The sequence below is a fragment of the Terasakiispira papahanaumokuakeensis genome, assembly GCF_001709345.1.
In the GTDB taxonomy this organism is placed as follows: domain Bacteria; phylum Pseudomonadota; class Gammaproteobacteria; order Pseudomonadales; family Halomonadaceae; genus Terasakiispira; species Terasakiispira papahanaumokuakeensis.
The window spans coordinates 3414649-3472319 of sequence record NZ_MDTQ01000001.1; the positions used below are offsets into that span (position 1 = coordinate 3414649).

Here is a 57671-nt window from a genome sequence, read left to right on the forward strand (position 1 = left end):
CTGATGATCACCGACATCAAAAGTTCGCACCCAAATCCCTTGGGCCGCCAGCTGATCAGCGATCGCCATAGCTGCAGGAGTGGGACAATAACGAAACAGCTCAGTCCCTTGAGAGGCCAGGCCGACAGCGTCCAGATCAGCGGTAAGACGGGCACTGGCGGTCGTTAAACGTGCCCGTGCCTGGGTTTGCCAATGCTCATCGGCCAAGGCCTCAGCCATCACATAGCGGGCGGGGCCACTGACCGCCCAAGGGCCTAATGCCGCTTGCAAGGCCGCCATGAGAGTCGCATCGCCCAAAGCCACCCCGGCACGCAAACCAGCAAGCCCAAAAAATTTACCCAACGACTTCAGCACCACCAAACCTTCAGCCGCTGAATGCCGGATCACACTGTTGGCTGAATCCAGTAAGAAGGCTTCGTCGACCACCAGCCAGCCCCCACGCGCGGCCAAACGCGCTCGCACATCGGCTAAAAGCGATACCGGCAGATAAGCTCCCGTCGGGTTGTTGGGGTTGATCGAGACCACCACATCCAACGTATCCAGCAGCGGGCTCGACCACCACTGTTGCGGCAATGCCACCACTTGATGACCCGCTGCGGCCCAACAGTGCCCATGCTCTTGATAGCCCGGCACCGGCACACCGACGCGTCCGGCCGGACGCAGTCGAGGTAATGCCTGAATCGCCGCCTGGGAACCTGCCAGCGGACAAAGGCCCACGGCAGAAGACACCCCCGCCCACTGCTGAATGGCGGCATTGAGTCCATCGCGTTCTTCCGGCAACCGTTGCCAGCAGGCGGCCGGAATAGACGGTACCGGCCAAGGCCAAGGATTAATCCCGGTGGATAAATCCAGCCATTGGTCATAAGGGCGCGCCCAACGCTGCACCGCCTCCTGTAGATTGCCACCATGACGCACGCTCATGGCCACCCCATCAACAAAGCCATCCCCCCCATCACACCAAGCCAAAGCCCAATGCTGCGATTGACCAACGCCACCGCCTGATCAATGGACGCGGCACTGGCAGGCTCACCTTGCCCCAGCAATGGCCGCTCATGCACACCGTCGGAATACAAGGCGGGTCCGCCCAGCGCGACATGCAACGCCCCAGCCCCAGCCGCCATCACTGGCCCGGCATTGGGGCTATCCCATTGAGCGGCTTGCGTGCGCCAACACTGCCAGGCCGTGGCCGTATGCCCGACCAGCACATAGCTGAGCGCCGTCAGGCGGGCGGGCAACCAGTTTAAAAGGTCATCCAATCGAGCAGCGGCATAGCCAAACTGGTGGAAGCGTTCAGTACGATAGCCCCACATGGCATCCAAGGTATTCACCGCACGGTGAAGCACCACGCCAGGGAGCCCGGCCACAGCGAACCAAAATAAACTGGCAAAAATCGCATCCGCCCCATTTTCCAAAACGGACTCAGTCGCCGCTGTCGCCACGCCTTTTGCATCCAGAGCATCTGTCTTACGGCTGACAATCATCCCCACTCGACGCCGCGCCAGCGCAAGGTCATCAGCCTCCAGCGCCCGCGCAATCGGCCAAGCATGAGCCACCAATCCCCGCCATGAGAGTGTTGACCAAAGCACCAACACTGCGATCACTTCACGCCAGCCAGAAGGACAATACCGCTGCACGCCCGCCGCAATCAGCAACAAAGGCATCACCAATATCATCAATGCGATAGCGCCTTTGAGACGCCGCCGCGCGCCGCTGTTGAACCGCTGTTCCAAAGCAGTCGTCAAACGTCCAAACGCCACCAATGGATGAGCCCGCCGAGGCTCCCCCAACAGTAAGTCCAATGCCAAGGCCGCGGCCCATAATCCCAAAACCATGGCGCAAGACGCCCAGAGCCCATTTTCAGCAAACACCTACCGGCATCCTTTTTGATTGATCGCACGAGTCACCCCCCTGAAAATCGCGTCAAATTCAGGGGGGCGTTGATGTTGGACGCCTAGTGTACCCAAGGCGGCAGCCCTTGGCAGCCTATTCGGCAGGCTTGACAGACGGGGGCAGCCCGTAGAGGATCAAGCGCCTTATCAAGGCTCGCATGACGCTGTCTAACGGCCACTGCTCAAAACAGCGAGAACAGGATACTGCCATGTTCCAATCGCCCCATGATCTGCCCACTTGTTGGACAGACCCACTCCCCCCACTGGATGAGAACACCCGGCGACTCGCCTCTGAGCGCCAACAACAGCTGACGAAACCGCCAGGGTCTCTCGGTCGACTTGAACAAGCGGCGATCCAACTGAGTGGCCAGCAAGGCCGTGTTAATCCGGTAATCGCGCAAGTGGCGATCAGTGTCTTTGCAGCGGATCACGGTGTTTGTGAGGAAGACATTTCCGCTTTTCCACAAACCGTCACAGCCCAAATGATCGACAACTTCGTGCAGGGTGGCGCGGCCATCAGCGTGATGGCCCAGCAACTCAATGCCGTATTAGAGGTCATCAATCTGGGGACAGTCGCCGATCTTGCCGCTCAACGATCGGGTCAAAAATCGACCGATCAAGCTCATGGCCACATCCACCATGAGATCATCGCCCCCACAACGGCTAACTTCACTCAAGGCCCGGCCATGACAGAAACGCAGCTCATACAAGCGCTGCAATCAGGCGATCGAGCCGCCGCGCGCGCCGCTGAAATGAAGGCCGATTTATTCATTGCCGGTGAAATGGGAATTGGTAACACCACCAGTGCCGCTGCCGTGGCCGCTGCCGTATTACAACAACCCGCCGCCCCACTAGTGGGCGCCGGTACCGGTCTGATGGGGGCCGCGCTACAACACAAGATCAGTGTCGTCGAACGAGGGTTAACACGACATGCCCAAGCCCGTACACCGCTCTCGATTCTCGCTGCACTCGGAGGCTTTGAAATTGCGGCCATCGCCAGTGCCTACTTGGGCGCCGCAAGCCGTCGAATACCGGTGCTGGTCGACGGTTTTATCGCCACCGTTGCGGCCTTAATCGCCGTACGTCAACAACCCGAACTTCTCCATTGGCTGCATTTTGGTCACCGCTCGCAAGAACAAGGCCACCAACAAGTGCTGACCGCCTTAAATGCTCACCCACTGCTGGATCTTGAGATGCGGCTGGGAGAAGGCAGTGGTGCGGCGATTGCGGTCTCTCTGTTACAAAGTGCCTGTGCGCTCCACAATGGCATGGCCACCTTTGCTGAAGCCCACGTCGACGATGGCCAATAACAAGCCTTCTCCAGCCCAAACAACGCAGCCTCAGACGTTGTGGGTCGATCTGTTGCGTCACGGCGAGCCAGAAGGAGAGCGCTGTTTTCGAGGGCGCCAAGATGATGTACTGACGTCCAATGGATGGCAGCAGATGGAGCGGGCGGTGACCTTATGCTCCCGGCCAGAGCGCATTATCAGCTCGCCGCTAACACGCTGCCGTGCCTTTGCCGAAACCCTCGCCACTCGCTACCAATGCCCGATCACGATAGCCCCCGATTGGCGAGAAATTGATTTTGGCGATTGGGAGGGCCTCCCCATTGACCGTATTGATTCAACCGCACTTTCACATTATTGGGCGGATCCCCTGAATCATACGCCGCCTAACGGAGAACCCCTACACCACTTCCAACAGCGTGTATTAGCCGCTTGGGCGCACTTTCTAGCAACCGCCCAGGAGCAGCGCGTGATGATCATTGCCCATGGCGGCACGCAGCGCATCGTGCTGGCGCATATACTGGGCATTCCATTGGATCGCTGTCACCAAGGGCTGGCCATTCCCCATGCTTGTCATAGTCAACTGCGAATTGACCGCACCCCCGAAGGCCTCTTCAGCGCACTGATCGCCCACCGCCCACCCAATGAGCCTTATTGACGCATTGAAATCGCCAATCGGTTCAAAGCACTCATTAAGGCGACGGCACAACTCAGGTCTGAGATTTCGGCATCGGTGAAGTAAGCTTGTAGCCTTGCAAAGGCCTCATCTGAAGCCTGATCTTTTTGAATATCGGCCATGGATTCAGCCCAGCCCAATGCCGCTTTTTCACGGCCATCAAACCGTTCACTGACACGCCAACCCGCCAAACAGTCCAGCTTGGCTTCATCCACACCGGCCGCTCTCAGCGACGCCGCATGCATAGCCAAACAAAAAGCACAGCCATTCATCTGCGATAACCTCAGATAGACCAGCTCAAGGAGCCCTTGATCCAGTGCACAATGGCCTAATGAACTGCGGTCTAATGAACAGCGATCCAATGCTTGCTTGGTCGCAATAAAGCCACGATAGGCTTCGGGAGATAGGGTCTGATAAGACAATCGCTGTTGAGCCATTGGAACCTCCTAAATGCAGCATCAAGACAAAATCAGGGTCACTATTGATGATGTCATCAGGTTAGCGGCATCATGGCTTACCTTATAGCGCCAAGAATATTCAAAATGACTAGGCCATCAGCATTTAAGATCGCACCGCTCCCCCCCAAAGACAGCCAACGCACGCCCTATTACCTACAGCTTTACCAGCGTTTTCGCGATGCGATGGCGGAGGGACAACTCAAACCGGGCGAACGAGTGCCCTCGGTTAGGAGTCTTGCCAGTGAGTTGAACCTGGCTCGCGGCACCGTCGACAAGGCCTATCAAATGCTGATTGGGGAAGGTTATCTATGGCCACGAGGTCCGGCAGGGACCATCGTCTCACCTCACCTGTCATCACCACCACACCATTCTCGATCTTATACAAGCTCCCCCCAGCAGACCGTGGCTCCCACTTCACAACAGAACGTCACGGTCTCGAGGCCTGACCACTTGCAGCCGGGGCTCCCTGCACTTGATGCATTTCCTCGCAAGACTTGGACACGACTGATGAGCCGTCAGCTACGCGCTCAAACACGCGCAGATATGGCTTACCCCGCCGCAACGGGTTACCCACCGTTGAAACAGGCAATCGCCAGTTATCTCAGCGTCTCTCGCGGGATTCATTGTCAGCCCGAGCAAGTGTTCATCACTGCCGGCTACCGCGGAGCCTTGAGGCTGATCACTCATGCACTTTGCCTTGCAGGCACAACCGCTTGGTTTGAAGAGCCGGGCTATCGGTATGCCCGCATTTGCCTGGCACAGGCCGGTCTTCACCTCGTGCCTGTTCCCGTGGATAAAGAAGGGCTCAACCTCGCAGAAGGGCTTAAACGCGCACCGAATGCTCGCGTAGCAGTCGTCACACCGAGTCATCAGAGTCCGCTAGGCATGTCGTTATCACTGCCCAGACGGCAGGCACTACTGGCTTGGGCTGAAGCACAGTCCGGTTGGATTATTGAAGATGATTACGACAGCGAGTTTCGCTATCACGGCGCGCCATTACCCGCCCTGAAAAGTCTAGACCAAGCCGAGCGAGTACTTTACACCGGGACTTTCAGCAAAGTGCTGTTGCCAGGGCTACAGCTGGCCTATCTAGTCGTTCCCTTAAACCAAGTGGATCGTTTTACTCAATACGCTCAGCATCTACCGGGCCCAGGCATGACACTGCCCCAAGCCACGATTGCGACCTTTATGACTCAAGGTGGGTTCGCCCGACACTTACGCCGCATGCGAACGCTTTACGCCCAAAGACGTGAAGTACTGACCACCGCCTTGGAACAAGACCTCGGACATATATTGAGTGTCCAGCATCAGCCGGGCGGTATCCATTTACTGACGTATTTAAAGCCTTATCATGGCGCCACCACCGTCAATCCACCTGGACTTGATCAACAGATGGCGACGGTCGCACGTCAAAGAGGGATTGGTATTGAGCCCCTAAGCCCATGGTATTTAGGTCAGCCTGATCGGCAAGGGTTCATCATGGGCTTCACCAATGTTGAAGATTCGACAATGGCGCAACAACACCTCAGCCCATTGCGCGACATACTCAACAGATGATCCCCCAATGAAGCGGGGGGTTAACAAGCTGACTTTGGCTCAGACCGGCCCTTAGCGCTCGGGCAAGCGCTCAAAATGCGGGGCATCCACGACCGCATCATACCAAGCCGCCCGCTCGGCCCAGAAGATGTGATCTTGGGGCTGTAGTGTCGACGCATCGTCCAGACATCCGGCTGGAACAACCAAGGCCTTCCCAGTTTGAGAGAGATAAGGCAAGCGCGATCCACACGTGGGGCAGAAGGCATTTGATGAGAGGCGACCGGGTATGTTGTAACGCGTTACATGCGCCTGTCCGCTATGCCAAGTAATATTATCGGGGCGCGTGAACAGATTAGCGACATGGGCTGACCCAGTCAGTTTCTGGCATTGATGACAGTGGCATAGATGAAACTGCTGAAAATCATCGTCACAGCTGAAAGTCACATCGCCGCACAAGCAGCGGCCTTGAATCACACTCATCGGTTTCACCTCCCAGAGGGCCTCAAAGACATCGGCATGCCGCTATTCACGCAACCGCATAGCGGCTTTCAACCGTTGAATATGCGCCTTTAACCTTTCAGCTTCAATGCCAAGCCTGCAACACTCAGCTGTACTTGGTCACAGCATTGCGCCAGGGATTGGTTCAGGGTACCCAACCGATCCACAAACTGTCGTGTCAGCGCATCCATACCGATAGTGCCGAGCCCGACTTCATTGCTGACGATGATCATATCGCCAGGATAATCCGCTATCGCGCTCAAGAAAGCCGTTTGTTCCTGCTCAATCCGGGGCGTGTCAGGGTGGAGTAATAGATTGGTCAGCCATAGGCTCATGCAGTCCACCAGCAATAAAGGCACGGGCGTCTGTAAGCGATAAGTCTCGACCGCCTGACCCAAGGCAATGGGCGCTTCGCATAATGCCCAGTGATCGGGGCGTCGTTGCTGATGGCGTTTAATGCGGGAGGACATCTGATCATCATCCGGCCAATGCTCGGCTGTCGCCACATAGACAACCGGACCGGTATGAGCGCTGGCGAGCTGCTCGGCCATCACACTCTTGCCCGAACGCACACCGCCAAGAATGAGGGTTTTCATCATGATTCTCCGTTCAGGCCAGCCGTCTCAGCCATACGGGAGGCTGGATCAAGGCATTAAACCAGCCAATAGTACCAAGTATACGATCACGGTAGCGGTTTGCTGAACGGCCCCGAGCGTATCACCAGTGTAGCCGCCTAATTGGCGACGTAAGATAGCGCAAAAAAGCTGTCGCCAGCCGCCTAGCCCAATCAGTAAAGCGAGCAGCAGCATTGCAGAAAAATCAAACAGCCAGCAGATGACAGCCACCACCACCATCGCCGAGCCCACCACCCAACGGAAGTCGGCTTTGGGCAAAGCGCCTGTGACAGCTTGCACCCGGCTGTCATGAAGCCGGACATAAGGCAATGACTGCATGAAGCTCACCGCCAAGGCTCGGCTCAAAACATGCCCTAAAATCAGCGCGGCCATCACCGGAGAGCCTATGCCGGTCAGAGGCAACGCCGCTAGGGCCGTTAACGTCACGGTTTGCAGCACCAGCATCAATATCAGCCCTAAGCCCCCATAGGTGCCCAGAGCACTGTCTTTCATAATGCGTAGTTTATCGGTGACTTGCCAACCCCCACCGAAGCCATCACAGGTATCAGCCAGGCCATCTTCATGCAGACCACCGGTCATCAGCACGCCCGTGATCAAAGCCAGTACCACCGCGACGGTCGGCATCCATAGATCAGCAGCGAGACCATACACAGCGGCTGTCGTCAGGCCGATCCCCAAGCCGACCCAGACGACATGACGATGGACTTGGCTCAGAGGCAACCCTTCCGGCCATTTCACCGGGAGTCGGGTATAAAAGCTGATGGCCGCCCTGAGTTGTCGCCAGAACAATGTCATCATCTCAGCACCGCTTCATGGATTCGACAGCCCGAGGCTTAAACGGGCATATCATTCGCCTCATGAGCATCGGCTTGCGGCGGGCGTGGCACTTCAGAAATCTCACTTAATTGCTGCTCGATCCAGGCTTCAACCTCCGCCGTCACCTCATCGGGAGAGCGGCCTGCGGTCTCAATCGCAGGGCCAAAGCGAACGGTGAGTGTGCCGCTACGCTTGATCAAACCTCGCCCCCAGCGTTCACCCGCGTTATGCGCAATCGGGACCACCGGCGCCCCAGCCCGACAGGCCAGCGAGGCGCCACTGCGCGCATATTTAAGGCGCTGACCAGGCAGCACCCGTGTCCCTTCAGGAAAGATCAACACGGAATGCCCCGACTGAAGTCGACTGCTCCCAGTTTTCAGTACCGTTTTTAACGCCCCCGCGCGCTTACTTCGATCTAACGCAATGGGCTCCAAAACCCGCAACCCCCAGCCAAAGACGGGCAGCTTCAATAGCTCTTTTTTCAATACCGTGCAGGTGGGCACTTTAACGATCTGCAGGTAAATCGTTTCCCACTCGCTCTGATGATTCGAGAGGAACACGCAGGGTTGTGCAGGCAGCTGATCCAACCCTTCAACTTGATAGCGAACGCCACAACACAGCCGAAACCAGAACACCAGGAAACGGTTATACAGCAGAATAAAATGAAAGCGTTGCGGTCGCGGCATTAAAAAGGCAAGCCCGGTCATCAGGGTGCCCGCAACCCCCAGCGCTAGAAAATAGCCTAGGTAGAAAATGATCGAACCGATATAACGGTTAGACCCGGAATGACTCATAAATATGATGTCCTGTGCAAACCACTGAGTAAGTATTCAGTTGAGTGAAACATTTAATTGCATGAAGCATTCAACTGAGTAGATATTATAAGTGATGAAGGCGGGTGAGCTATTGGGCGTTCAAGGCGCCCAGTTGGATCAACAGTTCAGGCAGAATCGCTCGCCAGGTACGCTGATGAACGCCAAAAGTTCCCATAATATGCTGACAATTCAACCCCATAAGCCCACTATCGGTTGGATCACCGGGATAACCTTTAATGTCTAATTGTTGGGCCAATGTGTGCATAAACTCCTGATGGCTGACCGGCTCAGTGCCCGCATAATGATAAATGCCCCACGCCTCGGCACCACAATCCAGCTGCTGCAACATACCGAGAAGAACACGCGCCACATCATCCAGTGATTGTAGACCGCGATAATGAGCACCTTGAACCGGCGCTTCTGGCGCGGGCTGGCTTAAACAGGCCGACACCAATCGTGCCAACCCGCCATTGGGGTGTGCGCTCAAGATCGGCGGCACACGCAAGATCAGGGCGTGTTCACTTTGCCCCACAGCATCTTCAACCTGTCGTAACCCCTGCGCTACGGGAGTTTCGCCAACAGGCTCGATATGCTCATCGACCCCCCACTGATCAGGCGCCAGCACCTGATCTGATGACAATAAAACCAGCGCCACCTGTCGGGCCTTAGCTTCAGCAACTAACTCAGGGAGCTGGGGCTGCCACCATTCAAGGCCATGATGATCCGTCGTCATCCCCACTTCCTGGGTGGGCCCTAAAGGCGCCAGCATTAAATGGGTTAACCCTTCAGGCCAGTCATCCCCCGGCCCGACACGCGACACCTGCACGGTATTGTCTGAAGCAGCGGCCTGACTCAGTGCAGACACCAGAGCAGGATACTCACTCAAAACGCCGATATGCATGACCAAACTCTCCCAGAGACGCAATGCTGACGACCCTGAGATCGCCACCTAAAATCCGCCGCTATCTTACACCAGATCAGGCCTTGCTGCTGTACCCGACCGAGGATTCACGACCTATTATTCAAAACCAGTTTCCGGCAATCTGCCAATCACTCGGCCAACGCCTGGCTCATCTATGGCAAGATGAGCCGATTCCCTTCAGGCCTCAAAACCAAGGTGATTACGATATCCCCTCGTTGACGTTAAAAGAGCATATCGCCCCTGATCAGCATGGCTTTTCCGCTCACTTACGCTGAGGCCCGATACCTGACTTTGTGCTGAATCCAGAGAGCAGTCATTGGCGGCCTGAACAAAATCCGTTATGTTGCGAGATGGCGTCACCTTTTGGCGTCATTCGTGATCACCACAGGGATAATGTCATGACCAAACCCGTTATTTTGACCATTCGCAACGAGGCTTCAACGCTTTTTGAGTCGATCGATAATCTGGAAGTCCCTCATCAGCCTGATATGCATATTATTGATGTCATGGAGATGGCTTATGGCCAAGCAGACGTTAATGGCAACAAAATTGAGCAGTTGGTCACGCGCTATTATGGGGAGGAAATGGGTTATTTGATCATCATGATCAATAGTGTCTGGGAAGGTTACTCACTGATCAAAGAACCCGCCATGGATGCAGCGGAAACGCGCTATATGTATTGGGGGCTCAAGGTGAATGGCCAACATGTCGAAACCAATATGAAAAAACTGAAAATTAATCCGGGGGATCATATTCTGTTTGAGTTCATTGCCGATGTCGCCGATTCCGGTGATATCCCCTCTTCTCGTCGTCATTAATAAAACGAAACGCCGGATTCAAACGATACGACACAGGCCCATTCAATCACCAACATCCGTATGGGGTATCACATGATGCCGCATACGACCTGTCTCCATTCAATAACACCTGTGTCTCATTCTCATTTATGTAACACTGCCGCGCTTCATGTCGTTGTCTGGACATGCGAGGGCAGACGTCACGTCTGAGACACACTCATACCGCAACCTATTGGCTCATTCACTTATACAACTGGCCGGTAAGGCGAGTTAGGGATTATGGTCATGGAACTTGAATATATCCTCAATAAAGTACTCTCGATTGAAGTTGTGCTCTTAATTCTGGTGCTCATCACGTTGAAGAAGGCCATTATTTTTGTGCCGCAGAATCGTGCCTGGCTGATTGAACGTTTTGGTAAATACCAAGCCACGCGAGAAGCCGGCCTGGGTTTTGTGATCCCATTTATTGATCGCATTGCAGCCGATCGCAGCTTGAAGGAACAAGCGGCCGATGTGCCGAGCCAGTCGGCCATTACGAAAGACAACATCACCTTATCGGTTGATGGTGTCCTGTATTTTCGTGTGTTAGATCCCTATAAAGCCACGTATGGTGTCGATGATTACGTTTTTGCTGTCACTCAGCTGGCCCAGACCACCATGCGTTCTGAGCTGGGCAAGATGGAGCTAGACAAAACCTTCGAAGAACGTAACACCTTAAATACTTGCATTGTGTCCTCGATTAACGAAGCAGCGGAACCCTGGGGCATTCAAGTCCTTCGTTACGAAATCAAAGACATTATTCCGCCGACTTCCGTCATGGAGGCCATGGAAGCCCAGATGAAAGCAGAGCGCGTTAAACGTGCTCAGATTCTGGAATCTGAAGGGGATCGCCAATCCGCCATCAACGTCGCTGAAGGGCAAAAGCAATCTCAGGTATTGGCCGCAGAAGCCGATAAAGCCGAGCAGGTGTTACGAGCCGAAGGTGAAGCCAAAGCCATTCTCGCGGTAGCCGAGGCTCAAGCCGAAGCATTGCGCAAAGTGGGTGAAGCGGCAGATACCAGTGAAGGTCAGAAAGCCATTCAGTTGGATCTCGCCACTAAGGCGATTGAAGCGAAACAAGCCATTGCTAAAGAATCTTCTGTCGTTCTACTGCCTGACCAAGGCACTGACGCGAGCAGCGTCGTCGCCCAAGCCATGACGATTATCAACTCACTTAACCAAAAACAGTCCAGCTAGTATAAGACCCCCTATTGGGCTGATGAGTCACTGGCCGGTCCCATCCGCTCACCTTGGCACTATCAAGGTGAGCGGGCACAATGTCGTATGACCACCACATCAGTTAATCGCCATCGTCATGATGGCCTACAGGGATAAACACTTATGAGCGAATGGCTACCCTATCTACCTCAGGGGCTCATCGTGGCCGGGATCATGGCATTGATTGTCGAGGTTATGGTGCTCGGCCTGGCGACCTTCTTTTTATTATTCTTTGGTGTGGCCCTCATCTTGACCGGCCTAGTGATGCAATTCGACGTGATCTCAACGAATGCCACACTGGCATTGTGGAGCGTCACGCTGATGACCGGCATTCTGGCTTTAGTCTTCTGGCGCCCGCTCAAACGAATACAAACTAGCTCACGCCAACAGCATGTCAGCACTGAGTTTACCGATCATAGCTTTTTGCTGGAAAAGGATGTCGATCGTCAGGGGCTCTCACAACACACCTATTCAGGCATCCGCTGGAAACTGAAAAGCACGCACCCGATACCCGCCGGAACTTGGGTTAAGGTGGATAAAATTGAAGTCGGCGTCATGTGGATCAGCCCATTGACGGACCCGCACTGATATCCATGGCTTCATCATGAAGACAAAAATTGTCGCGCCCCGCAGCTTTGCATTCATAGAGCGCCTGATCAGCCTGCTCAATCAGTGCTTGAGCCGCCATCTGGCCCGAGGTCGTCACGGCCACGCCCAGGCTTAACGTTAAGTAGCCTTTAGGCGCTCCTTGGTGAGAGATATGCAGAGCGCGGATGGCATTCAGTAAACGCTCAGCCCAATGCCGAGCCCCCTCGTGATCAACGCCCGGTAAGATGCAAGCAAACTCTTCCCCACCATAACGTGCGACCATCGGCATCACGCTGCCCGCTTCCGCTATCGGCGGGTCGGTGATGGCAGGCGGGTCAAAAGCCCCTTCAAAGGTTTGGCTCAAGGTACTGGCCACTTTTCGCAGCGCATCATCACCGGCCTGATGCCCATAGGCATCGTTATAGCGTTTGAAGAAATCAACATCGATCATCATCAACGTCAGGGGCTGTTGTATTTCCTGGCAGAAACGACACTGCTGCGGCCAAACTTCATCAAAACGACGACGATTGGCAACCCCCGTCAACCCATCGACCATCGCAATCGATTTGAGCAAATCCGATTGACGCTTAAGTGCCATATGCGTATTCACCCGCACCTTCACAATGACCGGATTAATCGGCTTGCTGATAAAGTCCACTGCCCCGGCCTCGAATCCGGCGAGCTCATCATCCACTTGGTGGTGAGCGGTAATAAAGATCACCGGAATATGCGCAGTCTCCTCACTGGCTTTCAATCGCCGGCATACTTCAAGCCCATCAATACCGGGCATCATCACATCTAATAAAATCAGATCAGGGGGAAAGCGGGTGACCTGCTGCAAAGCGGACTCACCACTGGTCGCCATAAACACATCGTATAGCTCATTAAAAATTTCATGTAACACCCGAATATTGACGGTCTGATCATCCACGATGAGCAACCTTGGTCGCGCCAGGGTATTGGTCAGTAAGTAATCAGTCCCTTTGGGCATTACTTTCTCTCCTTCATTGGCAACCGAGGCGACACCTTCGTCCCGCGCGGGTTCAACGCTCATCTTAGGTCATTTTTTCAACATCATCCTGACCAGCTCAGCGGCCGCCATAAAATCCAAGGCTTCCATACACTCAATCAATTGAACAATCTCAGCAGATGCCGGCTGCACGGCCTGTAATACGGGTAACTGATTCAGAGCCGCCATATTCTGGCTCTCCAGCTGTGGCAGCAGCTGCCCCAATACTTGATGTAGCGGCTCAGAGTGCTCAGACGGTTCATCACTGGCGTCAGAACGAGGTGCTTCAGCCTCCCAACCCGCGTCAAGCAGTTGCTGATATAACTGTTGATAGTCCACCGCGAGCTGCTCGTACAAGGGCGTAAAAATCTCATCAGGCGATACATCGAGGGCGCCTTCGCTTGCTTTTAAACGCGCCTCCCAGGCAGCCGACATGTCGGCCAGTTTCTGTGCCCCCAGCGTTAACGACAATCCTTTAAGACTATGTAAAGACCGCTGAGCATCCGCTTGATGACCGACTTGAAGCGCAAGCTTAAGTACTTCTAGTAACGTTGTGCCCTCACTTTCAAAGCGTGATAGGCTCCGAGCATATAACTCAATATTGCCACCAAAGCGGAGTAGCGCCTGAGTAAACGGTGTTTCCATTTGGAGGTCCGGCATTTTATAAGGCGACACCTTTCCAGAGCGGCCGGTCACACGGCACAGGACATCAATCAGCTGAGCGAGAATGACGGGTTTGCCCAAGTGTTCATTCATCCCCGCATCCAAACAAGCTTTACGATCGACCTCTGAAGCGTTCGCGGTCATCGCCACAATTGGCAATTGATCAAAACGAGCGTCACGACGAATAAGGCGCGTCGCTTCCAAGCCATCCATCACCGGCATCTGCATATCCATCAATACGACATCAAAGGCGGGTGCTTGCGCCATGACCATACTGACCCCTTGCCGCCCGTGCTCAGCAACTTTGACTTCCGCGCCCTCACCCGCTAATAATTCCTGCGCCACCTGACGATTCAGCCCATTATCTTCAACCACGAGAATCTGCATGGAGGCCAAGGCACGATGCGCAGGCAACGCTGGCATGCCATAAGGCTCGTTACCATGCTTCAGGACAGACTGCACCACACCGAGCAACTGGGCCGGGGTTAACGGTTTAGTCAAAAAGGCCTCAAACGGTGGCGGATCAGTAATATCCTGCGCTAATAAGGCTTGGTGACCATAAGCACTGAGCATGATGATTTTAGGGGACTGGGCCATCATCTTCTGACGCACCTGCAATGCAGCCGTCAGGCCATCCATGCCGGGCATACGCCAATCCATTAAAATCATCTCATAAGGCATGCCCTTGTGCTGCGCCTGCTGTACTGCGGCTAACACCTGCTGACCATCATCAACACTATCCACCTGCCAGTCCAAGGCTCGACCGATATCCACCAGAATATCTCGGGTGAGGGCATTATCATCGACCACCAGCACACGACGTGGTTGATCTTCACTGATTTCAGGCACTTCAACATCAACCGGCAGCACGATATCAAAGCTGAAGCAACTGCCTTCACCGAGCGTACTGTTAACGCAGAGCTCACCGCCCATCATATAAACCAATCGCCGACAGATCGCCAAGCCCAGCCCGGTGCCCCCGTAACGACGAGTCGTTGAAGCTTCCGCCTGGCTAAAACTGTCAAAGATATGGGCTTGCTGCTCAGCGCTGATGCCAATACCTGAATCTTGAATGCTAAACCGCAGATGTAGCTGTGGGCCGACCCGATTCAGCACTTTGATCGCGACCACAATTTGGCCTTGTTCGGTAAACTTAATCGCATTGCCTGATAAATTGATCAGAATTTGCTGCAAGCGTAACGCGTCACCAATCACCATTTGGGGCAGCTGGGGCGAGAGGTCAAACATCAGCTCAACGGGTTTACTACCAAGATTGCCCGATAAGACAATGGCCAGATCCCGCATCAGTTTTTCTAGCGAAAAAGGATGGGGATCCAAGGCCAATTTACCTGCATCGATCTTGGAAAAGTCCAGAATGTCATTCAAAAGCCCCAGCAACGAGGTCGCTGCCGCAAACGCCTTATTCACGTAATCCGATTGTCGTGGCGACAGCGTGGTCTGCTGCACCAATTGCAACATGCCCAGCACCGCATTCATGGGCGTACGTATTTCATGGCTCATATTGGCCAGGAACTGACCTTTAGCCTGGGCCGCATGCTCCGCTGCCTGTTTCGCCGCCATCAGATGGCGCTCAGACTCTTTCTGTTGCCGAACATCCTGCGCCACCCATAAGTAGCCCTCAAGTGCGCCCGCCTCATCTCGGATGGCGGTCACAACGAGCGAGATTTCTAACCACTGCTGATCCTCACGCTGCCAGAATGTATCCAAACGCTCAGCCACTTCAGCTTGAGCTTTTAGCGTTAATATCGCGAAATCACTCAGGGCCTCATTAGCGGAGACTTGAGCCCGCTTCTGCGCAACATCGTCTGGGGCAAAGAACTGTACGACCGAGGTGCCCATGACAGTCTCCGCCTGATACCCCAGCATCTGCTCGGCACCGGCATTGAATAAAACGACGTCACCCTCGGCATCGGTCGCGATGATGGCGATTTCTGTCGCGGCTCGCAGCACATTGTTCAACAACAGGCTTACGCGGTGGCGTTCCGCTTCCGCTTCTTTGCGATCAGTAATATCGGTACGCAAGGCAACGAAACGCTCAATATTGCCGGCACTATCCATGAAAGGCGCAATCACGGTGTCGTACCACATCAACTGGCCTTGTCGTGAACGGTTACAAATCTCCCCATGCCAAGCCTTGCCGGCCAAAATTTGTTGCCACACCGCTTGCCAGAATTGTTGACTGTGGTGTCCCGAATTGACCAAGCGGTGGGTTTTACCCAGCAGGGTCTCCCGCGAATACCCTGTCAGCTCGCAGAACTTATCATTCACCTCGATAATTCGGCCTTTCAAGTCTGTCGCCGAATACAACATTTGCTCATTAATGGTGTTGAGCAACGCAGCGTTTTCCCGCACTGCATCCGCTAATTGCTGACGGCTTTCAACTAAGTCCGTCACATCGTGGATCATGGCGTAAAAACCTTTGACCTCACCGTCCACCACATCAGGCAGATAATGAGCCAAGGTGTGAATCATCCGTGATCCATCTGGCGGCACTAAGACACGCTCAAAGACCTGAGTTTCACCTTGTAACGCGGCCTCAATATAAGCGCGTGTATCTTCAAAGAGGCTCTCATCCATGACCTCGCATAGTCGCCGTCCAGGTAAGGACAAACCGTACCATTGCTCATAAGCCGTATTCGCGACCCGGTTCACTAAATCACGATCCCAGTAACCGATCATCGAGGGCATCGCATCAAGCACCGTCCGCAATGTATTCCGAGCCAGATCCAACTCCTCGGTACGTTGTCTGACTTGCTGTTCCAGCTGCGCATTAAAGGCCTTGAGCTGTTGCTGGGCCACCTTATGATGGCTAATATCATGGACCAACTTGGCGGCACCAATAACATTGCCCAAGTCATCCTGCAGCCCACCGGCCACCACAGAGACAGGAATTCGACGGCCAGACTTATGCTGCCGTTCAGTATCCACTAGGCGTACAGTGCGCCCGGCCATAATGCCTTCCAGTAAGGCCCGATCTTCTTCCAGGCGATCAGGCGGTAACAGCAGTGCTTCAACTGAACGCCCCAACGCCTCTTCTTCTGTAAAGCCAAACATCTCAGCGGCAGCTTTATTCCAACCCGTAATGGTGCCATCCAGGGCTTGACCAATAATGGCATCCGTCGAATGCTCGATGATGGTGGCAATATGGGCTTTTTCGGCCTTCATTTGCTGACGACTCCGCCGATTAGCCGTCACCAGCACGACTAAAAATGAGACAAGCACACTGGAAAGAGAACCCACCACAATAATCATATGAGGCTGAGGTTGGTTAAGTGACTCGACGAAGGCAGGAGTGGCCGAGAACTCAAAAAACCAGCCCCGCCCCAGCACATAGGCCGTAATAAACTGCGTAAAGAGTTGATGCTGTTCCGAACCAGGTGCGGTATCCAGAAAGTTGACACGTCGCCCTTTAAAGTCAATGTCATCCAGCTGCAAACGAAAGTACTCGGGATTCACCTCTAGATCGGCCATGACTTCATCAATCACTAAAGGCGCATAACTCCAACCTAAGCCATCTTCATAACGCACATGAGGTTCTGTTTGCTCATCCATTTCCCGAAGGTGCTGATAAATCGGCGAGACAATTAAAAAACCCTGAAGTGTTGCGCCCGTCGCCTGAACCAAGGTAATCGGCCCAGTAAGTCGCTCGACACCTTGCTTCATGGATTCGACCAGCGCCTCTCGACGAATGCTTTCCGAGGCGACATCCAATCCAATAGCTTCACGGTTGCGGGCCAATGGCTCAATAAATTCGATAGGAAAAAGTTCGCCTGAGTGGGGATTCAGCTGGCGGATCGTAAAGTCTGGCCAAACTCGATCACGCATATCTCGCACAAAGCGTTCGCGGTTTTGAGGGAGTACACGTCGAATCAAGCCAAATCCTCGCGCACCAGGAAACTCACGGGCAAGATCTCGGGTTCGGATGTAATCCAGAAAATGCGCCTGTGTCATCTGCTCAGCATCAGCGGCCAACACAACCCCACGGACACTTCGCACACCGTACAAATACAAGTTCATTCGATTCAGTACCGCTTGGCGAATATCCATACCGCGTTGAGCCACAATTTGCTGAGCATCCCGCTTATTCAAACGTTCTTGCCAACGTGCCACACCGACAGTGATGGCCAGCCCTGTCGCCAGAATTACCATAAATAAAAAGATCATATGCTTACGATGCGCGATGGCCGCCATGCAGGACTCCCTTACTCTTGACCCCTCTCCTGTCTATGCAGTCTAGGCGTTTTTCAGCAGAACCCCATGAATGACACCTAATAAATGCTGGCTAAAATCAAACCACCGTGGCATAAGTCGTTTGCTCACCCAGAGGGATTCAATGGCACCATGCTCAACCGATAGGACGAATAACGCATGCCACTCTTCACTCGACCACAGCTCATCCCAAAGCTGATGTCCGCGCTCTGTCTATGGATGCTTATCATGGGCGTTGCCCAGGCCGGACAAGTAGGCGTTCAGCAAACCACCTTTGATGTTGCACAAGCACGCCCCCTAGAAACGGTGATCTGGTATCCCGCCTCCTCCCGTGGATCAAAGACAGTGCCAACGGAAATCTTAGGGGATAACCCCGTATTCAAGGGCATCCCCGTGTTGAATGATGCGCCCATCGCGGCAGGACAGCATCCGGTCGCTTTGCTCTCCCATGGCTATCGGGGCAATTGGCGCAATTTAAATTGGCTGGCAGGCCGACTGGCTGCCCGTGGCTGGATTGTGGCGGCCGTCAATCATCCAGGCACCACAACGTTTAATACTCAACCGTCACAGGCGGCACAGTGGTGGGCAAGGCCACAAGATATTTCCCACCTGCTAGACCATCTCATGCAACAGTTTGCCGGTCATATTGACCCGGACCAAATTAGTGCGATTGGCCATTCATTAGGCGGATGGACAGTGTTACAACTGGCGGGTGCACAATTTGATCGAGCCCATTTTCTGAATGATTGCCAAGCCATCCATCAAGCGAACCCTTGTGGTTTGGGGGCCGAATTGGGGCTGACCACCGCCCAGCCTCAAGCGCCCGAATCACATGACCTGCATGATGCGAGAATCAAGCGCGTAGTGTCATTAGATTTGGGAATGGCGCGTAGCTTTAGCCCTGAGAGCCTGAGCCAGATCCATACGCCCGTGTTAATCCTCGCGGCAGGCATTGATATCAATGAACTGCCACAGACAATGGAGTCAGGTTATCTCGCCGAGCATATCACCAGTCGCTACCAGCAATATCGTGTGATTCCCGGGGCCACTCATTTTAGTTTTGTGCAGGTGTGCAAACCTGGCGCTAAAGCGCGCCTCAATCAAGAGATCCCCGGCGATGGCATTATCTGCCTTGATGGCGATGACGTTGATCGTAAAGCGCTGCATGATCAAATGTTCCGCGATATCTTTCAGTTCTTAGAGACACCGGCAAGCGCTCAATAAGCACTCATGAGCCACTCAGCATGAGCGGCTCTGATCATGATCATCAAATGGCTGAGAGGCTAAGTGGCTCATCGCTTCAAAGGCCGAGAGAAAAACTTGGCCACTCAGGACATCCAGCAAATCGCTACGCTTGAGGCGGGACATCACTGGCCCTTTGACTTCAGCCAAATGCAACTGCATGCCCAAATCCTTCAACCGTAGATTCATTGCCGCTAGAGAATTCAATGCACTCAAATCAATATCATTGACCGCTGAGCACAACAGGACAACATGGCGAAGCTGGGCGTCGCCCACCACCCGATCATAGAGGTGCTGTTCTAAAAAACGCGCATTCGCAAAATATAAGCTTTCATCTGGGCGCAGCATCACAATTGTCGGGTCGGTTTGCACCCGGTAGCGATAGCGATTGCGAAAATGTTGTGTCCCAGGTACCCGACCCACTTCAGCAATATGCGGGCGCGCGGTATGCCAGAGAAACAAGCCAATGGATAAAGCCGCGCCCGTTACGATCCCCGCCTCTAAACCAAACAAGAGGGTTAAAGAAAAAGTGGCCGCCACCGCAATAAAGTCATCTCGTGCAAAATGCCAGCTGGTGATCAGCATTTTGACATCAACCAACGAGAGCACCGCCACAATGATTGTCGCCGCCAAGACCGTTTTAGGTAAAAATGCCAACCAGGGCGTGAGCACCAACAATCCCAACACAAGACCCAGCGCGGTAAAAGCACCAGCGGCAGCAGTTTGCGCACCAACTTCATAATTCACCGCCGAACGTGCCAAAGAGCCCGACACGGGATAACCACCGGAAAACGAAGCCCCAATATTCGCCACACCCAACGCGATCAGCTCTTGGTCGGGATCAACGCGTTGGCGCTGTTTCATAGCCAGCGTTTGAGCCACCGCAATCGCACTGATAAAGCCAATAACGGCAATCAAAAAGGCGGGCATCCAGAGCTGTTGCAATAAAGGCCAGCTTAAAGGCGGTAATGTCAGCGTCGGCAGCGGGTCAGGAATCGCCCCCACCAAAGCCACCGAAGGCATCAAACCGCTTTTGACACAGAGAACGCCGACGATTACGGCCAGGGCCGGCGCCAGCTTCACGATCAGTCCGGCTCGGCGCGATGAGACCCCACAACGGGACAAGCCTGCGGCGCCATATCGGCGAATGCTCCATAGCCCGACAAGTGTCGCTCCACCAAGTGTCGCGGTGGCGGGCTGCCAATCCGTACCCTGCTGCCACAATGACATCACCAGCGCAGGAAACGTATGCCCCTGGCTCGACATTCCCACCAAAGCAGGCAACTGATTGGCTGCAATCAACAAGCTTGAAGCACTGGTAAATCCGGCCAAAACGGGATAAGACAAAAAATTGATCAAGGCGCCTAGGCGCAGCAACCCCATCAACAGCAAACAAACCCCAGAGAGCAGCGCCAGCGTCAGAGCGAGCGCCTGCGGGTCCGGCGCGGCAAACTGCCCAATCGCAGAGGCGGTCATTAACGATACAATCGCCACAGGGCCGACAGCCAACACCGGGCTGGTGCCCAAGAGGGCATATAACACCGCCGGTAACAATGCGGCATATAACCCAACTTCAGCAGGTAACCCGGCCAACAACGCATAGGCCAAGGCCTGAGGTATCAGCACCAGAATGACCATAATGGCAGCGCTGACATCCCCTAATAAATATTGACGGGAATAATGCCGACCCCATTTCAGTACAGGTAAATAACGACTGAGATTCAAAACCACCTCTTACATCAACATAATTGAGTCGGCATCATTCTGTTGCGCTCAACGCCCATTACGCCACCCAATTAGAGCCGATTGAGTGGAATTTTTAACATCGTCCGCCCTGAAGCATCAGTGGGCATCGCTCCGGCGCGCATATTGACCTGCAAAGCAGGCAGTATCAATTGAGGCATCCCCAGCGTCGCATCGCGCGCCTCCCTCATTGCAATAAAAGAAGCGCGCGTTTGTCCCTGGCCAACATGAATATTACTACGCTTCTCTTCTGCAACCGTGGTTTCATAGCAAAAATCACGATCTCCAGGCGCATAGTCATGGCACATGAATAGCCGCATCTCATCAGGTAGATCCAGGATCTTCTGAATGCTGTCATAGAGTTCACCGGCATCGCCTCCGGGGAAGTCGGCACGGGCTGAGCCTGCATCAGGCATGAACAACGTATCCCCGACAAAAGCCGCATTGCCCATCACATGAGCCATACAGGCAGGCGTATGCCCAGGTGTTGAGAGCGCAAGGCAAGCCATATCACCCACATAATAGGTTTCACCATCCGCAAATAGGTGATCAAACTGGCGGCCATCCCGCGCAAAATATTCATCCTCGTTAAACACATCGGCAAACGTATGCTGAACCTGGGTAATGCGATGACCAATCCCTGTTTTTCCTCCTAGGCGCGCTTTCAGATAGGGCGCCGCAGAAAGGTGATCGGCATGAACATGGGTCTCAATAATCCAATCAACACTCAACTGCTGCTGCTCGATATAAGTCGCGATGGTATCAGCATGGTGTGTTGCGGTACGTCCCGCGGCATAGTCCAGATCTAACACACTATCAATCACAGCACAGGCCTTACTAAAAGGATCTTTAACGACATAACTGAACGTATGCGTTTGCGGATCAAAAAATGGCTTCACCTCAGGCTGAACCTGGATATCAATGGCATAAGACATGACGGCCTCCTCGTGAAATCGCAAGAGCGCGTGTCACCACACCCTCCAACGTAATAACAAATGAAGAATAAGCTAATTCAAATAAAGAATAAACAAGCTTTACTTGTGAAGCACGAGCTGAACGACCGCCAGAATGCATAACAGATAGAACGGCATAGCCCTTCGATAAAAAACACTTTGATAACAAGTACTTTGATAATAAGCGCTGTCATAAGAAGCACTTCGATAAAAAGCTCGGGAATCAAAAAGCTTCACCGTCAAAAAAACACAATCAAAAAAGCCCGCAGAGTATGCGAGCTTATTGATGACTATTGTTATGCAGAGGCGGATCAGGACCCAACCTTTCTCAACCCGCCTCAATCCATTGCAGATGAGGATACCGAAGGCGCTTCAGGCAAACGAGCTTTTGACTTTCTGAAGACAGGGAGAGGCACCATTTGCAACATCAGCCCCAGCAAAATCAGCCCCATCCCCAGCCAACCGATCCACTGAAAACGCTCCCCTACGATGACAACAGCCAGTAACATGGCGACAACAGGCTCAATCAGCGTCAATAACGTCGCTTTGCTGGCCTCAATATGGCGTAAACCATAACTGAATCCCACATAACCTAAAAACATCGGCACAATCGCCATATAAAGCGCCACACTGATATTCACGGGAGAAGCCAATAAGTGGTCTCCGGTCAAACTCAGCGACGGCAATAGCACCAAGGCCGCTAAGCCAAACATACTCGACATCGCAGAGCGAGAATGAACGCCCTGCTCAATCATATGTTTCGCCGCCCAGGAATAAGTGGCATAACTCAGACCGGCCATGAGCCCTAGCAACACACCCAAAGTACGCTCAGAGGCCCCCGTCAGCAACACCGTGCCTTGATGCTGGCTGAACGCCAGTAAAGTGATGCCGACAGCCGCAATCGCAAAGCTGACACACCATCGCAGGGACAACCTCTTTTTGCTGATCAGACACTCAAGAATGACCGTAAATAAAGGCGCACTGGCAATCGAGACAACAGTCCCCACCGCCACACCAGACAATCGCATCGAGCTATAAAAAGCCAAAGGATAAATCGCAACAGAAAGCCCACCGGCCCATAAATAAGCGGGATTCGCCCATAAAATGGCACGATCGAGCCATAAAGTTCTACGCGCATGCAGTACCAATAAGACCCCGCCACCGCCCATCGCAAAGGCACCTATTGCGAGAGCACTGATATCCGGTGCGAAACTGGCAGCCGTGCCGGTTGTGCCCCAGAGAAAGCTCGACACAATAATCGCCAAGACCCCTTTTAAAACCAGATGTTGCTGTGTCATTGGTTGATCCATCGTACAGTCGAAGTCAGCTTTCTATTGTACGAATGAATAGCCTCATGTCTGTGCTGAAAAGACGCTCTTATTGTCTGATCAGACGCAGATTAATGACTAAACTGCCTCGGCGTCAGACCAAAATGCTGAGAAAAACGCCGACTAAAAGCCGAAACATCCGTATACCCGACCAATTCAGCCACACGCTGAACAGCGTAATCGGTGTGCTGCAACAACGCTCGTGCCTTCTCCATACGCAACTGAGTGATGTACTGCATCAGCGTCATACCTAATTGAACTCGGAAGAGTTTTTTTAACTGCGTTTCACTCAGGAAAGCGATCTGAGCTAAATCAGGCAGCGATAATTTATCCATCAAATGCTCATCAATATACATCAACACCTGACGAATTCTGGGATCCACCTGAGGCTGCCATCGCTGTTCCGCCAGTAACCGGCTAAAAGTCTCAAACATCGCCGCTTCCAACGCGGGATTCACTTGATGCTCTAACTGGGCTTCAATGAATACCAGATAACGCTCCAGCGGCCGACTGATCGACAACACCGGCGAAGCGGCCACTTCTAGGTGCTGAGGTAATGTCTCCATATCCGCGACAACGAAACGGGCCTCTTCATTGGCCGTAAAGTGATGCATAACCCCCCGAGGAATCACCACACACTCCCCCGGCGCCACCTTGCCGGTATACCCCATCAGCTCAATCTCAATCACCCCTCGCAAAGGCAACACCAACTGATGAAACGTATGCGTATGACCGTGACGCTGACGACTGTAAGCCCGAATGGACAAGTGATTCGACATCACAACGCCCTCAATGACCGCTCTCTAGAAACGACTAGCATAACCCTGACACACCAAGAGGACACAATAAAAAAACCCCAGCAAGCGCCAGGGTTTTCAGCCATCAGAACATACCGCAGGTATCAGAACGGAATGTCGTCATCAAAGTCATTGAAGCTATCCGGCGCGCCATAACCCGGCTGAGGCGGACGGTTCTGTGGTTGCTGGCCACCCCCCGTTTGAGCCGGTGACTGCGGTTGAGGTTGACCGTAAGCAGCTTGCTGAGGTGCTTGTTGTTGGGGAACAGCCGGTTGAGGAGCAGACTGTTGAGGAGCCGGTTGCTGTGGCGCAGGTTGCTGGGGAACCGGCTGTTGCGGAGCGGCTTGTTGAGGCTGTCCATAGTTGTGCTGCGGTGCGGCTTGTTGACCACCACCAGGTTGACCACCACCATAGGGGTTACCGCCCTGAGGTTGCCCATAACCGCCACTCTGCTGGCCGTAGTTTTGTTGCGGGGCAGGCTGTGATTGACCGGCGTTGCCATAGGCAGGGGCTGCGTCACCACGACCGCCCAGCATTTGCATTTCGTTCACCACAATTTCCGTGGTGTATTTGTCTTGGCCTTGCTGATCTTGCCATTTTCGGGTTTGTAGTTTCCCTTCAACATAGATCTGCTGGCCTTTTTTGACATAGTTCTGAACCACTTCGGCCAGGCGACCAAATACAACCAGACGATGCCATTCGGTGCGCTCTTGTTTTTGCCCGGTCTGGCGGTCGTTCCACTGTTCATTCGTCGCCAGCGTCATGTTGGCCACCGGCTGCTGATTCTGAGTAAAGCGGATCTCAGGGTCCTGGCCGACATTACCGACCAAAATCACTTTATTGATACCACGTGAAGCCATTTTAATTTCTCCCGCCTTTAATAGGGTGTCTTGGGCCGCCGTCTGCGGCAATATCTACGCCTGTTCAGGCGATGCTGGGGCTAGCGCCTGGGTCGCTAAGAAAGCCATTGAGCGCTTCTTCGTCCAGCAGGCTACGGTCGACTTTCAACCACGCCACAGCGGGTTCTTGTTGCACCATGACGTCTTCTACCCCCCGGACGGCCATCAACCGCGCCACAATGACGTCGGTTGGCACCGTCTGGGGTATTTCATTCAGAGATAACATATGACTCGAGAGATGCCGTGGTTTGCGCATACTCAACATGATTAACCACCACAGGGCCGTGCAAGCGGCCAGCGCTTCCAGCAAACCAGAGGCGCCCCAATGCGACATCAAAGCACCGCCGAGCATACCGCCCACAAAAGCCCCTAAGAACTGAGCACTGGAGTAAACCCCCATAGCGGAGCCTTTGAACTCAACAGGCGCTTGCTTGCTGATTAACGAAGGCAAACTGGCTTCCAACACATTAAAAGCAAGAAAGAACAGCCACAACCAAGCAGGTAGCCACCAGTGACTGGCTTTGACGCCCATTCCTAAAACGGCGATCCCTAATAACGCAATCACCAGCAAAAGAATGGGTTTCATCTTTTGCTTTTTCTCGGCCACGATAATAAGCGGCACCATCGCAAAAAACCCGAGTCCCATCGTCGCCAAGTATAAAAGGCCGTGTTCTGACAATGCCCAACCCTGCTGTTTTAACATGCCCGGTACGGCGATAAAACTGGCCGTCAGTAACATATGTAAAGTAAAGATCGATAGATCAAGGCGCAGGAGCTGACCATCTTTTAACACCTGCAAAAACTGTCCCTTTTGCATCCCAACGCCCGGATCAGATAGCCGTCGCCCAGGCTTGGGTACCCAAAAAAGTACAACCAGAATACCGGCCAATGAAAGCCCTGCCGTTAACAGGAATAAGCCTGATAGGCCAATGCGGTCAGCCAACCAAGGCCCTGTGGCCATCGCGACCATAAACGCCAATCCGATGCTCATACCGACGGTGGCCATCGCCTGGGTACGTCGCTCTTCACGAGTAAGATCCGCTAGCAGTGCCATCAACACACTGGCCACAGCACCCGCACCTTGCAAGGCCCGGCCTGCGATCACCTGAGTCAGCGTTTCAGCACCGGCGGCCACAAAGCTTCCCAGGGCGAACAGCAAGAGCCCAAGAATAATCATGGGCTTGCGGCCAAACCGGTCAGACAGCCAACCAAAAGGCACTTGTAATACCGCCTGGGTCAAGCCATAGACGCCCACAGCGATACCAATTCGAGCCGGGGTCGCATCGGGCATTGGCGCTAGCAATAAGGCGAGTACGGGCAAGACCATAAACAGACCCAGCATACGCAGTCCGTAAAGGCCCGCGAGCCCACTGATGGCCCTCAGTTCGAGCATAGAAAAAGCGTCACGCGTCATGATGGGACCCGTTAGTGGAAAAATGGAAAGCCTTCTATTTTACTCAGCCAAGGGCTCTGACACCACCGCTGTCGTTTTATTCCTTGCGCTAAAATCATTCAATATTATCTCACTGACAGCATCATCAATGCCGCTCTTGAATCGATCTGTGCCGATATATCGCAGTTGTTTTTGCGGTTCGGGGCCTCGCCACCGCATAATAGTGGATTGAGTGCTTAGTGAGAGAATGCTGCCGGGGCATTGGAGCCTGCGCATAGCGCCCTCATATAGCCTATCTAACTCTCCGACATGAGGTGTGACGTGGCACTGGACAAGATTTTGGTCCGTGGAGCAAGAACCCACAATCTCAAAGACGTCTCGCTGGAGATCCCCCGTGATAAATTAGTCGTAATCACGGGCCTGTCTGGCTCCGGCAAGTCTTCCCTGGCATTTGATACTCTGTATGCAGAGGGTCAACGCCGTTATGTTGAATCACTCTCGGCTTATGCTCGCCAGTTTCTCTCCATGATGGAAAAGCCTGATGTTGACCATATCGAAGGTCTATCTCCGGCGATTTCTATTGAGCAAAAATCAACCTCCCACAACCCTCGTTCGACTGTCGGTACCATTACCGAAGTTTACGATTATCTCCGTTTGCTCTATGCGCGAGCAGGGACACCTCGCTGCCCTCATCATGATGTTGAACTGGAGGCGATGACGGTCAGCCAAATGGTCGATCAAGTCATGAGTCTACCGGAAGGCAGCAAGGTCATGGTGTTAGCGCCGGTGATTCGCGATCGTAAAGGAGAGCACTTAAACCTCATCGCCGATTTACGGGCCCAAGGGTTTATTCGCGCACGGATTGATGGGCGAATGGTGGAGCTCGACGAAGCACCGACATTAGATAAAAAACGTAAGCACACGATCGAAGTGATCGTCGACCGATTGAAAGTCCGTGATGATCAGCAGCTGAGATTGGCAGAATCCTTCGAAACCGCACTCAGTCTAACAGAAGGCGTCGTGCTAGTAGGGTTTATGGATGAAGACCGTGAGGACTGGTTGTTTTCTTCACGCTATGCCTGCCCTCACTGTGGCTATGCAGTCTCTGAGCTTGAGCCACGAATGTTCTCGTTCAATAACCCTGCTGGGGCTTGCTCCGCCTGCGATGGGCTCGGGGTACGCCAATTCTTTGACCCCGAAAAGCTGGTGCGCGATAACGAACTATCACTGGCCGAAGGCGCTATCCTCGGTTGGGATCGACGCAGCCTCTATTATTTCAACCTGCTCAAACAAATTGCTGCACAACTCGATTTCAGCTTGGAGACCCCTTGGGGAGAACTTCCAGAGGATATTCGCAAACTGATTCTCTTTGGCAGCGGCAAGCAGCCACTGGAATTCACCTATAACAGCGATCGCGGCCGTAAAGTCGTTAAGTCACACCCTTTTGAGGGCGTTGTTCCCAACCTAGAACGGCGCTACCGAGAAACCGAATCCCAAAGTTTACGTGAAGAGCTCGCGCGACAACTCTCAACACAGGCCTGCCCCAGCTGTCATGGCACACGACTGCGTGAAGAATCTCGTCATGTGTTTGTCGGTGATTTGGCCTTACCCGCCGTCACCGCTAAACCCATTGGCCAGGCTTATGACTATTTTGGCCAACTGAAACTAGACGGATATAAAGGCAAAGTCGCCGACAAGATTCTTCATGAGATCCAAGAGCGGCTTGGCTTTCTGGTCAATGTCGGCCTCGAATACCTCACCCTGAACCGCAGCGCTGAAACCCTCTCAGGAGGCGAAGCTCAACGAATTCGTCTAGCTAGCCAGATTGGTGCCGGCTTGGTCGGTGTCATGTACATTTTGGATGAGCCTTCAATTGGGCTACATCAGCGGGACAATGACCGCTTGCTGGCCACCCTGACACGGCTACGCGATCTGGGGAATACCGTCATTGTCGTCGAGCATGATGAAGATGCCATCAGGACCGCCGACCACGTCATTGATATCGGCCCAGGCGCCGGGGTTCATGGAGGACGAGTTGTGGCCGAAGGCGTCCCTCAGGCGATCATTGATCACCCCGACTCTTTAACCGGTCAGTATCTGTCGGGACGTCGTCAAATTGAAGTGCCGGCTTTCCGCCATAGTGCGGAAAAAGGCTTTTTAACCCTGAAGAATGCAACTGGACACAACCTTAAAGGTGTCGATGTCAATTTGCCAGTCGGGCTCATGACCTGCATTACAGGGGTCTCAGGCTCAGGCAAATCAACGTTGATTAACGGCACCCTTTATCCCCATGCGGCGACTGAACTCAATGGAGCCACCAGCCTCACGCCAGAACCTTGTGATGGCATAGAAGGCTTAGATTTGCTGGATAAAGTCATCGATATTGATCAGAGCCCGATTGGTCGTACGCCGCGTTCGAATCCGGCCACCTATGCGGGAATATTCACACCGATCCGCGAACTATTTGCCGGGACTCAAGAGGCTCGCTCTCGCGGCTACAAACCGGGCCGATTCAGTTTTAATGTCAAAGGGGGCCGCTGCGAAGCCTGCCAAGGCGACGGGCTGATCAAAGTCGAGATGCACTTCCTACCGGATATCTATGTCCCATGCGATGTCTGCCAGGGTAAACGTTATAACCGGGAAACACTGGAAGTCCTTTACAAAGGCAAGAACATCCATGAAGTGCTGGAGATGACGATTGAGGAAGCTCATGAATTCTTCTCTGCGGTGCCCGCTATCGAACGGCGTTTACAAACACTGATCGACGTCGGCTTATCGTATATCCGTCTGGGGCAAAGTGCGACCACCCTCTCTGGGGGCGAAGCGCAAAGGGTTAAGCTCGCGCGCGAGCTTTCCAAGCGCGATACTGGGAAGACACTGTATATCTTAGATGAGCCCACAACAGGGCTTCATTTCGAAGATATTCGACAGCTGCTGGCGGTACTCCATCGACTCAGAGACCAAGGCAATACCATCGTCGTCATCGAACATAATCTCGATGTGATCAAAACAGCTGACTGGCTGATTGATCTCGGTCCAGAAGGGGGGGATGGCGGCGGTACTATTGTCGCCACAGGAACGCCTGAAGCCTTGTGCGACGTTGAAGCTTCACATACGGGTCACTTTCTCAAACCGATGCTGAGTTGATGGTTTGTTTGAGAACTGAGAACTGAGCCGACGTGATCAACGAACAAAGCCCCCAGTGTTCACTGGGGGCTTTTTACTGGCCAAGAGATCGGTGAGCACAAGCTCTCAGAGAGAGCGTCAGCTCAAAGAAATCAGCAAAAAAACCGGCCCCTGAAACAGGGGCCGGTCGTGATAGCTATAGACTGCTCAGCAGTTTATTCGTCTTCGGAAACTTCCGGACGATCAACCAGCTCAACATAAGCCATCGGGGCGTTATCACCAGCGCGGTAGCCGCACTTCATGATCCGAACGTAACCGCCCGGACGAGTGGCGAAACGCTTGCCCAGATCAGAGAACAGTTTACCAACAGCCTCTTTAGAGCCAGTGCGAGCAAAGGCCAGACGACGGTTAGCAACAGTATCTTCTTTAGCTAAAGTAATCAGCGGCTCAATAACACGACGCAGCTCTTTAGCTTTAGGCAAAGTTGTCTTGATAATTTCATGCTCAACCAGCGACACGCTCATGTTTTTGAACATGGCACGACGGTGGGAGCTGGTACGGTTTAAGTGGCGACCACTTTTGCGATGACGCATAGTTCCAGTTCCTTACCAAACCTTAAGGGGCTCGAATTGACGTCAGGCAGAAGCCTTGTCGTCGTTCTTCAGGCTGGCCGGCGGCCAGTTCTCAAGACGCATGCCGAGAGACAGACCACGGGCGGCCAGAACGTCCTTGATCTCGGTCAGGGACTTCTTACCCAGGTTCGGTGTCTTCAGCAGCTCAACTTCTGTGCGCTGAATGAGATCACCAATGTAATAGATGTTCTCAGCTTTCAGGCAGTTCGCTGAACGGACGGTCAATTCAAGATCGTCTACCGGACGCAGGAGAATAGGATCAATTTGATCTTCTTCCTCTTCCGGCTCCTGTTGTTTGTCGGCTTCTAAATCGACGAACGCAGCCAGCTGTTCCTGAAGAATGGTCGCTGCACGGCGAATGGACTCTTCCGGGTCCAAAGTGCCATCAGTTTCCAGATCCAGAACCAGTTTATCCAGGTCAGTACGTTGCTCTACACGTGCTGCCTCGACGTTGTAGGCGACCCGGCGAACCGGACTGAAAGTTGCATCTAGCTGAAGTCGACCAATCGGACGCGATTCGTCTTCATCGCTCAAACGGGCATCAGCGGGAACATAGCCTCGCCCAGTCTGTACTTTCAGCTGCATCTTCAGCTCGGAACCCTCATTCACATGAGCAATAACCAGATCAGGATTCACGACTTCGATGTCGTGATCGACCTGGATATCACCGGCTGTGACGACACCCGGGCCCTGCTTGTGCAGCGTCAGCACAGCTTCGTCGCGACCATGCATCCGGATAGCGACTTCTTTAAGGTTGAGCAGAATCTCGATGACGTCTTCCTGCACTCCTTCAACCGCGCTGTACTCATGGAGCACACCATCGATTTCTGCCTCGACGATTGCACAACCGGGCATTGAAGAGAGCAGAATGCGACGCAGAGCATTCCCCAGGGTATGACCAAAACCCCGCTCAAACGGTTCGAGAACGATCTTCGCTCGCGTCGGGCTGATGGTCTCAACCTGAATATCGCGCGGGCGGAGAAACTCTGTCACTGAACGCTGCATATTTACACCTACTTGGCTGCCAAACGGATACTCTAAGAATTACTTGGAGTACAGCTCGACGATCAGGTTTTCGTTGATGTCGGCAGACAGATCACTGCGCTCAGGCACGGCCTTGAACACACCTTCCATCTTCTTGCTGTCAACGTCGACCCAAGACACGTCGGCACGCTGAGAAGCCAGTTCCAGCGCCTGCTTGATACGCAGCTGCTCTTTGGCTTTCTCACGGATCGCGACTACGTCTTCAGGCTTAACCTGATAAGACGCAATGTTAACGACACGACCATTTACAGTCAGCGCTTTATGGCTGACCAGCTGACGCGCCTCGGCACGAGTGGAACCGAAGCCCATGCGATAAACGACGTTATCCAAACGACACTCGAGAAGCTGCAACAGGTTTTCACCTGTAGCGCCTTTACGGCGGGCTGCTTCTTTGTAGTAGCTGCGGAATTGCTTTTCCAGAACGCCGTAAATACGACGGACTTTCTGCTTTTCACGCAACTGTAAGCCGTAGTCTGAAAGACGGCCACGACGCTGACCGTGTTGTCCCGGAACGGTTTCTGATTTGCACTTCTTATCGAAGGGCGTCACACCGCTCTTGAGGAAGAGGTCAGTCCCCTCACGACGTGAGAGTTTACACTTAGGACCTAAATAACGAGCCATGAATCTGTCTCCTTATACGCGGCGTTTCTTCGGCGGACGGCAACCGTTGTGAGGAATCGGGGTCACATCGGTGATGTTAGTAACCTTGAAGCCTACGGCGTTCAGAGCGCGAACAGCAGATTCACGGCCCGGACCAGGGCCCTTAACCATAACGTCGACGTTCTTCAGACCATACTCGGCTGCCGCAGTTGCGGCACGTTCACTTGCCACTTGGGCCGCGAACGGGGTGCTCTTACGAGAACCACGAAAACCCGAACCACCGGCAGTAGCCCAAGACAGGGTATTGCCCTGGCGGTCAGTGATCGTAATGATCGTATTGTTAAAAGAGGCATGGATGTGCGCAATGCCATCCACAACCGTCTTTTTAACCTTCTTACGAGTACGCGGGTTAGCCATAGTATCCTGTATCCTGAATATATAGCCTGCCGATGGACCCTAATGCCTCAGGCCCACCTGAGCAGCTTATTTACGAATGGGTTTGCGCGGACCCTTACGGGTACGGGCATTTGTCTTAGTACGCTGACCGCGCAGCGGCAGGCTACGACGGTGACGCAGACCGCGGTAGCAACCCAGATCCATCAAGCGTTTGATGTTCAGGGTACGCTCACGACGCAGGTCGCCTTCAACTGTCAGCTTACCTACTTCTGCACGCAGAGCGTCGAGTTGTTGCTCGGACAGCTCTTTGATCAGAGTGGTTTCAGCTGTGCCAGTAGCGGCACAGATTGTCTTTGCAGTGGTCCGACCAACACCGAAGATGTAAGTCAGAGAAATCACTGCATGCTTGTTATCCGGAATGTTGACGCCGGCAATACGAGCCATTCAGCTTACTCCGATTCTCAGCAAACGCGCTTTAACCAATTGAGGGTTAGCAACGTCGCTCCAGTTTTTACGTCCACGAAAGGCGCGAAAGGATACCCCTTGACATCATAAATATCAAGGGGTTCCTTAAACCTTCGCGGTCCAGTCCAGGATTAACCCTGGCGCTGTTTGTGACGCGGTTCGCTACAAATCACACGAACGGCACCACGACGACGAATGATCTTGCAGTTACGGCAGATCTTCTTAACAGATGCGCGAACTTTCATTGTCTACTCCACTACCCAGGGATGGAAAGTCTTATCGACGCCCATATCCCTTGAGGTTGGCTTTCTTGAGCAGGGCTTGCGACTGATACTGATGCGACATCAGATGCGACTGGACCTGCGCCATAAAATCCATGACCACCACCACAATGATTAACAGTGATGTACCACCGACATAGAAGGGCACATTCCAAGCAATCTGGAGGAACTGCGGCATCAATGACACAGCGGTGATGTACAAGGCCCCAAAGAGGGTGAGTCTAGTGACGACACCATCAATATACTCGGCCGTATACTTGCCCGGACGGATACCCGGTAGAAATGCGCCAGAACGCTTGAGGTTCTCAGCAATTTCTTTGGGGTCAAACATGAGGGCTGTATAGAAGTAGCAGAAGAATACAACACTCACCGCGAAAAGCAAGATATACAGCGGCTGACCCGGTGCAAGTAATTGCGCCAGATCCTGCAACCAATCCAATCCATCAGCGCTACCGAACCATTGCCCAATAGAGGCAGGGAACAGCAGAATACTCGAAGCAAAGATGGGCGGAATAACCCCAGCCATATTCACTTTCAGCGGTAAATGATTGGACTGAGCCGCATAAACCTGGTTACCGACCTGACGCTTGGCATAATTCACCGTAATACGACGTTGCCCGCGTTCCATGAAGACTACGAAAGCAATCGTCGCAATACCCAGCAGACCGATAATCAGCAACGGCAGCAGGTTCCAGCTGCCTTCGCTACGCGCGACCTCAAGCCACCCAGCAACAGCTCCGGGGAAACCAGCTACGATCCCTGAGAAGATCAATAGCGAGATCCCGTTACCGATCCCACGCTCAGTGATTTGCTCACCCAGCCACATCAGGAAGACGGCGCCGGCGACTAAAGTTGTCACGGCCACGAAGTAAAAGCCGAAGTTAGCCATATAGACCACTCCGGGCTGTCCTGCCAGACCTACCGCCATACCTGCCGCCTGAATCAGCGCCAACACCACAGTGCCGTACCGTGTGTACTGGTTGATTTTGCGGCGACCGGCCTCGCCTTCTTTTTTCAGCTCTTTAAGCTGAGGCGAGATTGCACTGAACAGCTGCATGATAATCGAGGCTGAGATGTACGGCATAATGCCGAGAGCCAGGATACTCATGTTTTCCAGTGCACCACCCGAGAACATGTTAAACATGTCTAGGATGGTGCCCCGGTTCTGCTCAAAGATGGCAGCAAGTTGGTCAGGATTGATGCCCGGTACCGGCACATGTGCGCCGATCCGATATACCAGAATGGCCAGCAGAACAAAGCGCAAGCGCGCCCATAGTTCGCTTAATCCACCCTGGCTACTTGGCATAGACCCTGATTTTGCCATTGCATCCTCGATATCGCTCAGTCTTCGACTTTGCCGCCGGCTGCTTCAATTGCAGCACGAGCACCTTTAGTCACTTTCAGGCCACGAACCGTGACAGCACGGTTGATTTCGCCAGACAAAATCACACGGACGAAACGAGTCGCGTCACGCAGAATGTTGGCTGCCTGCAAAGTCTCCAGAGTCACTTCGTCACCGGCGACTTTAGCGATTTCGTTCAGGCGCACTTCTTCGGTAAATGCTGCTTGACGAGAAGTGAAACCGAACTTCGGCAGACGACGCTGCAGCGGCATTTGACCGCCTTCAAAACCTGGACGAACGCGACCACCAGAGCGGGACTTCTGCCCTTTATGACCACGACCACCGGTTTTACCCAGGCCGCTACCAATGCCGCGACCGCGGCGCTTGGCTTCTGACTTGGAGCCCGGAGCCGGGCTCAAGTTATTCAGTTGCATGATTATGCTCCCTCTACGCGCAGCAGATAACTGACCTTATTGATCATGCCGCGTACGGCGGGGGTATCTTCGAGCTCGACCGTGTGGCCGATCCGGCGCAAGCCCAGACCTTTCACATTCAGCTTATGCTTCGGCTGAGTTGCGATCGGGCTCTTGACCAGAGTCACTTTGATCTTCGCCATGATTGCTTACCCCAGAATGTCTTCGACGGACTTGCCACGCTTGGCAGCAATATCGTCCGGCGAGTTCATGTTGGCCAGGCCATTGATGGTAGCACGCACCACGTTGACCGGGTTGGTAGAGCCATAGCATTTGGCCAGTACGTTCTGCACACCGGCCAATTCCAGTACCGCACGCATCGCGCCACCGGCGATGATACCTGTACCTTCAGAGGCTGGCTGCATGAAGACACGGGAAGCACCATGACGGGCTTTTACCGGGTACTGCAGCGTATTGCCATTGAGCTCAACTTTAACCATGTTACGACGGGCCTGCTCCATCGCCTTCTGGATCGCGACAGGCACTTCACGTGCCTTACCGCGACCGAAACCGATACGACCATTGCCATCGCCAACGACGGTCAAGGCAGTGAAACCGAAAATACGGCCACCTTTGACCACTTTGGCGACGCGGTTTACCTGCACGAGCTTCTCTTGCAGATCGCCGCCTTTCTGTTCGTTATTCGCCATCGTCACACCCTTTAGAATTCCAGACCGCCTTCACGCGCTGCATCAGCCAGCGCTTTGATTCGGCCATGATACTTGTAGCCAGAACGATCGAAGGCTACGCGGGTAATGCCGGCGGCCTTGGCGCGCTCGGCAATCAGCTGACCGACTTTGGAGGCTGCCTCGACATTGCCGGTCGTGCCGCTGCGCAGAGTACCATCCAGCGTGGAAGCGCTGGCCAGTACTTGACCGCCATCGGCGGAAATAATCTGCGCGTAAATATGCCGCGGAGTACGGTTCACACAAAGGCGAATCGTACCCATCTCCCTCATCTTGGCACGGGCACGGCGGGCACGACGTAAACGGGATTCTTTCTTCGCGTTCATAACCCTGCCTTACTTCTTCTTGGCTTCTTTACGACGGACCTGCTCATCGTCGTACCGAATACCCTTGCCCTTATAGGGTTCGGGGCGGCGGTAATTGCGGATCTCCGCAGCAACCTGACCCACCTTTTGCTTGTCGGCACCTTTGATGACGACAGTGGTGTTGTTGGGGGTCTCAGCGGTCACGCCTTCCGGCAACTCATAGTCCACCGGATGGGAGAAGCCCAGGTTAAGGTTTACGGTCTTACCCTTGGCCTGAGCACGGTAACCAACACCAGTAATCAGCAGCGTCCGAGTAAAGCCTTCGGAAACACCAACTACCAAGTTATTGATCAGAGCACGGGTAGTACCGGCCAGAGCCCAACCTTTCACATCGCGATCATGACGCGGAGCAACAGTCACAGTGTTGTCTTCCACTTTAACTTCGATCAGCTCGTGAGCCGTCAGGCTCAGGGTTCCATTGGAACCCTTTGCTGTAACCTGCTGACCGTCGAGCTTGAGCTCTACGCCGGCCGGCAGTTGAATCGGTTTCTTCGCTACGCGGGACATTACACTCTCCCTTAGAATACGGTGCAGATGACTTCGCCACCGACACCGGCCGCGCGAGCGGCGCGATCAGACATCACCCCTTTAGAGGTGCTGACAATCGCAACGCCCAGACCGTCAGCAACCTTCGGCAAGTTGCCTTTGCCACGATACTGGCGTAAAGACGGCTTGCTTACGCGTTCGATCTTCTCGATGACCGGACGACCCTCAAAGTACTTAAGGGTGATAGTCAGTTCAGGCTTAACGTCACCGGATACCGCATAATCGGCAACATAACCTTCTTCTTTAAGCACACGGGCAATCTCGACCTTCTGCTTGGAAGACGGCATGGTAACCGCTTCCTTGGTGGCTGCCTGTGCGTTGCGGATACGGGTAAACATATCCGCCAGCGTGTCTTGCATGCTCATTCGCTTAGCACTCCTGGATCTGTACGCGCTTACCAGCTGGACTTGCGCAGACCCGGCACTTCGCCACGCATAGCAGACTCACGCAGCTTGATGCGGGACAGGCCGAACTTGTTATAGAAACCGTGCGGACGGCCAGTCACTCGACAACGATTACGCTGACGGACTGGGCTCGCATCACGCGGCAGCTTCTGCAGCTTCAGCTGAGCTTCCCAACGCTCTTCTTCTGAGCTATTAGGGCTTGCAATGATGGCTTTGAGTTCAGCGCGTTTTGCCGCGAACTTGTCAACCAGCTTGGCGCGCTTCAGCTCACGCTGAACCATTGATACTTTCGCCATGATCTTCCCCTTACTTCTTGAACGGGAAGCCCAGAGCGCTTAACAGCGCACGGCCTTCGTCGTTATTACGGGCAGTGGTGGTAATCGTGACGTCCAGACCACGCAGACGATCGATTTTATCATATTCGATCTCTGGGAAGATGATCTGTTCACGAACACCCATGCTGTAGTTCCCACGGCCATCAAAGGATTTCGGGTTCAGACCACGGAAATCACGGATACGCGGAATCGCGATGTCCACCAAACGATCCATGAAGTCCCACATACGCTCACTGCGCAGAGTGACTTTACAACCGATCGGCCAGCCTTCACGAACCTTAAAGCCCGCGATGGACTTACGTGCTTTCGTGACAACCGCTTTCTGACCGCTCAGTTGTTCCAGATCGGCGATGGCGTTCTCGATCAGCTTCTTGTCGCTAAGCGCTTCACCAAGGCCCATGTTCAGGGTCACTTTGGTAACGCGCGGCACTTCCATCACGTTTTTGAGACCCAGCTCTTCTTTCAGCTTGGCCGCAACCTCGTTCCGGTAAAGCTCTTTCAATCTAGCCATGCTGCTACCTGATTCGATTAGGCGTCGATCTCAGATTGAGTCGACTTGTAAATGCGTACCTTGGAACCGTCGTCCAAGACCTTGAACCCTACTCGGTCCGCCTTGCTGGTCTCTTTATTAAAGATGGCCACATTAGAGGCGTGAATCGGCGCTTCGCGCTCGATAATACCGCCGGCGGTCCCCAGGTAGGGATTCGGACGGGTGTGACGTTTAATCATATTCACACCGGACACGACGAAACGCCCGTCCTTTAGCACGCGCTTCACATTGCCGCGCTTGCCTTTGTCTTTACCTGCAATGACGATGACTTCATCGTCACGTTTGATCTTGCGCATAACCGGCCTCGCTCCTTACAGCACTTCAGGCGCCAAGGAAATGATCTTCATGAACTTGTCGCCACGCAGTTCACGTGTCACCGGCCCGAAAATACGGGTACCGATCGGAGCATCCTTACCATCCAGTACGACGGCAGCATTGCCATCGAAGCGAATGACGGAGCCGTCGGGGCGGCGAACCGGCGCCTTGGTACGAACGACCACAGCCTTGAGGACCTGGCCTTTTTTTACCTTACCGCGCGGTATGGCATCTTTGACGGTCACTTTAATAATGTCACCGACTCGGGCATAACGGCGGTGTGAACCGCCCAGCACCTTGATGCACATGACGCGACGCGCGCCGCTGTTGTCGGCAACATCCAGCATTGATTGCGTCTGAATCATCGTTTGTCTCCAAACCTAAACCTGCACACCGTTAAAGGGGCCGGTCAAACTTCTCTGGCACGTTCAACGACTTCAACCAGTTTCCAGGCCTTGGTCTTAGACATCGGACGGCATTCCTGGATGGTCACGGTATCGCCCATACGAGCGTTGTTCGCTTCATCGTGTGCGTGCAGCTTAGTGGAGCGGCGTACGTACTTACCGTAAATAGGGTGAGCAACACGACGCTCAACCATTACGGTGATGGACTTATCCATCTTGTCGCTCACCACCTTGCCGGTAACGGTACGAACATTCTTCTCGACTTCGGCCATGTTAGTTACCTGCCTTCTGGTTCAGCACAGTCTTGACGCGAGCCACATCACGACGGACCTGCTTGAGCAGGTGGCTTTGACCCAGTTGGCCAGTCGCCTTCTTCATGCGCAGCTGGAACTGTTCGCGCAGCAGCTCATGCAACTGCTCTTTCAGCGCGTCAACAGACTTGTCTTGCAGTTCTTGAACTTTCATCACATCACCGTCCGTTTAACAAAGGTGGTCGGGACCGGCAGTTTTGACGCTGCCAGGGAGAAAGCTTCGCGAGCCAGCTGCTCTGAAACGCCTTCTACTTCGTAAAGCACCTTGCCGGGCTGGATCTGGGCAACCCAATACTCTACGTTACCCTTACCTTTACCCATACGGACTTCCAGCGGTTTTTCAGTGATCGGTTTGTCCGGGAATACCCGGATCCAGATCTTACCGCCACGTTTGATATGACGCGTCATGGTTCGACGGGCGGCCTCAATCTGACGCGCGGTAATACGACCGCGGCCAGTTGCTTTGAGACCGAATTCGCCGAAGCTCACCTTGTTGCCGCGATTCGCCAGACCGCGGTTACGGCCTTTTTGAACCTTGCGGAACTTTGTACGCTTGGGCTGTAACATCGACTATCCCCTTACTTGGAACCTTTCTTCTTAGGTGCAGCAGCTTTTTTAGCCTTGCTACGCACCTCTTCCAGGCCACCCAGGATCTCGCCTTTGAAGATCCAGACCTTCACACCGATTACACCATAGGTGGTGTGAGCTTCAGCGGTGGCATAGTCGATGTCGGCACGCAGTGTATGCAGCGGCACGCGACCTTCGCGATACCACTCGGTGCGTGCGATCTCGGCACCACCCAAACGGCCGCCAACCTGGATACGAATACCTTTGGCACCCAGACGCATAGCGTTCTGAACCGCACGCTTCATCGCGCGACGGAACATAACACGGCGTTCCAGCTGACCAGCGACACTCTGAGCAACCAGAGCGGCATCCAGTTCAGGTTTGCGGACTTCCTCAATGTTGATGTGCACAGGCACACCCATCATCTCGGTAATCTCTTTACGCAGGCGATCAACATCCTCGCCTTTTTTCCCGATAACGATACCGGGACGTGCAGTGTGAATCGTGATCCGGGCATTATTAGCCGGACGCTCGATCTGGATTCGGCTCACCGCGGCCTGCTTTAGACGTGCTTCTAAGAAGCGACGAACTTGCAGGTCATTGTTCAGTCGATCAGCGTAGTCAGCGCTGTCGGCGTACCAGGTGGAGGCATGGTCTTTGACGATGCCCAACCGAATACCAGTCGGATGTACTTTCTGACCCATCTGGTGATCTCCTACCGGTCTGCTACCTTCACGGTAATGTGACAAGTACGCTTCAGGATGCGGTCAGCACGTCCTTTCGCGCGCGGCTTAATGCGCTTAAGGGTGGAACCCTCATCTACCATGATGGTAGAGACACGCAGTTCGTCGATATCCGCATTCTCATTATGCTCGGCATTCGCAATAGCGGATTCGAGCGCTTTTTTGACCAGTGCAGCCGCTTTTTTAGGGCTAAAGGTCAGAATATTCAGAGCGTCTGTCACGCTCTTCCCGCGTACCTGATCAGCGACCAAGCGAGCCTTCTGAGCGGACAGATTAGCTCCACGCAGTTTTGCGGCAACTTCCATCTTAACCTCCTGGCTTAGCGCTTGGCCTTCTTATCAGCTACATGCCCGCGATAGGTGCGAGTTGCAGCAAATTCACCAAGCTTGTGACCGACCATCTCTTCAGAGATGTAAACCGGCACATGCTGGCGACCATTGTGGACAGCAATGGTCAGACCGACCATTTCCGGAATAATCATTGAACGACGAGACCAAGTTTTGATTGGCTTCTTATCGTTCTTATCCAGGGCAGCTTCCACTTTCTTAAGCAGATGAAGGTCAATGAAGGGACCTTTCTTCAGTGAACGTGGCACAGTGGTATCCCCTTATTCGTTACTTCGCGCCGCGACGACGGACAATCATCTTGTCGGTGCGCTTGTTCTTACGGGTTTTGTAGCCCTTAGTCGGCACACCCCAAGGTGTGGTCGGGTGCTTACCGAAGTTACGCCCTTCACCACCACCATGCGGGTGATCAACCGGGTTCATCACGGTACCGCGAACGGTCGGACGAACACCGCGCCAACGAGTAGCACCGGCTTTACCCAATACACGCAGTGTATGCTCAGAGTTACCGACTTCACCTAAGGTGGCACGGCAATCCGCTAACACTTTGCGCATTTCGCCAGAACGCAGACGCAAGGTTGCATGTGCGCCTTCACGGGCGACCAACTGTGCACCAGCGCCCGCAGAACGAGCCATCTGAGCACCTTTACCCGGCTTCAGTTCGATGCAGTGAACAACAGAACCCATCGGCATGTTGCGCAGCGGCAGGGTATTACCCGGCTTAATCGGCGCATCAACACCTGACTGGATTTGGTCACCCGCGCTCAAACCTTTCGGCGCGATAATGTAACGACGCTCACCGTCCAGATACTTGATCAGTGCGATGTGCGCAGAACGGTTGGGATCATATTCCAGACGCTCAACGATGCCGACGACACCATCTTTATTACGTTTGAAATCGATCACACGGTAATGCTGACGCGAACCACCACCCATATGGCGAGTTGTGATACGGCCATTATTGTTACGACCACCAGTCTTTTTCTTCTTGGCCAGCAGCGGTGCATAAGGGGCGCCCTTGTGCAGCTCGCTGTTCACCACTTTGATCATGTGGCGGCGACCGGCTGATGTCGGCTTAGTCTTAATTACTGCCATTTCAACCCCCTGCCTTATTCAGCACCGGCGAAGTCGATAGTCTGACCTTCCGCCAGCGTAACATACGCTTTGCGGTAGCCCTGACGACGACCCAGGCCATGAATGGTGCGACGAGTCTTGCCTTTCATGTTCAGAACGCGAACACCATCAACCTTCACGTCAAACAGCTGCTCAACAGCTTTCTTGATTTCGGGCTTGGTCGCATCTTGAGCCACTTTGAACACGAACTGGTTGTGCTCGTCGGCAATAACGGCGGATTTCTCGGTCACGTGCGGACCAAGCAGTACCTTGAATACGCGCTCCTGGTTCATCCCAGCTTCTCCTCGAACTGACGCAGGGCCGGCACGGTGACCAGCACCTTATCGTGGGCGATGAGGCTGACCGGATTAGCGGCCTTCACGTCAACCACTTCAACGTGGGGGATGTTACGCGCGGCCAGATACAGGTTCTGGTCGACGTCATCAGTCACGATCAGCACTTTTTCCAGGTTCAGATCTTTCAGCTTGGCAGCCAGCTGCTTGGTTTTCGGGGCTTCAACAGAGAAGCTTTCCACGGCAACCAGACGATCTTGGCGCGCCAGCTCAGAAAGAATTGAACGCATCGCAGCGCGATACATTTTCTTATTGAGCTTTTGGCTGTGATCCTGAGGACGGGCGGCAAACGTCACGCCACCAGAACGCCATAACGGCGAACGGATTGTCCCGGCACGGGCACGACCTGTGCCTTTTTGACGCCAAGGTTTCTTGCCACCACCGCTCACATCTGAACGGTTCTTTTGGGCACGAGTACCCTGGCGAGCACCAGCCATGTAGGCCACAACGACCTGATGGACCAGCGCTTCGTTGAATTCTTTCCCAAAGGTCACGTCAGATACTTCAACAGTACCCTGAGCTCCGGCAAGATTCAGGTTCATGAGTCTCTATCCTCTTAGCTGCGAGCCTTGACCGCCGGACGCACGATCACACTGCCGCCAGTAGCGCCAGGAACGGCACCTTTGACCAACAGGAGATTGCGTTCAGCGTCCACGCGAACGACTTCCAGGGACTGTACAGTCACACGCTCGTTACCGAGCTGACCGGCCATACGCTTACCCTTGAAGACACGACCTGGGGTTTGGTTCTGACCAATAGAACCCGGCGCGCGGTGGGAAAGAGAGTTACCATGGGTAGCATCCTGGGTGCTGAAGTTATGACGCTTCACCGCACCAGCAAAACCTTTACCCTTGGAGGTACCAGTCACATCAATCAACTGACCGGCTTCAAAGAGGGATACAGTCAACTCAGCACCAACTTCGGGTACGTCCTGACCTTCTTCGAGGCGGAACTCACGCAGACCATAACCTGCTTCCACGCCAGCTTTGGCAAAATGCCCAGCTTCCGGCTTGGTCAGGTGTTTGGCTTTACGAGAGCCCTGTGTGACCTGAATTGCAGTGTAGCCGTCAGTATCAACGGTTTTCACCTGAGCAACGCGATTAGCATTGACTTCAATAACGGTCACAGGAATGGATACACCATCTTCGGTGAAGATGCGGGTCATACCGCACTTCTTACCGACTAATCCAAGTGCCATCACTTGTCTCCTATTAGTGTACGGGGCTATCACCCGCTATGGCTGCTCTTTCCAGAACATTCCACTACTTCAATTGTATAGCGCCTCTCGACGCGAACCTGCTTTGATGCAAGAAGCTTGAGCGCTTAGCTCAGGCTGATTTGCACATCAACGCCAGCGGCCAGTTCCAGCTTCATCAGAGCATCAACAGTCTTCTCTGTCGGCTCGACGATATCCAATACGCGCTTATGCGTACGAATCTCATACTGGTCACGCGCGTCTTTATTGACGTGCGGAGAAATCAGCACAGTAAACTTCTCTTTACGGGTCGGCAAGGGAATCGGACCCCGAACCTGAGCACCAGTACGCTTGGCGGTATCAACAATCTCCAGCGCAGACTGATCGATCAGGCGGTGGTCAAACGACTTCAGCCGAATGCGAATCTTTTGGTCTTGCATTATCCAATGCTCCGAAATGGACTCGATGGCGCAGGCCATCTGCCACGCCTTTGTAAAGGAGGCGCATTATATGCGTCTTTTTAGGCTGGTGTCAAACATGCGCATGTTACAAGAAGAGGGCCCCGATTCAACGGGACCCTCTTTTGTATCAAGATCTCAATAAATCAGACTAAAAAGTCTAATTATTCAACGATCTTAGATACAACGCCAGCACCTACGGTGCGGCCACCTTCACGGATTGCGAAACGCAGACCGTCTTCCATTGCGATCGGAGCGATCAGAGTAACCACCATGCGAACGTTGTCGCCCGGCATTACCATCTCAACGCCTTCCGGCAGTTCACAAGTACCTGTTACGTCAGTGGTACGGAAGTAGAACTGCGGACGATAGCCTTTAAAGAACGGAGTATGACGACCACCTTCTTCTTTAGACAGAACATAAACTTCTGCTTCGAAGACAGTGTGCGGAGTAATAGAGCCCGGCTTAGCCAGAACTTGACCACGCTCAACGTCATCACGCTTAGTACCACGCAACAGCGCACCAACGTTCTCACCTGCACGACCTTCGTCAAGCAGCTTACGGAACATTTCTACGCCGGTAACAGTCGTTTTAGTGGTGTCTTTGATACCGACGATTTCGATTTCTTCGCCAGTTTTGATCAAGCCACGCTCAACACGACCCGTTACAACGGTACCACGACCCGAGATAGAGAATACGTCTTCGATCGGCATCAGGAACGGCTGATCAACCGCACGCTCAGGCTCAGGAATATAGGCGTCCAACGCTTCAACCAGCTTGGTTACAGCAGTCGTACCAAAGCCGTTGTCGTCTTTACCTTCCAGAGCCATCAACGCAGAGCCAATGACCAGAGGCGTGTCATCACCCGGGAATTCGTATTCGTTCAACAGCTCACGAACTTCCATCTCAACCAGTTCAAGCAGCTCTTCATCATCGACCATGTCCGCTTTGTTCAGGAACACAACGATGTAAGGAACGCCAACCTGACGAGACAGCAGGATATGCTCACGCGTCTGAGGCATGGGGCCGTCAGCTGCAGAACAAACCAGGATAGCGCCATCCATCTGAGCGGCACCCGTGATCATGTTCTTAACATAGTCAGCGTGTCCAGGGCAGTCTACGTGAGCATAGTGACGAGTCGGGGACTCATACTCAACGTGAGACGTTGCGATGGTGATACCACGCTCACGCTCTTCCGGTGCATTATCGATACCGTCAAATGCAACGGCAGCGCCGCCCCAAACTTCTGCACATACACGTGTCAGAGCTGCAGTCAGCGTAGTTTTACCATGGTCAACGTGACCGATAGTACCAACGTTTACGTGCGGTTTGCTACGTTCAAACTTTTCTTTAGCCACAACGATAACCTCTTGAGTTAGCGACAGGGGTTATTTTTGATTAATGACGGCTTCAACAATGCTAGCCGGCGCTTCGGTATACTTAGCGAACTCCATGGAGTAGCTCGCACGACCCTGGGTCGCAGAACGCAGATCGGTTGCATAACCGAACATTTCACCCAGAGGCACCAGAGCACGAACAACCTTCCCAGAAGAAGTATCATCCATACCCTGAACCAGGCCACGACGACGGTTCAGATCGCCCATGACGTCACCCATATACTCTTCAGGGGTAACGACTTCGACCTGCATAGTCGGCTCCAGCAAGACCGCTTTAGCCTTACGGCAACCTTCTTTAATCGCCATAGAACCCGCGATCTTAAAGGCCATCTCGTTGGAGTCGACATCGTGATAAGAGCCATCAAACAGCGTTACTTTGACATCAATCATCGGGTAGCCTGCCAGAACACCGTTCTGCAGCTGCTCATGACAACCTTTGTCAACCGCTGGAATGTACTCCCTCGGCACGACACCACCTACGATTTCATTAACGAACTCGTAGACTTTTTCCCCGTCTTCGCCTTTGTCGGTCAGCGGTTCGATGCGCAGTACGACGTGACCATACTGACCACGACCACCGGACTGACGTACGAACTTGCCTTCCTGTTCGACAGAACCGCGAATGGTTTCGCGATACGCAACCTGCGGCTTGCCGATGTTCGCTTCCACCTTGAACTCGCGACGCATACGGTCAACGATGATATCCAAGTGAAGCTCACCCATCCCAGAAATAATGGTCTGACCGGATTCTTCGTCCGTACGCACACGGAAAGAAGGATCTTCCTGGGCCAACTTACCCAGCGCCACGCCCATTTTTTCCTGGTCCGCCTTGGATTTCGGTTCAACAGCTACCGAGATCACAGGCTCCGGAAACTCCATGCGCTCCAGAACAATCTTGTTATCCTGGCTACACAGGGTATCCCCAGTGGTCACATCTTTCAGGCCTACACAGGCCGCGATGTCACCCGCGCGAACTTCTTTAATTTCTTCACGGTTATTTGAGTGCATTTGCACCAAACGACCGATACGCTCGCGCTTCTGTTTAACAGAGTTATAAACTCCGTCACCAGAATTAAGAACACCTGAGTAGACACGAATATACGTCAGCACGCCTACAAAGGGATCTGTCGCGATTTTAAACGCCAACGCGGAGAAAGGCTGATCATCATCGGCGTGACGAGTGGCGATACTGCCATCCTCAAGCTCACCTTCAATGGCTTTAACTTCATCCGGCGCCGGCAGGTATTCAATAACCGCATCCAGTACGGCCTGAACACCTTTATTTTTAAAGGCTGAACCCGCGAGAACAGGAACAATCTCATTGTCCAGCGTACGCTGACGAATCGCCTTTTTGAGCTCCTCTTTGGACAAAGTACCTTCTTCAAGGTATTTATCCATCAGCTCTTCATTGGCTTCAGCAGCAGATTCCATCAGCTCTTCATGTAGCTCTTCTGCACGCGCCTGAAGATCTTCCGGGATATCACCCAGCTTATAGCTGGTCCCCATGTCTTCTTCATTCCACCAGATCGCCTTCATTTCGATCAGGTCGACAACGCCTTTGAACTCGTCTTCTGCGCCAATGGGCATATTCAGAATGACAGGATTCGCATTCAGACGTTTCTTCAGCTGTGCCACAACCATGTCATAGTCAGCGCCCGAACGGTCCATCTTATTGACGAACACCATACGCGGCACTTCATATTTATTGGCCTGACGCCAAACAGTCTCAGTCTGAGGCTGAACGCCGGAAGAAGCACACAGCACAACGACCGCACCATCCAGAACGCGCAGTGAACGCTCAACTTCGATGGTGAAGTCAACGTGTCCAGGCGTATCAATGATGTTGATACGGTGCTCATCAAACTGCTTATTCATCCCCTGCCAAAAGCAAGTGGTCGCAGCTGATGTGATGGTGATACCACGCTCTTGCTCCTGCTCCATCCAGTCCATGGTGGCAGCGCCATCATGAACCTCACCGAGCTTATGAGACAAGCCGGTATAGAACAGGACACGTTCAGTCGTCGTGGTTTTACCTGCATCCACGTGAGCGCAAATACCGATATTACGGTAGCGCTTAATGGGAGTTTTACGTGCCACGATAGGCCCCCTTTAGAAGCGGTAGTGAGAGAATGCTTTGTTGGCTTCCGCCATGCGATGCACGTCTTCACGCTTCTTGACGGCTGCACCTTTACCTTCTGCGGCGTCTACAATTTCACCCGCCAGGCGCAGATCCATGGATTTCTCGCCACGCTTACGTGCAAAGTCAACCAACCAGCGCATCGCCAATGCTTGACGACGGGTCGGACGAACTTCGACCGGCACCTGATAAGTGGCACCACCGACACGGCGGGATTTAACTTCGACCAGCGGCTGAATGTTTTCGAGCGCCTTTTCGAACACTTCGAGGGGGGCGTCCTTGGTGCGCTCCTGCACCTTATCCAGTGCACCGTAAACAATACGTTCGGCAACTGATTTCTTGCCACTAACCATCACATGGTTAATGAACTTGGCAAGGCGCTCATTTCCGTACTTCGGATCTGGGATAATTTCCCGCTTTGCCGCTACTCGTCTTCTTGGCATTGATAAGCCCTCACATTAGGTCTTCAGGTAATCCCGGACAACGCATCCGGCCTTACTCTTATCAGACGCTATAAATATTCAAATTAAGCTTTCGGGCGCTTAGCGCCGTACTTAGAACGACCCTGTTTACGGTTCTGAACACCAGAGGTATCCAATGCACCGCGAACAGTGTGGTAACGCACACCCGGCAAGTCTTTTACACGACCGCCGCGAATCAGCACAACAGAGTGCTCCTGCAGGTTGTGGCCTTCACCGCCGATGTACGAAGACACTTCGTACCCGTTGGTCAGACGCACACGGCAGACTTTACGCAATGCCGAGTTCGGTTTTTTCGGTGTAGTAGTATAAACACGGGTGCACACGCCACGTTTTTGCGGGCACGCCTGAAGAGCGGGAACATCACTCTTGGCGACCTTACGTTTACGCGGCTTGCGTACCAACTGATTGATGGTAGCCATGCAAGCAAACTCCAGTTACTTAAACGTGTTCACCTTAAGGCAGAACACGACGTGCAAAATGGATAGACGCACCTATCCCCTCGATTCAAGGAAGCGCATTCTACGGCCGCGCATCCTATAACGTCAAGGCCAGCAGCACCTGCTGGCCTTGACATTGCTCTACGACATCAACGATATCGCTTATTCTTCGTCGCCTTCCATCGCGGAAAGTTCGCTGGTCAGCGCTGCTTCAACTTCGCTCGCACTCGGCCCAGAGAGCTCCAGCTCATGCTCATCACGCTGGACACGACGGGTGTTGTGATACGTTAAACCAGTCCCCGCGGGGATCAGTCGACCCACCACAACGTTTTCTTTCAGGCCGCGCAACATATCACGCTTACCACTCACGGCAGCCTCTGTCAGCACTCGCGTGGTTTCCTGGAAGGACGCTGCCGAGATGAACGACTCAGTTGCCAAAGAAGCCTTAGTAATCCCCAGGAGCAAGCGCTCATATTTAGCCGGGAATTTATCTTCTTTTTCCAGCCGATCGTTTTCTTCCAACACACGCACCAGGTCAACCTGATCGCCCGTAATGAAGGTAGAATCGGCAGAGTCGGTAATTTCAACTTTGCGCAGCATCTGACGCACAATAACCTCAATGTGCTTGTCATTAATGCCAACACCCTGGAGGCGATAGACTTCCTGAACCTCAGCCACGATGTACTTCGTCAGCTCGCTAACACCCAGCAGACGCAAGATGTCATGCGGATTGGACGGACCATCCGAAATAACTTCACCTTTGGCGACCGTTTCCCCTTCGAAAACGTTAATCTTACGCCACTTGGGAATCAGCATCTCAATCGGGTCAGCGCCACTGGTCGGCGTCAGTACAATACGCTGCTTACCTTTAGTCTCTTTACCGAACGAAATCGTGGCATCACATTCAGCCAGAATCGCCGGTTCTTTCGGGCGACGGGCTTCGAACAAGTCCGCGACCCTTGGCAAACCACCGGTAATGTCTTTGTTACCACTGCTTTCTTGCGGAATACGGGCAATCACATCGCCCACTTTGATATCCGCACCATCGTTAATAGAGACGATCGCCTTGCCCGGCAGCATATACTGAACCGGCGTCGTCGAACCTGGCAGTGTCACTTCCTGACCTGCAGCATCAACCAGCATAACCTGAGGACGCATGTCTTTAGCAACAGACGGTCGGGCACCAATGTCCAACACCTCGATGGAGGATAAACCAGTCATCTCATCGACATTACGGTTGATCGTATTACCTTCGACCATATCCTGGAAGCGCGCACGACCAGCGACTTCGGCCACAACCGGATGGGTATGCGGATCCCACTTAGCCACCACTTGGCCAGGCTCGACTACAGCACCTTCACGCACATGGATTTCAGCGCCATACGGCAGCTTGTAGTACTCACGCTCACGGCCATGTTCATCAGCGACTGCCAATGCACCAGAACGTGACACAGCGACCAATTTACCGTCTTCTCGCTCAACGTATTTGATGTTATGCAAGCGAACTGTGCCGCCATGCTTCACTTGGACGTTATCCACAGCAGAGGCACGTGATGCCGCCCCACCAATGTGGAAGGTACGCATGGTCAGCTGAGTACCCGGCTCACCGATCGACTGAGCAGCGATAACACCCACCGCCTCACCGACATTCACCAAGTGTCCACGGGCCAAATCACGGCCGTAACAGCTTGAACACACACCATGGCGAGTTTCACAGGCAATGGAAGAGCGCACGACAATCTCATCCACACTCATGGAGTCGAGGTTTTCACACCACTGCTCATCCAATAGTGTGCCACGTGGAATCAGCACCTCACCGGTATCCGGCTTGACGACATCACGAGCGACAACGCGACCCAGCACCAGCTGAGCCAACGGAACGATGATATCACCGCCTTCGATGATCGGATGGAGGGTCAGCCCTTCTTCAGTACCACAATCGGTCTCAGTAACAACCAAGTCTTGCGCCACATCGACTAGGCGGCGCGTCAGGTAACCCGAGTTGGCCGTTTTCAATGCCGTATCAGCAAGACCTTTACGTGCCCCGTGAGTCGAGATGAAGTACTGCAGTACGTTCAAGCCTTCACGGAAGTTAGCCACGATCGGTGTTTCAATGATCGAGCCATCTGGCTTGGCCATCAAACCACGCATACCGGCCAGCTGACGAATCTGAGCCGCACTACCACGAGCACCAGAGTCGGCCATGATAAAGACGCTATTGAACGAAGCTTGCTCGTGCGTTTCGCCTTTACTGTCCACAGCTTTCTCTTTCGAGATGCCTTCCATCATCGCTTTGGCAACGCGATCATTCGCCTTGGACCAAATATCGATAACCTTGTTGTACTTCTCACCCTGAGTCACCAAGCCTGAAGCAAACTGCTGCTCGATCTGCTTCACTTCAGCTTCAGCTTCAGCAACGATATCGGCTTTAGCATCCGGGATAACAAAGTCGTTCACCCCGATGGAACAGCCGGACCATGTCGCATAGCGGAACCCGGTGTACATTAACTGGTCAGCGAAAATAACGGTTTCTTTCAAACCAACACTACGGTAAGCCTCGTTAATCAAGCGAGAAATCGCTTTTTTAACCAGCGGCTTGTTAATCAGGTCAAACGACAAGCCCTTCGGCATAATGCGGAACAGTACCGCACGCCCGACAGTGGTGTCTTTAATGCTGGTAATGGCTTCAATATCACCAGCGTCGTTCGGTAAATATTCAGTGATACGCACTTTCACGCGCGCATGCAGGCTGGCAGCCCCCGTGCTATAGACACGCTCAGCTTCTTTAATGCCGCTGAGAATCATGCCTTCACCTTTGGCACCGATCTTTTCGCGGGTCATATAATACAGACCCAAGACCACGTCTTGAGACGGTACGATGATCGGTTCGCCATTCGCCGGTGAGAGCACGTTGTTGGTGGACAACATCAAGGCACGCGCCTCGAGCTGTGCTTCCAGTGTTAACGGCACGTGGACCGCCATCTGGTCACCATCAAAGTCAGCGTTATAGGCCGCACACACCAGCGGGTGCAGCTGAATCGCTTTACCTTCGATCAAAATCGGCTCAAAAGCCTGAATCCCCAAACGGTGCAATGTCGGTGCACGGTTGAGCATGACCGGGTGCTGACGAATTACTTCGGCCAGGATATCCCAAACTTCAGGCACCTCGCGCTCAACCATTTTCTTGGCCGCTTTGATCGTCGTGGCCATACCACGCGCTTCGAGTTTGGCAAAGATAAACGGCTTAAACAGCTCCAGCGCCATTTTCTTCGGCAAACCACACTGATGCAGGCGCAACGTCGGGCCTACCGTAATAACAGAACGACCAGAGTAATCGACACGCTTACCCAGCAAGTTCTGACGGAAACGCCCCTGCTTACCTTTGATCATATCCGCCAGAGACTTCAGCGGACGACGATTTGAACCGGTAATCGCTCGGCCACGACGGCCGTTATCTAGCAGCGCATCGACAGACTCTTGCAGCATCCGCTTTTCATTGCGCACAATGATGTCGGGCGCATTGAGTTCAAGCAGGCGCTTTAAGCGGTTATTTCGGTTAATAACCCGGCGATACAAATCATTCAGGTCAGAAGTCGCGAAACGCCCCCCGTCCAGCGGGACTAATGGGCGCAAGTCCGGTGGCAACACCGGCAGCACTTCCATAATCATCCACTGGGGATCATTCCCCGACTCCAGAAAAGCTTCCATGACTTTCAAGCGCTTGGAGAGCTTTTTCAGTTTCGTTTCAGACGCTGTCTGCGGAATTTCTTCACGCAGCTTATCCACTTCTTCTTGCAGCTCAATATCGCCTAATAAAGCCTGGATCGCTTCGGCCCCCATACGGGCATCAAAGTCATCCCCAAACTCTTCCAGCGCTTCAAAGTACTGCTCATCATTTAAGAGCTGCCCTCGATTCAGGGTTGTCATACCCGGATCGATCACCACAAAGCTCTCAAAGTAAAGGACACGCTCGATATCGCGCAGCGTCATATCCAGCATCAAACCGATGCGGGACGGCAATGATTTCAGGAACCAGATGTGTGCAACCGGAGAAGCCAGTTCAATATGGCCCATCCGCTCACGACGCACCTTCGCCTGTGTCACCTCAACACCACACTTTTCACAAATGATGCCGCGGTGCTTCATCCGCTTGTACTTACCGCACAAGCATTCGTAGTCTTTGACCGGACCGAAGATCTTGGCGCAGAAAAGACCATCACGCTCAGGTTTGAACGTCCGGTAGTTGATGGTTTCAGGCTTTTTGACTTCACCAAAGGACCATGAACGCACCATGTCAGGTGACGCTAAAGTGATCTTGATGGAATCGAACTCCTCAGGGTGTCCCTGAGTACGTAATACGTTTACAAGGTCTTTCATCGGCCGAAGCTCCCGTTGAGGGCTAACGGGGAGCAAAGCTCCCCGCGTCACGCTGTTCTATCTCAGGCTGCCAAATCGGCGATCAGTATTCCAGGTCGATGTCGATCGCCAGCGACCGGATTTCCTTGATCAGCACGTTGAAGGACTCGGGCATGCCGGGGTCCATCTGGTGATTGCCATCCACGATGTTCTTATACATCTTGGTACGACCATTGACGTCATCAGATTTGACGGTAAGCATTTCTTGCAAGGTGTATGCCGCACCATAAGCTTCCAGTGCCCACACCTCCATCTCACCAAAACGCTGACCGCCAAATTGAGCCTTACCGCCCAGCGGCTGCTGAGTCACCAGTGAATAAGAGCCCGTTGAACGCGCATGCATCTTATCATCCACCAAGTGGTTGAGTTTCAGCATGTACATATAGCCCACAGTCACCGGACGATCGAACTTGTCACCTGTCCGACCATCATAAAGGTCCATCTGGCCACTGCTTGGCAGCCCAGCCAATTCAAGCATGGCCTTAATTTCATGCTCTTTTGCCCCATCGAAGACCGCGGTACCCATGGGCACCCCTTTCTTCAGATTGTGCGCCAGTGCAATGATCTCATCATCACTCAGTGATGCCAGGTCTTCGCGTTTTTTGCTATCGGCATGGTTGTAAACTTTGTCGAGGAAGCCACGCAATTCAGTGACCTGCTTGTCACGCTCTTGCTGCAACATCTCATTAATTTTTACACCCAGACCTCGTGCGGCCATCCCCAAGTGAGTCTCTAGGATCTGACCGACGTTCATACGCGACGGTACACCCAGCGGGTTCAGCACAACATCGACCGGCTCACCTTTTTCGTCATAGGGCATATCTTCAATCGGCATGATCGCCGAGATAACCCCTTTGTTACCGTGGCGACCCGCCATCTTGTCACCCGGCTGGATACGACGCTTGATCGCAACGTAAACCTTGACGATTTTGAGGACACCAGGCGCTAAATCGTCGCCTTGCTGAAGCTTGCGCCTCTTGTCCTCATACTTCTCTTCCATCTCTTTCTTACGCTCAACCAGCTGCGCTTGAGCCTGAGCCAGCAGCTCGTTCAGCGCTTCATCTTGCATCCGCAACTTGAACCACTGGTTATGCGCGAGCTCGTCAAGATAGTCCTCAGAAACGACATCGCCTTTTGCAAGCTGAGGACCGCCATTGACAGGCTGGCTCAACAACGATCGCTTCAGACGCGCAAAGGTTGCTTCTTCGGCAATGCGGTATTCTTCCTGCAGATCCTTACGGACCTCATCAAGCTGCATTTGCTCAATGGAAAGCGCACGCTTATCTTTTTCGACGCCATCACGTGTGAACACCTGGACGTCGATGACTGTACCCTTCATCCCGGTAGAAACACGCAGGGACGTATCTTTTACGTCAGACGCTTTCTCACCGAAAATCGCACGCAGCAGCTTCTCTTCTGGTGTCAGCTGGGTTTCACCTTTAGGTGTCACCTTACCCACCAGGATATCCCCGGGACCCACTTCAGCCCCGATGTAGACAATCCCAGACTCATCCAGCTTAGATAATGCAGCCTCACCCACATTCGGGATATCAGAAGTCACTTCTTCTGAACCCAACTTAGTGTCGCGGGCAACACAGGTCAGCTCTTGAATGTGAATCGTCGTAAAACGATCTTCCTGAACAACACGCTCAGAAACGAGGATGGAATCCTCAAAGTTGTAACCATTCCACGGCATGAAGGCGATGCGCATATTCTGGCCCAGCGCCAAATCCCCCATATCGACAGAAGGACCGTCAGCAAGGATATCGCCACGCGCCACCTGGTCGCCCGGCTTAACGATCGGACGCTGATTCATACAGGTGTTCTGGTTAGAACGCGTGTACTTAGTCAGGTTGTAAATATCAACACCGGCTTCACCACCGCTAACTTCGGACTCATTGACTCGAATAACGATACGAGACGCATCAACAGAGTCGACAACACCGCCACGGTCAGCCACCGCACAAACACCAGAATCTCGCGCAACAAAGCGCTCCATTCCTGTACCGACCAAGGGCTTATCCGCACGCAGAGTCGGCACGGCCTGGCGCTGCATGTTCGAGCCCATCAAGGCACGGTTAGCATCATCGTGCTCAAGGAACGGAATCAAGGCCGCAGCAACAGACACCACCTGACGCGGCGAGACATCCATCAGCGTCACTTGATCTGGCGTCATAAAGGTGGTTTCACCTTTATGGCGAACCTGAACCAGCTCATCAATTAGACGGCCGCTCTCATCTCGCTTGGCTGAAGCCTGGGCAATGATGTAGTGGCCTTCTTCGATCGCGGACAAATACACCACATCATCCGTGACCTGACTGTCGACAACTTTCCGATAGGGTGTTTCAAGGAAGCCATACTCATTAGTGCGGGCATAAGTCGCCAACGAGTTGATCAGACCGATGTTTGGCCCTTCAGGCGTTTCGATCGGACATACACGACCATAGTGAGTCGGGTGTACGTCTCGAACCTCAAAACCTGCACGCTCGCGGGTAAGACCGCCTGGCCCCAAAGCCGAGACACGACGCTTGTGCGTCACTTCCGACAGCGGGTTATTCTGGTCCATGAACTGAGACAGCTGGCTAGAGCCGAAGAACTCTTTGATCGCAGCCGCAACAGGTTTGGCATTAATCAGATCCTGCGGCATCAAACCTTCGCTTTCAGCCAAAGAAAGACGCTCTTTAACCGCACGCTCAACACGCACCAAACCAACGCGGAACTGGTTTTCGGCCATTTCACCGACAGAACGAATACGACGGTTGCCCAGGTGATCGATATCATCGACTTCACCGTGACCATTACGAATCGAGATGAGCTCGCGCATCACATCGATGATGTCACTATGCTCAAGCACACCCGGCCCAAGGTCGGATTCGCGACGTAAGCGTCGGTTAAATTTCATACGTCCGACAGAAGACAGGTCGTAACGCTCTTCAGAGAAGAAGAGGTTTTCGAACAAACCTTCAGCAGCTTCTTTGGTCGGCGGCTCACCGGGACGCATCATCCGATAGATCTCAACCAACGACTCTAGCTGCGAGCGGGTCGGATCGATCTTCAAGGTGTCAGAGATGAAAGGACCGCAATCCAAATCATTGGTATAAAGCGTTTCAAAGGACGTGATCCCGCCACGACCTAGCTTTTCAATAATTTCAGGCGTGATCTCAGTATTACATTCAGCAATCATTTCACCGGTGCTGGCATCGACCATATCTTTAGCCAGCATTTTCCCATAGATATAATCCACAGGGACCGACAGGCGAGTCAGGCCTGTCTTTTCTAATTGGCGAATGTGCTTCTGTGTGATTCGACGACCTTCTTCAACAATGACATTGCCATCATCATCACTGATCTCGAAAGTCGCTGTCTCACCACGTAAACGAGACGGCACCAGATCAACAGAGAAACCCGTTTTTTCCATATGGAAGCTACTGGTTTCAAAGAACATTTCCAAAATCTGTTCGGCGGAATAACCCAATGCCCGCAACAGAATTGTCGCCGGTAATTTACGACGACGGTCAATACGTACGAAAACGCTGTCTTTCGGATCAAACTCGAAATCTAACCACGAACCACGATAAGGAATAATTCGAGCGGAATAGAGCAACTTCCCAGAAGAATGCGTCTTCCCTCGGTCGTGGTCGAAAAAGACACCCGGAGAACGGTGGAGCTGTGACACAATCACGCGCTCAGTACCATTCACAATGAAGGTACCGTTCTCAGTCATCAGGGGGATTTCCCCCATGTAGACTTCCTGCTCTTTGATGTCCTTGATCGCCTTGTTCGGGGAGTCCTTGTCATAAATAATCAGACGGACTTTAACCCGTAACGGCGCCGCATAGGTCGCACCACGCAGGATACATTCCTTGACGTCGAAAGCCGGGGTGCCTAAACGGTAGCTCACATATTCGAGAGCGGCATTACCGGAATAACTCTCGATCGGGAACACAGACTTGAAGGCCGCGTGCAGACCTGTTTCTGCGCGCGCATCAACAGCCAGGTTCTCCTGTAAGAACTGCCGATAGGAATCGAGCTGAATGGCCAGCAGATAAGGAACGTCCATTACCTGCGGCAGTTTGCCGAAATCCTTGCGGATGCGTTTTTTCTCAGTGTAGGAGTAAGCCATCAGTTTTCCCCAGCTTTGTCACCAGAAACCTGACCGCAAAGGTCATAACACCTCAAAAGGGAGGTGGCACCTGCCGTGACGGCATGATTTCCGCATACTGGCCTAGCGTCAATCATTATAGAGGCCGTCAACGGAAAAAGGCCGGCAGCGCAAAAGCGCCACCAGCCATACAGCTGACTTTAACAGCTGCGAAGAGTAAGCACGTGTCTTACTTGAGCTCGACAGTAGCGCCAGCTTCTTCCAGCTTAGCTTTGGCTGCGTCAGCTTCTTCTTTCTCAACGCCTTCTTTCAGAGTTGCCGGTGCACCGTCAACCATGGCCTTGGCTTCTTTCAGACCCAGGCCAGTCAGTTCACGAACAACTTTGATAACGTTAACTTTCTTCTCGCCAGCGCTGGCCAGAACGATGTCAAATTCAGTCTGTTCAGCAGCAGCTTCACCGCCTGCAGCCGGCCCAGCAACAACAGCTGCTGCGGCAGAAACGCCGAACTTCTCTTCCATCGCTTCGATCAGCTCAACAACGTCCATTACGGACATTTCAGCGACAGCATTAATGATGTCTTCTTTGGTCAGTGCCATGTTAGCAATACCCGATAATTTGTGAGCCTGAGGAGGCTCGAATAAACGAATTCAGAAAGCAGCTTAAACTTAAGCAGCTTCTTCCTGCTTTTGGTCGCGAAGTGCTGCCAGTGTGCGAACCAGCTTGCCTGCAGAAGCTTCTTTCATTACAGACATCAGCTTCGCAATCGCTTCATCGTAAGTCGGCAGAGTAGCCAGACGATCGATGTCGCTCGCTGGAATCAGCTCACCCTCATACGCCAACGCTTTGACTTCGAATTGCTCTTCCTTGCTGCCAAACTCTTTGAACAAACGAGCAGCAGCGCCCGGGTGTTCCATGGAGAATGCAATCAAGGTAGGGCCGAAACATTCTTCAGCCACACATTCGTAGCTAGTGCCTTCCAGTGCACGACGCAGCAAGCGGTTACGAACCACTCGCATTTCTACGCCGTTTTCACGAGCCTGCTTACGCAGCTCGGTCATCGCACTTACGGAAACACCGCGTGAGTCAGCGAGGACTACAGAGAGGGCAGACTGGGCAGCTTCGTTGACTTCGCCAACGATGACTTTCTTCTGTTGAAGATTCAGTGCCACGGTAGTTGCTCCTCAGTTGAGGCCATAGGCCTCACGGTTTCCAACCCTCCG

61 protein-coding genes (1 of these 61 running past the window's edge) are annotated in these 57671 nt (G+C 53.3%); 9 read left to right on the forward strand and 52 right to left on the reverse strand.

Features of this window, described 5'->3' with window-relative positions:
- Together cobD and cbiB are read right to left on the reverse strand one after the other, a co-directional pair.
- Positions 1-921 carry the 5' portion of a threonine-phosphate decarboxylase CobD gene (gene cobD, locus BFW38_RS14830; RefSeq protein ID WP_068999595.1) on the reverse strand. Its footprint begins 144 nt before the window's first position, so only the first 921 of its 1065 coding nucleotides appear in the window; its start codon is at positions 919-921; its stop codon lies beyond the left edge, outside the window.
- Positions 918-1868: an adenosylcobinamide-phosphate synthase CbiB gene (gene cbiB, locus BFW38_RS14835; protein ID WP_245686174.1), complete on the reverse strand. Its 951-nt coding sequence runs from the start codon at positions 1866-1868 to the stop codon at positions 918-920. The genes cobD and cbiB overlap by 4 nt, the downstream gene beginning before the upstream one ends.
- A gap of 230 nt (positions 1869-2098) precedes the next feature.
- On the opposite strand from cbiB, the gene cobT reads away from it, so the two are divergent.
- Positions 2099-3199 carry a nicotinate-nucleotide--dimethylbenzimidazole phosphoribosyltransferase gene (gene cobT / locus BFW38_RS14840; RefSeq protein WP_084004687.1) on the forward strand — a complete coding sequence of 367 codons (1101 nt, stop codon included), beginning with the start codon at positions 2099-2101 and terminating at the stop codon, positions 3197-3199.
- The gene (gene cobC / locus BFW38_RS14845) at positions 3189-3833 is read left to right on the forward strand and encodes an alpha-ribazole phosphatase family protein (protein WP_068999596.1); all 645 of its coding nucleotides are present in this window, start codon (positions 3189-3191) and stop codon (positions 3831-3833) included. Before cobT ends, cobC begins: the two co-directional genes overlap by 11 nt.
- Here the strand turns inward: cobC and BFW38_RS14850 are convergent.
- Positions 3827-4288: a carboxymuconolactone decarboxylase family protein gene (locus BFW38_RS14850; RefSeq protein WP_068999597.1), complete on the reverse strand. Its 462-nt coding sequence runs from the start codon at positions 4286-4288 to the stop codon at positions 3827-3829. The genes cobC and BFW38_RS14850 overlap by 7 nt on opposite strands.
- A 105-nt stretch (positions 4289-4393) precedes the next feature.
- On the opposite strand from BFW38_RS14850, the gene pdxR reads away from it, so the two are divergent.
- Positions 4394-5866 (forward strand): MocR-like pyridoxine biosynthesis transcription factor PdxR, encoded by a 1473-nt coding sequence (pdxR, locus tag BFW38_RS14855; protein ID WP_068999598.1) that lies wholly within the window; start codon positions 4394-4396, stop codon positions 5864-5866.
- 51 nt (positions 5867-5917) lie between these two features.
- On the opposite strand, the gene BFW38_RS14860 is transcribed toward pdxR, so the two are convergent.
- From BFW38_RS14860 to BFW38_RS14880, 5 genes are all read right to left on the reverse strand, one after another.
- Positions 5918-6325, reverse strand: a complete 408-nt coding sequence (locus tag BFW38_RS14860) for a GFA family protein (RefSeq protein ID WP_068999599.1) — start codon at positions 6323-6325, stop codon at positions 5918-5920.
- An 89-nt stretch (positions 6326-6414) separates the two neighbouring features.
- Positions 6415-6942, reverse strand: coding sequence for a bifunctional adenosylcobinamide kinase/adenosylcobinamide-phosphate guanylyltransferase (cobU, locus tag BFW38_RS14865; RefSeq protein WP_175400992.1), 528 nt, complete (start codon positions 6940-6942; stop codon positions 6415-6417).
- A gap of 45 nt (positions 6943-6987) precedes the next feature.
- Complete coding sequence (locus BFW38_RS14870; protein WP_084004689.1) at positions 6988-7776, reverse strand: adenosylcobinamide-GDP ribazoletransferase; 789 nt, start codon at positions 7774-7776, stop codon at positions 6988-6990.
- A 35-nt stretch (positions 7777-7811) separates the two neighbouring features.
- Positions 7812-8588, reverse strand: coding sequence for a lysophospholipid acyltransferase family protein (locus BFW38_RS14875; RefSeq protein ID WP_068999601.1), 777 nt, complete (start codon positions 8586-8588; stop codon positions 7812-7814).
- Between the two features lie 109 nt (positions 8589-8697).
- Positions 8698-9510: a sugar nucleotide-binding protein gene (locus BFW38_RS14880; protein WP_068999602.1), complete on the reverse strand. Its 813-nt coding sequence runs from the start codon at positions 9508-9510 to the stop codon at positions 8698-8700.
- Positions 9511-9533: 23 nt separating this feature from the next.
- Here BFW38_RS14880 and BFW38_RS14885 point away from each other — a divergent pair, with 23 nt between their 5' ends.
- The 4 genes from BFW38_RS14885 (at position 9534) to BFW38_RS14900 (ending at position 12173) form a co-directional block, all read left to right on the forward strand.
- Positions 9534-9806, forward strand: a complete 273-nt coding sequence (locus BFW38_RS14885) for a hypothetical protein (RefSeq protein WP_068999603.1) — start codon at positions 9534-9536, stop codon at positions 9804-9806.
- Positions 9807-9929: 123 nt separating this feature from the next.
- A complete protein-coding gene (locus BFW38_RS14890; protein WP_068999604.1) occupies positions 9930-10349 on the forward strand; it encodes a hypothetical protein in 420 nt (139 codons plus the stop codon).
- A gap of 264 nt (positions 10350-10613) precedes the next feature.
- Positions 10614-11564: an SPFH domain-containing protein gene (locus tag BFW38_RS14895; RefSeq protein WP_069000526.1), complete on the forward strand. Its 951-nt coding sequence runs from the start codon at positions 10614-10616 to the stop codon at positions 11562-11564.
- Positions 11565-11708: 144 nt separating this feature from the next.
- Positions 11709-12173: an NfeD family protein gene (locus tag BFW38_RS14900; RefSeq protein WP_068999605.1), complete on the forward strand. Its 465-nt coding sequence runs from the start codon at positions 11709-11711 to the stop codon at positions 12171-12173.
- Here BFW38_RS14900 and BFW38_RS14905 read toward each other — a convergent pair.
- Positions 12148-13227 carry a diguanylate cyclase gene (locus tag BFW38_RS14905; RefSeq protein ID WP_175400993.1) on the reverse strand — a complete coding sequence of 360 codons (1080 nt, stop codon included), beginning with the start codon at positions 13225-13227 and terminating at the stop codon, positions 12148-12150. The genes BFW38_RS14900 and BFW38_RS14905 overlap by 26 nt on opposite strands.
- 6 nt (positions 13228-13233) lie before the next feature.
- A complete protein-coding gene (locus BFW38_RS14910) occupies positions 13234-18057 on the reverse strand; it encodes a PAS domain S-box protein (protein WP_068999606.1) in 4824 nt (1607 codons plus the stop codon).
- A gap of 246 nt (positions 18058-18303) precedes the next feature.
- On the opposite strand from BFW38_RS14910, the gene BFW38_RS14915 reads away from it, so the two are divergent.
- Positions 18304-19299 carry an alpha/beta hydrolase family protein gene (locus BFW38_RS14915; protein WP_218186435.1) on the forward strand — a complete coding sequence of 332 codons (996 nt, stop codon included), beginning with the start codon at positions 18304-18306 and terminating at the stop codon, positions 19297-19299.
- A gap of 15 nt (positions 19300-19314) precedes the next feature.
- Here the strand turns inward: BFW38_RS14915 and BFW38_RS14920 are convergent, their stop codons facing one another.
- The 6 genes from BFW38_RS14920 to BFW38_RS14945 form a co-directional block, all read right to left on the reverse strand.
- Positions 19315-21042, reverse strand: coding sequence for a SulP family inorganic anion transporter (locus tag BFW38_RS14920; RefSeq protein WP_218186436.1), 1728 nt, complete (start codon positions 21040-21042; stop codon positions 19315-19317).
- Positions 21043-21113: 71 nt separating this feature from the next.
- Positions 21114-21995: an MBL fold metallo-hydrolase gene (locus BFW38_RS14925; RefSeq protein WP_068999609.1), complete on the reverse strand. Its 882-nt coding sequence runs from the start codon at positions 21993-21995 to the stop codon at positions 21114-21116.
- A gap of 356 nt (positions 21996-22351) precedes the next feature.
- Complete coding sequence (locus tag BFW38_RS14930; RefSeq protein WP_084004690.1) at positions 22352-23311, reverse strand: DMT family transporter; 960 nt, start codon at positions 23309-23311, stop codon at positions 22352-22354.
- Positions 23312-23412: 101 nt separating this feature from the next.
- Positions 23413-24120, reverse strand: coding sequence for an AraC family transcriptional regulator (locus tag BFW38_RS14935; protein WP_068999611.1), 708 nt, complete (start codon positions 24118-24120; stop codon positions 23413-23415).
- A gap of 122 nt (positions 24121-24242) precedes the next feature.
- The gene (locus BFW38_RS14940; RefSeq protein ID WP_068999612.1) at positions 24243-24998 is read right to left on the reverse strand and encodes a single-stranded DNA-binding protein; all 756 of its coding nucleotides are present in this window, start codon (positions 24996-24998) and stop codon (positions 24243-24245) included.
- Positions 24999-25062: 64 nt separating this feature from the next.
- Entirely contained in the window at positions 25063-26451 is a 1389-nt protein-coding gene (locus BFW38_RS14945; RefSeq protein ID WP_068999613.1) for an MFS transporter, read from the reverse strand.
- Between the two features lie 306 nt (positions 26452-26757).
- Here BFW38_RS14945 and uvrA point away from each other — a divergent pair, with 306 nt between their 5' ends.
- Positions 26758-29577 carry an excinuclease ABC subunit UvrA gene (uvrA, locus tag BFW38_RS14955; protein WP_069000528.1) on the forward strand — a complete coding sequence of 940 codons (2820 nt, stop codon included), beginning with the start codon at positions 26758-26760 and terminating at the stop codon, positions 29575-29577.
- Between the two features lie 194 nt (positions 29578-29771).
- Here uvrA and rplQ read toward each other — a convergent pair whose 3' ends face one another.
- From rplQ to rplJ, 36 genes are all read right to left on the reverse strand, one after another.
- Positions 29772-30149 (reverse strand): 50S ribosomal protein L17, encoded by a 378-nt coding sequence (rplQ, locus tag BFW38_RS14960; RefSeq protein ID WP_068999615.1) that lies wholly within the window; start codon positions 30147-30149, stop codon positions 29772-29774.
- Positions 30150-30191: 42 nt separating this feature from the next.
- Positions 30192-31193, reverse strand: coding sequence for a DNA-directed RNA polymerase subunit alpha (locus BFW38_RS14965; RefSeq protein ID WP_068999616.1), 1002 nt, complete (start codon positions 31191-31193; stop codon positions 30192-30194).
- A 39-nt stretch (positions 31194-31232) separates the two neighbouring features.
- Positions 31233-31853, reverse strand: coding sequence for a 30S ribosomal protein S4 (gene rpsD / locus BFW38_RS14970; protein WP_068999617.1), 621 nt, complete (start codon positions 31851-31853; stop codon positions 31233-31235).
- Between the two features lie 12 nt (positions 31854-31865).
- Positions 31866-32249: a 30S ribosomal protein S11 gene (gene rpsK, locus BFW38_RS14975; RefSeq protein ID WP_068999618.1), complete on the reverse strand. Its 384-nt coding sequence runs from the start codon at positions 32247-32249 to the stop codon at positions 31866-31868.
- 66 nt (positions 32250-32315) lie between these two features.
- Positions 32316-32672, reverse strand: coding sequence for a 30S ribosomal protein S13 (gene rpsM / locus BFW38_RS14980; RefSeq protein WP_068999619.1), 357 nt, complete (start codon positions 32670-32672; stop codon positions 32316-32318).
- Between the two features lie 152 nt (positions 32673-32824).
- Positions 32825-32938: a 50S ribosomal protein L36 gene (gene rpmJ / locus BFW38_RS17770; RefSeq protein WP_084004691.1), complete on the reverse strand. Its 114-nt coding sequence runs from the start codon at positions 32936-32938 to the stop codon at positions 32825-32827.
- Positions 32939-32969: 31 nt separating this feature from the next.
- A complete protein-coding gene (secY, locus tag BFW38_RS14985; protein WP_068999620.1) occupies positions 32970-34298 on the reverse strand; it encodes a preprotein translocase subunit SecY in 1329 nt (442 codons plus the stop codon).
- A gap of 17 nt (positions 34299-34315) precedes the next feature.
- Positions 34316-34750, reverse strand: a complete 435-nt coding sequence (gene rplO / locus BFW38_RS14990) for a 50S ribosomal protein L15 (protein ID WP_068999621.1) — start codon at positions 34748-34750, stop codon at positions 34316-34318.
- A 2-nt stretch (positions 34751-34752) separates the two neighbouring features.
- Positions 34753-34935, reverse strand: coding sequence for a 50S ribosomal protein L30 (gene rpmD, locus BFW38_RS14995; RefSeq protein WP_218186492.1), 183 nt, complete (start codon positions 34933-34935; stop codon positions 34753-34755).
- A 3-nt stretch (positions 34936-34938) separates the two neighbouring features.
- Positions 34939-35439 (reverse strand): 30S ribosomal protein S5, encoded by a 501-nt coding sequence (gene rpsE, locus BFW38_RS15000; RefSeq protein ID WP_068999623.1) that lies wholly within the window; start codon positions 35437-35439, stop codon positions 34939-34941.
- A gap of 11 nt (positions 35440-35450) precedes the next feature.
- Complete coding sequence (rplR, locus tag BFW38_RS15005) at positions 35451-35801, reverse strand: 50S ribosomal protein L18 (RefSeq protein ID WP_068999624.1); 351 nt, start codon at positions 35799-35801, stop codon at positions 35451-35453.
- Positions 35802-35810: 9 nt separating this feature from the next.
- Positions 35811-36347 (reverse strand): 50S ribosomal protein L6, encoded by a 537-nt coding sequence (rplF, locus tag BFW38_RS15010; RefSeq protein ID WP_068999625.1) that lies wholly within the window; start codon positions 36345-36347, stop codon positions 35811-35813.
- A gap of 11 nt (positions 36348-36358) precedes the next feature.
- A complete protein-coding gene (rpsH, locus tag BFW38_RS15015; RefSeq protein WP_068999626.1) occupies positions 36359-36751 on the reverse strand; it encodes a 30S ribosomal protein S8 in 393 nt (130 codons plus the stop codon).
- A 29-nt stretch (positions 36752-36780) separates the two neighbouring features.
- The gene (gene rpsN, locus BFW38_RS15020) at positions 36781-37086 is read right to left on the reverse strand and encodes a 30S ribosomal protein S14 (protein ID WP_068999627.1); all 306 of its coding nucleotides are present in this window, start codon (positions 37084-37086) and stop codon (positions 36781-36783) included.
- A 10-nt stretch (positions 37087-37096) separates the two neighbouring features.
- Positions 37097-37636, reverse strand: a complete 540-nt coding sequence (gene rplE / locus BFW38_RS15025) for a 50S ribosomal protein L5 (protein WP_068999628.1) — start codon at positions 37634-37636, stop codon at positions 37097-37099.
- A 17-nt stretch (positions 37637-37653) separates the two neighbouring features.
- Complete coding sequence (gene rplX, locus BFW38_RS15030) at positions 37654-37971, reverse strand: 50S ribosomal protein L24 (protein ID WP_068999629.1); 318 nt, start codon at positions 37969-37971, stop codon at positions 37654-37656.
- 15 nt (positions 37972-37986) lie between these two features.
- Positions 37987-38355 (reverse strand): 50S ribosomal protein L14, encoded by a 369-nt coding sequence (gene rplN / locus BFW38_RS15035; RefSeq protein WP_068999630.1) that lies wholly within the window; start codon positions 38353-38355, stop codon positions 37987-37989.
- A 44-nt stretch (positions 38356-38399) separates the two neighbouring features.
- Entirely contained in the window at positions 38400-38666 is a 267-nt protein-coding gene (gene rpsQ / locus BFW38_RS15040) for a 30S ribosomal protein S17 (protein WP_068999631.1), read from the reverse strand.
- A 1-nt stretch (position 38667) separates the two neighbouring features.
- A complete protein-coding gene (gene rpmC, locus BFW38_RS15045; protein ID WP_068999632.1) occupies positions 38668-38859 on the reverse strand; it encodes a 50S ribosomal protein L29 in 192 nt (63 codons plus the stop codon).
- On the reverse strand, positions 38859-39272 hold the full coding sequence (gene rplP / locus BFW38_RS15050) for a 50S ribosomal protein L16 (protein ID WP_068999633.1): 414 nt from the start codon (positions 39270-39272) through the stop codon (positions 38859-38861). Before rplP ends, rpmC begins: the two co-directional genes overlap by 1 nt.
- 11 nt (positions 39273-39283) lie before the next feature.
- Positions 39284-39976: a 30S ribosomal protein S3 gene (gene rpsC, locus BFW38_RS15055; protein ID WP_068999634.1), complete on the reverse strand. Its 693-nt coding sequence runs from the start codon at positions 39974-39976 to the stop codon at positions 39284-39286.
- An 11-nt stretch (positions 39977-39987) separates the two neighbouring features.
- Positions 39988-40320 carry a 50S ribosomal protein L22 gene (gene rplV / locus BFW38_RS15060; protein ID WP_068999635.1) on the reverse strand — a complete coding sequence of 111 codons (333 nt, stop codon included), beginning with the start codon at positions 40318-40320 and terminating at the stop codon, positions 39988-39990.
- 14 nt (positions 40321-40334) lie between these two features.
- The gene (gene rpsS, locus BFW38_RS15065) at positions 40335-40610 is read right to left on the reverse strand and encodes a 30S ribosomal protein S19 (protein WP_068999636.1); all 276 of its coding nucleotides are present in this window, start codon (positions 40608-40610) and stop codon (positions 40335-40337) included.
- Between the two features lie 19 nt (positions 40611-40629).
- The gene (rplB, locus tag BFW38_RS15070; RefSeq protein WP_068999637.1) at positions 40630-41454 is read right to left on the reverse strand and encodes a 50S ribosomal protein L2; all 825 of its coding nucleotides are present in this window, start codon (positions 41452-41454) and stop codon (positions 40630-40632) included.
- A gap of 14 nt (positions 41455-41468) precedes the next feature.
- A complete protein-coding gene (gene rplW / locus BFW38_RS15075; protein WP_068999638.1) occupies positions 41469-41765 on the reverse strand; it encodes a 50S ribosomal protein L23 in 297 nt (98 codons plus the stop codon).
- Positions 41762-42367, reverse strand: coding sequence for a 50S ribosomal protein L4 (gene rplD / locus BFW38_RS15080; protein WP_068999639.1), 606 nt, complete (start codon positions 42365-42367; stop codon positions 41762-41764). The genes rplW and rplD overlap by 4 nt, the downstream gene beginning before the upstream one ends.
- A 14-nt stretch (positions 42368-42381) precedes the next feature.
- The gene (gene rplC, locus BFW38_RS15085; protein ID WP_068999640.1) at positions 42382-43023 is read right to left on the reverse strand and encodes a 50S ribosomal protein L3; all 642 of its coding nucleotides are present in this window, start codon (positions 43021-43023) and stop codon (positions 42382-42384) included.
- Between the two features lie 125 nt (positions 43024-43148).
- A complete protein-coding gene (rpsJ, locus tag BFW38_RS15090; RefSeq protein WP_069000529.1) occupies positions 43149-43460 on the reverse strand; it encodes a 30S ribosomal protein S10 in 312 nt (103 codons plus the stop codon).
- Positions 43461-43642: 182 nt separating this feature from the next.
- Entirely contained in the window at positions 43643-44836 is a 1194-nt protein-coding gene (gene tuf, locus BFW38_RS15095; protein ID WP_068999641.1) for an elongation factor Tu, read from the reverse strand.
- Positions 44837-44866: 30 nt separating this feature from the next.
- Positions 44867-46972 (reverse strand): elongation factor G, encoded by a 2106-nt coding sequence (gene fusA, locus BFW38_RS15100; RefSeq protein WP_068999642.1) that lies wholly within the window; start codon positions 46970-46972, stop codon positions 44867-44869.
- 12 nt (positions 46973-46984) lie between these two features.
- On the reverse strand, positions 46985-47455 hold the full coding sequence (gene rpsG, locus BFW38_RS15105; protein ID WP_068999643.1) for a 30S ribosomal protein S7: 471 nt from the start codon (positions 47453-47455) through the stop codon (positions 46985-46987).
- A gap of 83 nt (positions 47456-47538) precedes the next feature.
- Positions 47539-47913: a 30S ribosomal protein S12 gene (gene rpsL, locus BFW38_RS15110; protein ID WP_068999644.1), complete on the reverse strand. Its 375-nt coding sequence runs from the start codon at positions 47911-47913 to the stop codon at positions 47539-47541.
- Positions 47914-48093: 180 nt separating this feature from the next.
- Positions 48094-52308: a DNA-directed RNA polymerase subunit beta' gene (gene rpoC / locus BFW38_RS15115; protein WP_068999645.1), complete on the reverse strand. Its 4215-nt coding sequence runs from the start codon at positions 52306-52308 to the stop codon at positions 48094-48096.
- An 82-nt stretch (positions 52309-52390) separates the two neighbouring features.
- Positions 52391-56470 carry a DNA-directed RNA polymerase subunit beta gene (gene rpoB, locus BFW38_RS15120; protein WP_068999646.1) on the reverse strand — a complete coding sequence of 1360 codons (4080 nt, stop codon included), beginning with the start codon at positions 56468-56470 and terminating at the stop codon, positions 52391-52393.
- 208 nt (positions 56471-56678) lie between these two features.
- The gene (gene rplL / locus BFW38_RS15125) at positions 56679-57047 is read right to left on the reverse strand and encodes a 50S ribosomal protein L7/L12 (protein WP_068999647.1); all 369 of its coding nucleotides are present in this window, start codon (positions 57045-57047) and stop codon (positions 56679-56681) included.
- Between the two features lie 69 nt (positions 57048-57116).
- The gene (gene rplJ / locus BFW38_RS15130) at positions 57117-57620 is read right to left on the reverse strand and encodes a 50S ribosomal protein L10 (protein ID WP_068999648.1); all 504 of its coding nucleotides are present in this window, start codon (positions 57618-57620) and stop codon (positions 57117-57119) included.
- Between the last annotated feature and the right edge of the window lie 51 nt (positions 57621-57671).

Coding starts and splice junctions, on each gene's coding strand:
- cobT (WP_084004687.1), top strand. CDS start 2,099: ATGTTCCAATCGCCCCATGATCTGCCCACTTGTTGGACAGACCCACTC.
- cobC (WP_068999596.1), top strand. CDS start 3,189: ATGGCCAATAACAAGCCTTCTCCAGCCCAAACAACGCAGCCTCAGACG.
- BFW38_RS14850 (WP_068999597.1), bottom strand. CDS start 4,288: ATGGCTCAACAGCGATTGTCTTATCAGACCCTATCTCCCGAAGCCTAT.
- pdxR (WP_068999598.1), top strand. CDS start 4,394: ATGACTAGGCCATCAGCATTTAAGATCGCACCGCTCCCCCCCAAAGAC.
- BFW38_RS14860 (WP_068999599.1), bottom strand. CDS start 6,325: ATGAGTGTGATTCAAGGCCGCTGCTTGTGCGGCGATGTGACTTTCAGC.
- cobU (WP_175400992.1), bottom strand. CDS start 6,942: ATGATGAAAACCCTCATTCTTGGCGGTGTGCGTTCGGGCAAGAGTGTG.
- BFW38_RS14870 (WP_084004689.1), bottom strand. CDS start 7,776: ATGATGACATTGTTCTGGCGACAACTCAGGGCGGCCATCAGCTTTTAT.
- BFW38_RS14875 (WP_068999601.1), bottom strand. CDS start 8,588: ATGAGTCATTCCGGGTCTAACCGTTATATCGGTTCGATCATTTTCTAC.
- BFW38_RS14880 (WP_068999602.1), bottom strand. CDS start 9,510: ATGCATATCGGCGTTTTGAGTGAGTATCCTGCTCTGGTGTCTGCACTG.
- BFW38_RS14885 (WP_068999603.1), top strand. CDS start 9,534: ATGCTGACGACCCTGAGATCGCCACCTAAAATCCGCCGCTATCTTACA.
- BFW38_RS14890 (WP_068999604.1), top strand. CDS start 9,930: ATGACCAAACCCGTTATTTTGACCATTCGCAACGAGGCTTCAACGCTT.
- BFW38_RS14895 (WP_069000526.1), top strand. CDS start 10,614: ATGGAACTTGAATATATCCTCAATAAAGTACTCTCGATTGAAGTTGTG.
- BFW38_RS14900 (WP_068999605.1), top strand. CDS start 11,709: ATGAGCGAATGGCTACCCTATCTACCTCAGGGGCTCATCGTGGCCGGG.
- BFW38_RS14905 (WP_175400993.1), bottom strand. CDS start 13,227: ATGAGCGTTGAACCCGCGCGGGACGAAGGTGTCGCCTCGGTTGCCAAT.
- BFW38_RS14910 (WP_068999606.1), bottom strand. CDS start 18,057: ATGGCGGCCATCGCGCATCGTAAGCATATGATCTTTTTATTTATGGTA.
- BFW38_RS14915 (WP_218186435.1), top strand. CDS start 18,304: ATGGGCGTTGCCCAGGCCGGACAAGTAGGCGTTCAGCAAACCACCTTT.
- BFW38_RS14925 (WP_068999609.1), bottom strand. CDS start 21,995: ATGTCTTATGCCATTGATATCCAGGTTCAGCCTGAGGTGAAGCCATTT.
- BFW38_RS14930 (WP_084004690.1), bottom strand. CDS start 23,311: ATGACACAGCAACATCTGGTTTTAAAAGGGGTCTTGGCGATTATTGTG.
- BFW38_RS14935 (WP_068999611.1), bottom strand. CDS start 24,120: ATGTCGAATCACTTGTCCATTCGGGCTTACAGTCGTCAGCGTCACGGT.
- BFW38_RS14940 (WP_068999612.1), bottom strand. CDS start 24,998: ATGGCTTCACGTGGTATCAATAAAGTGATTTTGGTCGGTAATGTCGGC.
- BFW38_RS14945 (WP_068999613.1), bottom strand. CDS start 26,451: ATGACGCGTGACGCTTTTTCTATGCTCGAACTGAGGGCCATCAGTGGG.
- rplQ (WP_068999615.1), bottom strand. CDS start 30,149: ATGCGTCATCGCAAAAGTGGTCGCCACTTAAACCGTACCAGCTCCCAC.
- BFW38_RS14965 (WP_068999616.1), bottom strand. CDS start 31,193: ATGCAGCGTTCAGTGACAGAGTTTCTCCGCCCGCGCGATATTCAGGTT.
- rpsD (WP_068999617.1), bottom strand. CDS start 31,853: ATGGCTCGTTATTTAGGTCCTAAGTGTAAACTCTCACGTCGTGAGGGG.
- rpsK (WP_068999618.1), bottom strand. CDS start 32,249: ATGGCTAACCCGCGTACTCGTAAGAAGGTTAAAAAGACGGTTGTGGAT.
- rpsM (WP_068999619.1), bottom strand. CDS start 32,672: ATGGCTCGTATTGCCGGCGTCAACATTCCGGATAACAAGCATGCAGTG.
- rpmJ (WP_084004691.1), bottom strand. CDS start 32,938: ATGAAAGTTCGCGCATCTGTTAAGAAGATCTGCCGTAACTGCAAGATC.
- secY (WP_068999620.1), bottom strand. CDS start 34,298: ATGGCAAAATCAGGGTCTATGCCAAGTAGCCAGGGTGGATTAAGCGAA.
- rplO (WP_068999621.1), bottom strand. CDS start 34,750: ATGCAACTGAATAACTTGAGCCCGGCTCCGGGCTCCAAGTCAGAAGCC.
- rpsE (WP_068999623.1), bottom strand. CDS start 35,439: ATGGCGAATAACGAACAGAAAGGCGGCGATCTGCAAGAGAAGCTCGTG.
- rplR (WP_068999624.1), bottom strand. CDS start 35,801: ATGAACGCGAAGAAAGAATCCCGTTTACGTCGTGCCCGCCGTGCCCGT.
- rplF (WP_068999625.1), bottom strand. CDS start 36,347: ATGTCCCGCGTAGCGAAGAAACCGATTCAACTGCCGGCCGGCGTAGAG.
- rpsH (WP_068999626.1), bottom strand. CDS start 36,751: ATGAGCATGCAAGACACGCTGGCGGATATGTTTACCCGTATCCGCAAC.
- rpsN (WP_068999627.1), bottom strand. CDS start 37,086: ATGGCGAAAGTATCAATGGTTCAGCGTGAGCTGAAGCGCGCCAAGCTG.
- rplE (WP_068999628.1), bottom strand. CDS start 37,636: ATGGCTAGATTGAAAGAGCTTTACCGGAACGAGGTTGCGGCCAAGCTG.
- rplX (WP_068999629.1), bottom strand. CDS start 37,971: ATGCGCAAGATCAAACGTGACGATGAAGTCATCGTCATTGCAGGTAAA.
- rplN (WP_068999630.1), bottom strand. CDS start 38,355: ATGATTCAGACGCAATCAATGCTGGATGTTGCCGACAACAGCGGCGCG.
- rpsQ (WP_068999631.1), bottom strand. CDS start 38,666: ATGGCCGAAGTCGAGAAGAATGTTCGTACCGTTACCGGCAAGGTGGTG.
- rpmC (WP_068999632.1), bottom strand. CDS start 38,859: ATGAAAGTTCAAGAACTGCAAGACAAGTCTGTTGACGCGCTGAAAGAG.
- rplP (WP_068999633.1), bottom strand. CDS start 39,272: ATGTTACAGCCCAAGCGTACAAAGTTCCGCAAGGTTCAAAAAGGCCGT.
- rpsC (WP_068999634.1), bottom strand. CDS start 39,976: ATGGGTCAGAAAGTACATCCGACTGGTATTCGGTTGGGCATCGTCAAA.
- rplV (WP_068999635.1), bottom strand. CDS start 40,320: ATGGAAGTTGCCGCAAAACTGCGTGGAGCTAATCTGTCCGCTCAGAAG.
- rplB (WP_068999637.1), bottom strand. CDS start 41,454: ATGGCAGTAATTAAGACTAAGCCGACATCAGCCGGTCGCCGCCACATG.
- rplW (WP_068999638.1), bottom strand. CDS start 41,765: ATGAACCAGGAGCGCGTATTCAAGGTACTGCTTGGTCCGCACGTGACC.
- rplD (WP_068999639.1), bottom strand. CDS start 42,367: ATGAACCTGAATCTTGCCGGAGCTCAGGGTACTGTTGAAGTATCTGAC.
- rplC (WP_068999640.1), bottom strand. CDS start 43,023: ATGGCACTTGGATTAGTCGGTAAGAAGTGCGGTATGACCCGCATCTTC.
- rpsJ (WP_069000529.1), bottom strand. CDS start 43,460: ATGCAAGACCAAAAGATTCGCATTCGGCTGAAGTCGTTTGACCACCGC.
- rpsG (WP_068999643.1), bottom strand. CDS start 47,455: ATGCCAAGAAGACGAGTAGCGGCAAAGCGGGAAATTATCCCAGATCCG.
- rpsL (WP_068999644.1), bottom strand. CDS start 47,913: ATGGCTACCATCAATCAGTTGGTACGCAAGCCGCGTAAACGTAAGGTC.
- rpoC (WP_068999645.1), bottom strand. CDS start 52,308: ATGAAAGACCTTGTAAACGTATTACGTACTCAGGGACACCCTGAGGAG.
- rpoB (WP_068999646.1), bottom strand. CDS start 56,470: ATGGCTTACTCCTACACTGAGAAAAAACGCATCCGCAAGGATTTCGGC.
- rplL (WP_068999647.1), bottom strand. CDS start 57,047: ATGGCACTGACCAAAGAAGACATCATTAATGCTGTCGCTGAAATGTCC.